General features: G+C 45.9%; 60 protein-coding genes (1 of these 60 only partly in view). 5 read left to right on the top strand and 55 right to left on the bottom strand.

The features are described 5' to 3' along the window. A protein-coding gene (ulaG, locus tag CXM95_RS00820; RefSeq protein ID WP_005232716.1) for an L-ascorbate 6-phosphate lactonase crosses the window boundary here: on the bottom strand, positions 1-130 show its 5' portion. Its footprint begins 935 nt before the window's first position; 130 of the gene's 1065 nt are visible here — the first part of the coding sequence; it begins with the start codon at positions 128-130; its stop codon lies off the left edge, out of view. Between the two features lie 332 nt (positions 131-462). Here ulaG and CXM95_RS00815 point away from each other — a divergent pair, with 332 nt between their 5' ends. Then, complete coding sequence (locus tag CXM95_RS00815) at positions 463-1230, top strand: DeoR/GlpR family DNA-binding transcription regulator (protein ID WP_005232717.1); 768 nt, start codon at positions 463-465, stop codon at positions 1228-1230. A gap of 165 nt (positions 1231-1395) precedes the next feature. Here CXM95_RS00815 and CXM95_RS00810 read toward each other — a convergent pair whose 3' ends face one another. Beyond that, on the bottom strand, positions 1396-2418 hold the full coding sequence (locus CXM95_RS00810) for a YeiH family protein (protein WP_016619553.1): 1023 nt from the start codon (positions 2416-2418) through the stop codon (positions 1396-1398). Between the two features lie 65 nt (positions 2419-2483). Here CXM95_RS00810 and CXM95_RS00805 point away from each other — a divergent pair, with 65 nt between their 5' ends. Together CXM95_RS00805 and uvrC are read left to right on the top strand one after the other, a co-directional pair. Continuing rightward, positions 2484-3335 carry a LysR family transcriptional regulator gene (locus CXM95_RS00805; protein ID WP_016619552.1) on the top strand — a complete coding sequence of 284 codons (852 nt, stop codon included), beginning with the start codon at positions 2484-2486 and terminating at the stop codon, positions 3333-3335. Between the two features lie 233 nt (positions 3336-3568). After that, a complete protein-coding gene (uvrC, locus tag CXM95_RS00800) occupies positions 3569-5359 on the top strand; it encodes an excinuclease ABC subunit UvrC (protein WP_005232721.1) in 1791 nt (596 codons plus the stop codon). Positions 5360-5433: 74 nt separating this feature from the next. Here the strand turns inward: uvrC and CXM95_RS00795 are convergent, their stop codons facing one another. The 3 genes from CXM95_RS00795 to CXM95_RS00780 form a co-directional block, all read right to left on the bottom strand. Beyond that, positions 5434-6174: a GntR family transcriptional regulator gene (locus tag CXM95_RS00795; RefSeq protein WP_005226685.1), complete on the bottom strand. Its 741-nt coding sequence runs from the start codon at positions 6172-6174 to the stop codon at positions 5434-5436. A gap of 186 nt (positions 6175-6360) precedes the next feature. Continuing rightward, entirely contained in the window at positions 6361-7641 is a 1281-nt protein-coding gene (locus CXM95_RS00790; RefSeq protein ID WP_005232725.1) for a PTS sugar transporter subunit IIC, read from the bottom strand. 246 nt (positions 7642-7887) lie between these two features. Then, positions 7888-9276 (bottom strand): glycoside hydrolase family 1 protein, encoded by a 1389-nt coding sequence (locus tag CXM95_RS00780; RefSeq protein ID WP_371875328.1) that lies wholly within the window; start codon positions 9274-9276, stop codon positions 7888-7890. A 159-nt stretch (positions 9277-9435) separates the two neighbouring features. Here CXM95_RS00780 and celB point away from each other — a divergent pair, with 159 nt between their 5' ends. After that, entirely contained in the window at positions 9436-10707 is a 1272-nt protein-coding gene (celB, locus tag CXM95_RS00775) for a PTS cellobiose transporter subunit IIC (RefSeq protein WP_005226670.1), read from the top strand. Positions 10708-10815: 108 nt separating this feature from the next. Next, entirely contained in the window at positions 10816-11532 is a 717-nt protein-coding gene (locus CXM95_RS00770) for a GntR family transcriptional regulator (RefSeq protein ID WP_005226669.1), read from the top strand. 73 nt (positions 11533-11605) lie between these two features. Here the strand turns inward: CXM95_RS00770 and CXM95_RS00765 are convergent, their stop codons facing one another. The 50 genes from CXM95_RS00765 to flgB form a co-directional block, all read right to left on the bottom strand. Further along, positions 11606-14068, bottom strand: a complete 2463-nt coding sequence (locus CXM95_RS00765; protein ID WP_101698748.1) for a heavy metal translocating P-type ATPase — start codon at positions 14066-14068, stop codon at positions 11606-11608. Positions 14069-14330: 262 nt separating this feature from the next. Continuing rightward, on the bottom strand, positions 14331-15767 hold the full coding sequence (locus tag CXM95_RS00760; RefSeq protein ID WP_101698747.1) for a glycoside hydrolase family 1 protein: 1437 nt from the start codon (positions 15765-15767) through the stop codon (positions 14331-14333). Positions 15768-15934: 167 nt separating this feature from the next. After that, positions 15935-17701: an ABC transporter ATP-binding protein gene (locus CXM95_RS00755; RefSeq protein ID WP_016611591.1), complete on the bottom strand. Its 1767-nt coding sequence runs from the start codon at positions 17699-17701 to the stop codon at positions 15935-15937. Beyond that, a complete protein-coding gene (locus CXM95_RS00750; RefSeq protein WP_101698746.1) occupies positions 17667-19409 on the bottom strand; it encodes an ABC transporter ATP-binding protein in 1743 nt (580 codons plus the stop codon). The genes CXM95_RS00755 and CXM95_RS00750 overlap by 35 nt, the downstream gene beginning before the upstream one ends. Next, on the bottom strand, positions 19406-19846 hold the full coding sequence (locus CXM95_RS00745) for a MarR family winged helix-turn-helix transcriptional regulator (protein ID WP_016611594.1): 441 nt from the start codon (positions 19844-19846) through the stop codon (positions 19406-19408). Before CXM95_RS00745 ends, CXM95_RS00750 begins: the two co-directional genes overlap by 4 nt. 166 nt (positions 19847-20012) lie before the next feature. Further along, positions 20013-21764: a hypothetical protein gene (locus CXM95_RS00740; protein WP_008376564.1), complete on the bottom strand. Its 1752-nt coding sequence runs from the start codon at positions 21762-21764 to the stop codon at positions 20013-20015. A gap of 165 nt (positions 21765-21929) precedes the next feature. Next, entirely contained in the window at positions 21930-22298 is a 369-nt protein-coding gene (fliS, locus tag CXM95_RS00735) for a flagellar export chaperone FliS (protein ID WP_008376567.1), read from the bottom strand. A 13-nt stretch (positions 22299-22311) separates the two neighbouring features. Then, entirely contained in the window at positions 22312-22641 is a 330-nt protein-coding gene (locus CXM95_RS00730) for a hypothetical protein (RefSeq protein WP_081117664.1), read from the bottom strand. Between the two features lie 74 nt (positions 22642-22715). Then, the gene (gene fliD, locus CXM95_RS00725; protein WP_061053564.1) at positions 22716-24137 is read right to left on the bottom strand and encodes a flagellar filament capping protein FliD; all 1422 of its coding nucleotides are present in this window, start codon (positions 24135-24137) and stop codon (positions 22716-22718) included. A 4-nt stretch (positions 24138-24141) separates the two neighbouring features. Then, entirely contained in the window at positions 24142-24555 is a 414-nt protein-coding gene (locus CXM95_RS00720) for a flagellar protein FlaG (protein WP_016611599.1), read from the bottom strand. Between the two features lie 102 nt (positions 24556-24657). Then, positions 24658-25740 carry a flagellin N-terminal helical domain-containing protein gene (locus CXM95_RS00715; RefSeq protein WP_008376575.1) on the bottom strand — a complete coding sequence of 361 codons (1083 nt, stop codon included), beginning with the start codon at positions 25738-25740 and terminating at the stop codon, positions 24658-24660. Between the two features lie 137 nt (positions 25741-25877). Further along, a complete protein-coding gene (gene flgL / locus CXM95_RS00710; RefSeq protein WP_008376577.1) occupies positions 25878-26798 on the bottom strand; it encodes a flagellar hook-associated protein FlgL in 921 nt (306 codons plus the stop codon). Between the two features lie 3 nt (positions 26799-26801). Next, positions 26802-28325: a flagellar hook-associated protein FlgK gene (gene flgK, locus CXM95_RS00705; RefSeq protein ID WP_016619540.1), complete on the bottom strand. Its 1524-nt coding sequence runs from the start codon at positions 28323-28325 to the stop codon at positions 26802-26804. Between the two features lie 11 nt (positions 28326-28336). Continuing rightward, on the bottom strand, positions 28337-28693 hold the full coding sequence (locus CXM95_RS00700) for a hypothetical protein (RefSeq protein ID WP_016609029.1): 357 nt from the start codon (positions 28691-28693) through the stop codon (positions 28337-28339). Then, the gene (gene flgM / locus CXM95_RS00695) at positions 28694-28969 is read right to left on the bottom strand and encodes a flagellar biosynthesis anti-sigma factor FlgM (RefSeq protein ID WP_101698745.1); all 276 of its coding nucleotides are present in this window, start codon (positions 28967-28969) and stop codon (positions 28694-28696) included. It lies immediately after the preceding gene. Between the two features lie 95 nt (positions 28970-29064). Beyond that, on the bottom strand, positions 29065-30123 hold the full coding sequence (fliY, locus tag CXM95_RS00690) for a flagellar motor switch phosphatase FliY (protein ID WP_016619538.1): 1059 nt from the start codon (positions 30121-30123) through the stop codon (positions 29065-29067). After that, positions 30120-31130 carry a flagellar motor switch protein FliM gene (gene fliM / locus CXM95_RS00685; protein WP_008376586.1) on the bottom strand — a complete coding sequence of 337 codons (1011 nt, stop codon included), beginning with the start codon at positions 31128-31130 and terminating at the stop codon, positions 30120-30122. Before fliM ends, fliY begins: the two co-directional genes overlap by 4 nt. A 17-nt stretch (positions 31131-31147) precedes the next feature. Then, the gene (locus CXM95_RS00680; protein ID WP_005226635.1) at positions 31148-31537 is read right to left on the bottom strand and encodes a chemotaxis protein CheW; all 390 of its coding nucleotides are present in this window, start codon (positions 31535-31537) and stop codon (positions 31148-31150) included. A 19-nt stretch (positions 31538-31556) separates the two neighbouring features. Further along, entirely contained in the window at positions 31557-31919 is a 363-nt protein-coding gene (locus CXM95_RS00675) for a response regulator (RefSeq protein ID WP_003129084.1), read from the bottom strand. A gap of 14 nt (positions 31920-31933) precedes the next feature. Continuing rightward, positions 31934-32521: a chemotaxis protein CheC gene (locus CXM95_RS00670; RefSeq protein ID WP_008376598.1), complete on the bottom strand. Its 588-nt coding sequence runs from the start codon at positions 32519-32521 to the stop codon at positions 31934-31936. Beyond that, complete coding sequence (locus tag CXM95_RS00665) at positions 32518-34569, bottom strand: chemotaxis protein CheA (RefSeq protein WP_101698744.1); 2052 nt, start codon at positions 34567-34569, stop codon at positions 32518-32520. Before CXM95_RS00665 ends, CXM95_RS00670 begins: the two co-directional genes overlap by 4 nt. Positions 34570-34590: 21 nt before the next feature. Further along, positions 34591-35364 (bottom strand): CheR family methyltransferase, encoded by a 774-nt coding sequence (locus CXM95_RS00660; RefSeq protein WP_034878173.1) that lies wholly within the window; start codon positions 35362-35364, stop codon positions 34591-34593. Between the two features lie 5 nt (positions 35365-35369). Beyond that, positions 35370-36380 (bottom strand): chemotaxis-specific protein-glutamate methyltransferase CheB, encoded by a 1011-nt coding sequence (gene cheB / locus CXM95_RS00655; RefSeq protein ID WP_101698743.1) that lies wholly within the window; start codon positions 36378-36380, stop codon positions 35370-35372. 15 nt (positions 36381-36395) lie between these two features. Then, positions 36396-36905, bottom strand: a complete 510-nt coding sequence (locus tag CXM95_RS00650) for a chemotaxis protein CheD (protein WP_005226629.1) — start codon at positions 36903-36905, stop codon at positions 36396-36398. Beyond that, the gene (locus CXM95_RS00645; protein ID WP_016619535.1) at positions 36877-37380 is read right to left on the bottom strand and encodes a chemotaxis protein CheW; all 504 of its coding nucleotides are present in this window, start codon (positions 37378-37380) and stop codon (positions 36877-36879) included. Before CXM95_RS00645 ends, CXM95_RS00650 begins: the two co-directional genes overlap by 29 nt. 18 nt (positions 37381-37398) lie before the next feature. Next, the gene (locus CXM95_RS00640) at positions 37399-38694 is read right to left on the bottom strand and encodes a methyl-accepting chemotaxis protein (protein ID WP_005226627.1); all 1296 of its coding nucleotides are present in this window, start codon (positions 38692-38694) and stop codon (positions 37399-37401) included. A gap of 154 nt (positions 38695-38848) precedes the next feature. Then, on the bottom strand, positions 38849-39559 hold the full coding sequence (locus CXM95_RS00635) for a cell division ATP-binding protein FtsE (protein WP_005232774.1): 711 nt from the start codon (positions 39557-39559) through the stop codon (positions 38849-38851). Positions 39560-39571: 12 nt separating this feature from the next. Then, the gene (locus CXM95_RS19095) at positions 39572-40354 is read right to left on the bottom strand and encodes a flagellar hook-basal body protein (RefSeq protein ID WP_101698742.1); all 783 of its coding nucleotides are present in this window, start codon (positions 40352-40354) and stop codon (positions 39572-39574) included. Positions 40355-40364: 10 nt separating this feature from the next. Then, a complete protein-coding gene (locus tag CXM95_RS00625) occupies positions 40365-41066 on the bottom strand; it encodes a flagellar hook-basal body protein (RefSeq protein ID WP_101698741.1) in 702 nt (233 codons plus the stop codon). Beyond that, a complete protein-coding gene (locus CXM95_RS00620; protein WP_005226623.1) occupies positions 41063-41770 on the bottom strand; it encodes a sigma-70 family RNA polymerase sigma factor in 708 nt (235 codons plus the stop codon). The genes CXM95_RS00625 and CXM95_RS00620 overlap by 4 nt, the downstream gene beginning before the upstream one ends. A 30-nt stretch (positions 41771-41800) precedes the next feature. Continuing rightward, complete coding sequence (gene flhA, locus CXM95_RS00615) at positions 41801-43876, bottom strand: flagellar biosynthesis protein FlhA (RefSeq protein ID WP_005226622.1); 2076 nt, start codon at positions 43874-43876, stop codon at positions 41801-41803. A gap of 19 nt (positions 43877-43895) precedes the next feature. Further along, positions 43896-44963 (bottom strand): EscU/YscU/HrcU family type III secretion system export apparatus switch protein, encoded by a 1068-nt coding sequence (locus CXM95_RS00610; protein WP_101698740.1) that lies wholly within the window; start codon positions 44961-44963, stop codon positions 43896-43898. A gap of 30 nt (positions 44964-44993) precedes the next feature. Then, the gene (fliR, locus tag CXM95_RS00605; RefSeq protein WP_005232781.1) at positions 44994-45743 is read right to left on the bottom strand and encodes a flagellar biosynthetic protein FliR; all 750 of its coding nucleotides are present in this window, start codon (positions 45741-45743) and stop codon (positions 44994-44996) included. A 12-nt stretch (positions 45744-45755) separates the two neighbouring features. Then, positions 45756-46019, bottom strand: a complete 264-nt coding sequence (gene fliQ / locus CXM95_RS00600; RefSeq protein WP_005226613.1) for a flagellar biosynthesis protein FliQ — start codon at positions 46017-46019, stop codon at positions 45756-45758. Positions 46020-46044: 25 nt separating this feature from the next. Further along, positions 46045-46809 (bottom strand): flagellar type III secretion system pore protein FliP, encoded by a 765-nt coding sequence (fliP, locus tag CXM95_RS00595; RefSeq protein ID WP_005232783.1) that lies wholly within the window; start codon positions 46807-46809, stop codon positions 46045-46047. Next, entirely contained in the window at positions 46806-47171 is a 366-nt protein-coding gene (locus tag CXM95_RS00590; RefSeq protein ID WP_008376622.1) for a flagellar biosynthetic protein FliO, read from the bottom strand. The genes fliP and CXM95_RS00590 overlap by 4 nt, the downstream gene beginning before the upstream one ends. A gap of 14 nt (positions 47172-47185) precedes the next feature. Continuing rightward, entirely contained in the window at positions 47186-47689 is a 504-nt protein-coding gene (locus tag CXM95_RS00585) for a flagellar basal body-associated FliL family protein (protein WP_008376623.1), read from the bottom strand. Positions 47690-47700: 11 nt separating this feature from the next. Continuing rightward, positions 47701-47898, bottom strand: coding sequence for a flagellar FlbD family protein (locus tag CXM95_RS00580; protein WP_005226609.1), 198 nt, complete (start codon positions 47896-47898; stop codon positions 47701-47703). 35 nt (positions 47899-47933) lie between these two features. Then, complete coding sequence (locus CXM95_RS00575) at positions 47934-48830, bottom strand: flagellar hook-basal body complex protein (RefSeq protein WP_005232786.1); 897 nt, start codon at positions 48828-48830, stop codon at positions 47934-47936. 78 nt (positions 48831-48908) lie between these two features. Further along, positions 48909-49271, bottom strand: a complete 363-nt coding sequence (locus tag CXM95_RS00570; RefSeq protein WP_005232787.1) for a hypothetical protein — start codon at positions 49269-49271, stop codon at positions 48909-48911. Further along, positions 49268-49699 (bottom strand): flagellar hook capping FlgD N-terminal domain-containing protein, encoded by a 432-nt coding sequence (locus CXM95_RS00565; protein WP_003129052.1) that lies wholly within the window; start codon positions 49697-49699, stop codon positions 49268-49270. Before CXM95_RS00565 ends, CXM95_RS00570 begins: the two co-directional genes overlap by 4 nt. Positions 49700-49711: 12 nt before the next feature. After that, positions 49712-51049, bottom strand: a complete 1338-nt coding sequence (locus CXM95_RS00560; RefSeq protein ID WP_101698739.1) for a flagellar hook-length control protein FliK — start codon at positions 51047-51049, stop codon at positions 49712-49714. 64 nt (positions 51050-51113) lie between these two features. Further along, the gene (gene fliJ, locus CXM95_RS00555) at positions 51114-51533 is read right to left on the bottom strand and encodes a flagellar export protein FliJ (RefSeq protein ID WP_005232789.1); all 420 of its coding nucleotides are present in this window, start codon (positions 51531-51533) and stop codon (positions 51114-51116) included. Positions 51534-51555: 22 nt separating this feature from the next. Further along, entirely contained in the window at positions 51556-52908 is a 1353-nt protein-coding gene (fliI, locus tag CXM95_RS00550) for a flagellar protein export ATPase FliI (protein WP_008376625.1), read from the bottom strand. Then, a complete protein-coding gene (locus CXM95_RS00545) occupies positions 52905-53663 on the bottom strand; it encodes a FliH/SctL family protein (RefSeq protein WP_005232791.1) in 759 nt (252 codons plus the stop codon). Before CXM95_RS00545 ends, fliI begins: the two co-directional genes overlap by 4 nt. Beyond that, a complete protein-coding gene (fliG, locus tag CXM95_RS00540; protein ID WP_005226586.1) occupies positions 53647-54651 on the bottom strand; it encodes a flagellar motor switch protein FliG in 1005 nt (334 codons plus the stop codon). Before fliG ends, CXM95_RS00545 begins: the two co-directional genes overlap by 17 nt. A gap of 10 nt (positions 54652-54661) precedes the next feature. Further along, positions 54662-56284 carry a flagellar basal-body MS-ring/collar protein FliF gene (gene fliF, locus CXM95_RS00535; RefSeq protein ID WP_050790974.1) on the bottom strand — a complete coding sequence of 541 codons (1623 nt, stop codon included), beginning with the start codon at positions 56282-56284 and terminating at the stop codon, positions 54662-54664. A gap of 27 nt (positions 56285-56311) precedes the next feature. Further along, positions 56312-56635, bottom strand: coding sequence for a flagellar hook-basal body complex protein FliE (fliE, locus tag CXM95_RS00530; protein WP_005232801.1), 324 nt, complete (start codon positions 56633-56635; stop codon positions 56312-56314). A 7-nt stretch (positions 56636-56642) separates the two neighbouring features. Next, positions 56643-57059 (bottom strand): flagellar basal body rod protein FlgC, encoded by a 417-nt coding sequence (flgC, locus tag CXM95_RS00525; protein WP_005232807.1) that lies wholly within the window; start codon positions 57057-57059, stop codon positions 56643-56645. A gap of 21 nt (positions 57060-57080) precedes the next feature. After that, entirely contained in the window at positions 57081-57440 is a 360-nt protein-coding gene (gene flgB, locus CXM95_RS00520; RefSeq protein WP_034872092.1) for a flagellar basal body rod protein FlgB, read from the bottom strand. Positions 57441-57671 lie beyond the last annotated feature (231 nt).

Here is a 57671-nt window from a genome sequence, read left to right as displayed (position 1 = left end):
CTAGCCACCACATGGAAACTGTGCCTTCTTTCACAAGCTCATTTTCAATCTCTTCGTTCAAATAGGTCCCCCATTCTGGAAACGTATTTAAAAGCCAACTCTCTTTCGAAACATCATTTACATGTGCCATTCTTATTCCTCCCTTGCTTATTTACACTTTGATTCTAACATATAGAAAAACGCTTTCAATCTAATTTTATGTTAATTTAGCTTATTATATGTTAATTAACCCATAAATAAATGTGATTATTTAATATATATGGTAATGTATAGGGGATATGTTAAAATGAGTTCGAAAGAAGAAACAACAAACACATCGTTGCTTCTCAACAAGTGGTGTGGGATCATCACTTGAACTTGCGAGAAGGAGGCGAGAAGGTTTTTGCTATGCAAAGGCAATCGCAATCTGGATAAACGATGAAAGACAAGAATAGAATAAAGCGCATGTAAGGAGGAAGTATCGTGAAACGTTCCAATGAAGAAGTGAGGCAAAGGAGAAAACAATTGATCGATCTGATAAAAACATCTGGTTTTTCTGATGTGAAGACCCTCAGTCATCAGTTGGGAGTATCAGAGATGACGATCCGCAGAGACTGTACCGTACTGAGTGAGATGGGTCAGATCAAACAAACCCACGGAAAAATCGAATACTGTGAAGCTTATGAAGATGAAGCGCATCCCACCGACTCGATCGAGTACATCAAAGATCGACTGGCCAAAGAAGCGGCTCGCCAAGTAAAAGATGGCGATACCCTTTTCGTCAATACGAGTACTAGCGCCGCTCAAACGTTGCGCCATCTCACAGACAAACGAATCAGTTTGTTGACGAACAATACAAGTGTGATCCAAATGGAACACCATCCAAAATCAACGATCGTTTTAAGTGGCGGCGAAATACGCTATCCTAAAGCGGCCTTGTCAGGGGATATCGCCGTGGAGTCGTTTTCTCATGTTCGTTCTGATGTTACGATCATTGGTTGTAGTGGGTTAGATTTACAGACCGGCATTTCCACTTCAGTGATCCACGAAGCCAAAGTCAATGCGAAAATCATCGAAAATTCTGGCAAGTTGATCGTTATCGCGGATTATCGCAAAATCGGTAAGCAATCCAATTTTACGATTGGCGCAATTGCGGCTATCGATCTGCTGATTACCGACCATTATTCTGATCCCAAAGTCATCGACTTGATTGAGCAACAAGGTGTTCAAGTCATCCAAGTCCCCGTCTAACCATCTTTGTCGCTAAAAAAAGCCCGACAGTTGATCTGAAAAGCCACGCCTTGCTGCCTCTTCCAACAGAAACAGCAAAGCGTGCCCTTCGATCAACCGTCGTGGCTTTTTTCGTTAAACAATCGTACGCTTCAAACGTGCTTTATGGGATGTGCCTCGTGTGAATCAGAGCCGCAGCAACCAAATCAACGCAACAGCACCCACGGTTTGGACGGCTCCAACGGAAAGACCATAGAATAAAAAGCGCGGTCCTTCTTTTAAAAACTTGCGGAAATCCAGGCGCAAACCGATGGCTGCCAACGCCGTTGTTTCAAACCACGTACTGATAAAATGAGCCCCCTCATTCAACCAGCTAGGCAGCGGCAAGAAGCTGTTCAAGATACAGATGGTCAAGAAGCCCAACACATACCAAGGGATTGGCAGCCGTAGCTTACCTTTGCCTTTGGTTTTGGTGGGGGTCTTTGTCGTCATTCGTTCAAAAACAATGACGACGACTGCCAACATGATGATGCGCGCGATTTTAAAGAGCATCGCGTATTTGACGGTGTCGGCATCAATCAAACTAGCCCCCGCCACGACTTGCCCGACGGATTGCAGTGTGCCGCCAAGTAAGGCACTTTTTTGCAATAGATCATCGCCGTATAAGGCCAAGCCTAAAAACGGCAGCGTCAGCATCATCACCGTTCCTAAAAGATTGACCAAGGTGATGATCTGCCCTTTTTCTTCATCATCGGCATCAATGGCTGGTGCGATCGCCGCAATCGCAGAGGACCCACAGACAGCATTGCCGCCTGCCATCATCAGGCTCATCTTTTGATTAAAGCCCATTTTTTTCCCTATCAAATAAGCAGCGGTAATGACCAAGCTCATCATCAGCAAAATAAAGAGAAAGCCCCGAAGACCCATTTCACTGATAGTCTGGAAAGTGACGGTAAAGCCCAGCAAAACTACCGAATATTCTAGGAGACGACTTTCCGCAACCTTCGTCCCGACTTGATAGCGTTCTTGCTTGAACAGTGTATTTCCTAAAATGATTCCTAATAAAATAGCAAGGGTTGCTCCCCCTAATTTTGGCACAGCCAAAGCCATGATTCGGGCGATGACGGCTACCGAAAAGGACAGGAACAAACCGGGAAGTATCAAAGCTGTTTGTCGTTGCTTCATTGCTTTCATCCTTTCATATAACATCCATTATACACAGATTGACCGATCAGTAGGATTTATTGGTATAATAGTTATGATTGAATTTTCTAATGGAAGGGATTGCAATGTTAAAATTATTGGAGACTTTTAAGATGGTCTATGAAACGAAAAATTTTTCGAAAGCTGCCGAATTGCTATTTATTTCGCAGCCCACGGTTTCTGCTCAAATCAAGCAGTTGGAACAAGACCTGGATACACCGCTCTTTTTACGCAATGGTCGCAAAAACGTGATCGCCACACCCCAAGCAGAGTACCTTTACGAAAAGGCACTGAATTTATTGGATGAGTGGTCGACGATCACCAGCGAGATCCATACCAACACGCAGCACCAAAGCCACTGTGCCCTAGGAATCTCTCATACCTATGCGATGGCCTTGATGCCTAACTTGATGATTGCTTTATACAACGCCTTTCCCACGGTGCGTTTTCGGGTATCGATGATGAACTCCGCTGAAGTCTTAACAGCGCTTGAACAACATCAACTGGATTTAGGGATCATTGAAAAACCCTTATCCGCACCGAGTATTTTGCGTTTTCCGATTTTGAAAGATCAGCTCGTCTTAGCTGGCGATCCCCAAACCGGTCCTTGGCTCGTCCGAGAAGCGAGTTCTGGTGTCTACTATTACACTAAGCGCTATCTGGAGGAACAGAACATTCAAGGACCGATCATCGAGATCGCCAGCAATGAATTGATTGTCGCTTTGCTGAAACAAGGCTTCGGCTGTTCGATCCTTTCCAAGCGAGCCGCCCACGGCATTGGCTATCAACTGCTGGATAAAAACTTTGAGCGCCAATTTTACTTAATCCAGCGCAAAGTAGTCACAGAACCAGCCATCGAGGGATTGCGGACCTTCATTCAGGAGTGGTCGCAAAACGATCCCTCACAGGTGGCAAGCGTATAATAACAAACTGATTTTTTTGGGGGAACCACCGCCTCGTGGGATTTCTTAACCTTTTCTTACGATTACGCTTCCTCACTGCCGATCTGGTCCGATTGATTGTTTCTTAAGAAATTTGTGCTAAAATGAGGAGTACTGGCTATGGGCTCTAACGTTCCCCTTTTTGAGGGAAACTTAGACCGCCCTTTGACTACTTATGCAGTTCGTGAAGCAAACCAGTAAGAAAGGATCTTGAAATGAACGAACAAATCAAGAACAAATTAGCGCTGCTTCCTGATCAACCTGGTTGTTATTTAATGAAAGATAAAAATAACAAAATCATCTATGTTGGGAAAGCCAAAATTTTAAAAAATCGTGTCCGTTCGTATTTTACCGGCAGCCACGATACGAAAACCGAACGGCTCGTTCAAGAAATCAATGATTTTGAGTACGTCGTTACCGAATCAAATACGGAAGCTTTATTGCTGGAAATCAATTTGATTCAAAAAAACAAACCAAAATACAATATCATGTTAAAGGACGACAAGTCGTATCCTTTTATTAAAGTGACCAAAGAGCGCTATCCGCGTTTGATCATCACTCGTAAAGTTTTAAAAGACGGGGCTTTATATTTTGGCCCTTATCCTGATGCACGAGCAGCCAATGAAACCAAACGGGTGCTAGATCGCCTCTTTCCTTTACGAAAATGCGGTCCTTCTCAAAAGCGGCCTTGTCTTTATTATCATTTGGGTCAATGCGTCTGTCCTTATGTCAATAATGTAGACCCCAAGGATTATCAAAAGATCGTGGATCAAGTCAAACACTTTTTCCACGGCGGTCACGTCGATATTTTGAAAGATCTGAAAGAGAAGATGGGCGAAGCCATTGAAACATTAGAGTTTGAGCGAGCGGCTGAGCTGCGGGATCAGATCCAAGCGATCGATACCGTCATGACGCGACAAAAAATGACCCTGACCGACCTGATGGACCGTGATGTCTTTGGCTACAGTGTCGACAAAGGCTGGATGTGTGTCCAAGTATTCTTTATCCGTCAAGGAAAGCTGATCGAACGAGAAGTCTCTTTGTTTCCTTTCTACAATGAAGCGGATGAAGATTTCTTGACCTTCGTCGGCCAGTTTTACCAAAAGAATGAACACTTCATTCCCAAAGAAGTCTTTGTTCCGCAAAATGTCGATGCTGCCCCATTAGAAGCGCTGTTGGAAACCAAAGTCCTGCAGCCCCAACGAGGCGACAAAAAGAAATTGGTCGATTTGGCCAATAAAAATGCCCGCATTGCCTTGGCCCAAAAATTTGCGTTGATCGAGCGTACTGAAGAACGGACGATCGGTGCTGTGGATCGTCTAGGCGATGCCATGGGGATCCCGACACCTTATCGGATTGAAGCCTTCGATAACTCCCACATCATGGGAACCGATCCGGTTTCTGCAATGGTGGTTTTTGTCGACGGGAAGCCGTTTAAAGATGATTATCGGAAATATAAGATTCGTACCGCACAAGGCGGCGATGATTATGGCTCTATGCAAGAAGTCATCTACCGCCGATACTCTCGTGTCCTAAAAGAAAACCTGCCTTTTCCTGATCTGATCATCATCGATGGCGGGAAAGCCCAAGTCGGTGCTGCCCAAGAAGTGCTGCATAACCAGCTAGGTTTAGATATTCCGGTTGCAGGTTTAGTGAAGAACAACAAACACAAAACCAGCGAGTTGATTTTCGGGGAATTTTTAGATCCGATCCAACTGGAACGCAATTCTGTGGAATTCTTTTTGCTGCAACGAATCCAAGATGAGGTCCATCGTTTTGCGATCACCTTCCATCGCCAACTGCGCAGTAAAAACAGCTTTTCTTCCAAGCTGGATGAAATTCCTGGCTTAGGACCAAAACGCAAGCAACAGCTGATGAAAACCTTCAAGTCGTTAAAGAACATTCAAGCAGCTTCGGTGGAAGAGATCCAGCAAGCTGGTATTCCCAAAGCCGTTGCGGAAACTATCTTAGCCAAACTAGGCGATCAAAATCAACCCACTTCTTAAATCAAAACAAAAACGCTTCATAGCCAACAGTAGCTATGAAGCGTTTTTTCATTGAAGAAGCATTTTGTAAGCCGTTACTTTTTGCGGTGCTGTAACAGATCAGGCTTCATGTCTAACATGGAATAGCCACGAACATCATACCGATTGCGGCTGCAGGAATAGTCCACTGGACGTCCCGATTCTAAATAGATGATCTGTTCTAATTCCAATACCGGATCATCTACTTGGCACGCTAAATAGGTTTGATCGTATTCATCACTTTTGGCAGCCTGAAAAGTCCGATAAGCACCAGCAAATTTGTAGCCTAAATCTTGCAACAGATAGTCATAGACGGATTCTTCCAAGATCTCTTTCGTCAAACCGCTGACCAGATCCAACGGCATATAGGAATGCTCGAGTATGTATGGATTGCCTTCTAAGATCCGCAAACGGATCACATGGTAGATTGGTTGTTCGGCAGTGATCTGAAGCATCTCTTGAATTCTTGTTGTAGGAAAACAGACTTCAAAGGTGATGACTTGGCTAGTCAACGTCCGTTTTTCTTGTTTCATCTGATAGCTCAGGCCTTTGTATTCTGTCACCGATGAGGTATCTTTGCCCCAAAAGGAATGATTCAAAACTTTGGTCCCTAAGCCGCGCTTTGTCAGCAGCAAGCCTTCCATAATCAGGATATTCACCGCATTTTTAATCGTCATTCGGCTGACGCCAAACTCTTCCACTAACTCTGTTTGATAAGGTAAAAGACTGTCTTTCGGATAAGTTCCGTCCTTGATTCTTTTACGCAGAACATCTGCGATCTCCATATATTTGGGCATTTTGCCACCTCCAAAACGTGTGTTGTATTGATTGAAAAACGAGAAAAGAACCGGCCAAACGAAAAGAGTGTCATCACACCACTGCACCTTCCAATGAAGCAGTGTGATAAGGGGTATTGCACTCTGATCGCGGCCGGATAAGGTCTATTACGTTTGGCGCTTGTTTCTAATCAACTCGATCAGACATTACGCATTTTTTAAACGGCGTGTTTCTTGAATTTGCGCCATTTTCACGAACGGCAAGTAGATAACGATCGACAAGATCAAGTTAACAGCTGCCAAGATTCCGCCAGCAATACTTTGTGTCGACAAAATACCGCCGATGATTGGTGGCGTCGTCCATGGTGCGATGACGGTACTTGCAGGAACTAAGCCAGTTGCAGTTGCAAAATAAGCAGTCGTGACTAAAACAAGTGGTGTCAACACATATGGGATGAACAAGATTGGGTTCAAGACAACGGGTAACCCAAACATCACTGGTTCATTGATCATGAACACACCTGGTGCAACGGATAGTTTTGCGACAGTCATATACGCTTTATGATGACGAGCAACTAAAAAGATCGCAATCAGAAGACCTAGTGTCGCGCCTGTTCCGCCAATGTTCACGAAAGAATCAAAGAATGGTTTGTTGACGATATAAGGCAAATCTGTTCCTGCTTCTAATGCTCGTGCGTTTGCTTCGATCGCTGGCACATTGATCGTTTGCATGAACGGGTCGATGATGTTGGCACCATGCAAACCAAAGAACCATAAGAATGCAGAGATAAAACCTAATAGCAAAGCAGCTGGGTAAGAGTTTGCCAAGCCCATGAATGGTTGTTGCACCAATTCATAGAAGGACAATACGATACTTGTCACACCAAATGCTTGGAAAATTGCTGTAAACAAAGCAAAGATCGATACGGTGATCATTGCTGGGAATAACGCAGCAAATGAACGTGATACTGCTGGTGGTACTCCATCAGGCATGTTGATGACTAAGCGTGGGTTGCCAGCTAGACGACGGAAGATCTCAGTAGAAATGATCGATACGATTAATGCTAAAAATAATCCTTGAGAACCAAGTCCGGCAGCTGTTAACAAACCATCTGGGCCTGTCGCCATTGCACCTAATGCGAAGAAACTTGCAACTGAGATCGCCCCAGCACCTAATGCGTCTTGATTGTAGCTTTTAGCTAAATTATACGCTACTGTGAAAGCGATTAACAGACCAAGTATTGAAAAAGTACCTGCTGACAAGTTGTTCCCAAAGGCTTGCCATGTCCCTTCACCAAAAATGCCATTCATAAAATCAATATAGGCAGGAATTGGTAAGTTGTTGATCAATACCCCAAAAGAGCCTAAGATCATCAACGGCATCGTTACGATAAATCCGTCACGAATGGCCACTAGATGTCTTTGAGAGCCTATTTTAGAAGCGATCGGAATAAAGTGCTTCTCCATAAATCCAATAAATTTATCCATTGTTTTTTCTCCTTTCAAACCCTAAACAAAATAATGAAACCGATTTCTACTAAAGAATACCACGAGAACGTTTCCATGTCTAGTCTTTTCTTTATCAAAACTGTGCTTTTGTTTAACCCAGCTTATCATTTGCAAAAACAGGTGGTTTTTTAATAGAGAATTCCCTTCGGAACAAGACAGAAAAATCCGCGATTTTACACAAAAAAAGCAATGCTGATCCCTACAGCATTGCTTTTTTCATTGTTATTAAAAGCCGTTATTATCTGAAACTTCTTTAAACCAACGACCTGATTTTTTCACTGTTCGTTTAGCATCATTTGCTAAGTCAACGGAGATAAATCCGTAGCGGTTCTTGTAAGCATTGGTCCAGGACCAGTTGTCCATGCAGGTCCACATATGGTAGCCAACACAATTGGTTCCTTCTTGGATCGCTTGGTGGACATACTTTAAGTGGTCAGAGACAAACTCGATGCGGTAATCATCTTCGATCACGCCATCAGCATTGACGAAACGTTCTTCTCCTTCGACACCCATGCCATTTTCAGAAATGTAGCACTTGATATTGCCATAGTTTTCTCGCGTGTTTGTCAAAATATCATAGATCCCTTTTTCATAGATTTCCCATCCACGATACGGGTTCATTTTCTTGTTCGGCATATCATAGTTATCAAAGTAATCATCTGGCATTGGACTTTTCGCTTGATCGATCGGTGATTCTTTCTTCATGATACGACGAGGTTGGTAATAATTGATCCCCAACAAGTCGATCGTATTTTCGCGAATTGTTTGTAAATCATCAGCTTCCATCGCTGGTACCATATCTAATTCCTTGACGATGGTCACTAATTCTTCTGGGAACGTGCCTTTGACCGCAGGGTCTAAGAAAGAGCGATTAAAGAAGGCATCTGCGATTTGCGCTGCTTTGACATCCTCTGGATCGTTCTCATCTCTTGGATAGCTTGGCGTCAAATTCAAAATAATGCCGATCTCCCCACCAAGGTTCATCTCATGGTAGACTTTGATGGCTTTAGCACTCGCCAACGTTTCGTGGAACCCAACTTGGACTGCATGTTTCATGTTGATCTCATTCGGATAATGGAATTGGTAAAGATAGCCGCCTTCAACAGGGACGATCGGTTCATTATGAGTGAACCATTTCTTGACACGATCACCAAATAACGTAAAGCAGGTTTGCGCAAACGCGACATAGGCATCCACGGTCTCTCGGTTCAACCAGCCGCCTTTTTCTTGCAGCGCCATTGGCATATCGAAGTGGTATAAATTCATGAAAGGTTCGATCCCGTTGGCGATCAACTCATCAATGTAGGCATTGTAAAAATCAACGGCTTTTTGATTGACTTCTCCTTTGCCTTGCGGGAAGAGACGACTCCATTGGATCGACGTCCGAAACGTCGTATGGCCGGTTTCTTTCATGAGTTGAATATCTTCTTGATAGCGTGTGTAGACTTGCGAGGTTTTTTCAGGACCTACCCCATTGAAAAATTTCTCTGGTTCTTGCTGATACCAGTAATCCCAGATGCTTGCCCCTTTGCCATCGCCTTCAAATACACCTTCTGTTTGTGGGCCACTAGCGGCTGACCCCCACCAAAAGCCTGCTGGAAATTGATAATCCATCTTCATTCACTCCTCATTTTTTCTTTGCTGCCCTAATCATAAAGGAAGCAGTTACGAAAATCAATCTTTTTTAAAATAAATGTATAGACATTTAAAATAAAACATGATACATTATCAATGTAATCGATTGCAAAAAGAAATTTAAGGAGTGAACTAATAATGAATGGTTTTATGGACAAGTTATCTGAAAAGATTTTGCCCTTGGCGAATGCCTTAGGACAAAATCGCTATCTGACCGTCTTGCGGGACGCATTTATGCTTTCGTTCCCAATCACTATGTTTGGATCGATCGTGGTCGTTTTAAACAACCTGCCCTTCTTCAGTGATGCCACTAAAGGAACATTAGGAACGCTGTTTGGCAATGGGCAAAATGCAACAATGAGTATCATGACTGTTTTCGTTACTTTCGGTATCGGCTATTATTTATCAAAATCATATGATGTGGAAGGGATTTTTGGCGGCGCCGTTTCTTTTGCCAGCTTTTTGATCTTAACTCCTTTCTTTATGACTACTGAATCTGGCGAAACGATCTCCGGCGTGCTGTCTCTTGATCGTCTTGGCGCAAAAGGGATGTTTATCGGGATGATCGCAGCATTTTTAGCAGCTGAAATCTATTGCCGCATCACAAAACGCGGCTGGCAGATCAAAATGCCTGATGGGGTGCCACCAGCAGTTTCTAAATCTTTTGCCGCTTTGATTCCAGCAATTATCACCTTAACGGTATTTTTAGTGATCAATGCCATCATGACGGGTGTCTTCAATGCCAACTTGCATGACTTGGTTTATGAATTGATCCAAAAACCATTGACTGGACTAGGCAGCAGCTTGCCAGCAACTCTATTGGCTTTGTTCTTTGTCCAATTCCTTTGGTTCTTCGGTCTACATGGTCAAATCATCGTCAACTCTGTGATGGACCCGATTTGGAATACATTAATGTTAGACAACTTAGAAGCGTATCAAAATGGGGATGCACTGCCGCATATCGTCACAAAACCATTTATGGAAACCTTCACCGTTGGATTAGGCGGTTCTGGTATGACGTTAGCCGTTGTTATCTTGATGGCTTTTGTATTGAAGAAAAAACAATACCGCGATGTTGGTCGTTTGGCTTTAGCACCAGGGATCTTTAACGTCAACGAACCAGCAATCTTCGGTATGCCGATCGTCTTGAATGCGACGATCCTGATTCCTTGGGTCGTGGCACCTCTTGTGGTAACGACCTTCAACTACTTAGTGATGGCGGCTGGACTTGTTCCTGCACCAACTGGTGTTTCTGTTCCTTGGACCGTTCCAGTGGTATTCAGTGGTGTCTTAGCAACCAACTCTTGGTTAGGTGGTTTGCTGCAAGTCATTGACGTGGTGATCGTCGGCTTAATCTGGTATCCATTCTTACGTGTTTTAGATCGTCAAGCAGAACCATCGATCGATTAAGCGCAACGGCTGGCTGAATTTTTTCAGTCAGCCGTTCTTTTTATAAAAAAACCAAGGTTTGATTGTCGAAACCGCTTTTTTCAGCTATACTTCTTGCGAGGTGATCAGATGCCAAAATACCAAGAAATTGCCAATATTTTACGCACACGTATCAAAAACAAAACGTATCCGCCTGACAGCTTACTGCCGAATCAAACTGATTTAGTCGAAGAATTCGGAGTCAGCCGGATGACCGTCAAAAAAGCCATCGGTATTTTAGCCATGGAAGGACTGGTTTATTCTCAGCGGGGCGCTGGAACAAAAATATTGAACCACCCATTCTTAAAAAAAGACACCACTGCTTTAACGGTCTATGAAGGCTTGTCAACAGAAATGGGCAAAGCTGGCCGCAAGCTAGTCAGTCAGGTCATCGATTTTCAAGTCGAATTTCCTGACCAAACGATCCAAGAAAAGTTGATGTTGACGGAAGAACAGCCGATCTATAGTATTGTCCGCTTGCGGATTCTTGAAGACCAGCCGTTTATTTTAGAATATACCTATATGCCGGTCCATTTGGTGCCCAATTTAACTCGTGGCCATTTAGAAAGTTCTATCTATCGTTATGTCAAAGAGGAACTAGGGGTCCAGTTTGCTGGGGCCTACCGCACCATCGCCGCTGATAAAAGTACCGCGTACGATCAACAGTATTTGGACTGTAAAGCCGATGATCCGGTCTTAGAGATTGAACAGATCGTCTATCAGAAAAATGGCTCACCCATCGAATTTTCCCGTAGTCGCAACCGGTATGACGTGCGGGCCTACTCTTATTTAGATGTCCAGCACTAAAAAGACCTATCCACGGTTTTCTTCCATCAGAAACCGTGGGCAGGTCTTTTTGTTGTTGCATTCGTTGCTTCGTTTATTTTTTTGCTGAGGGTTGGAATCGTTTCAGCCGCAAGGCATTTAATAAAACGGATACCGAGCTGAAGCTCATGGCCGCCCCGGCGATCATTGGATTGAGCAAGGGGCCGCCGAAAAGATGCAACACACCCATTGCGACAGGAATGCCTAAGACGTTATAAGCAAAAGCCCAGAAAAGATTTTCTTTGATGTTTTTGATGGTTGCCCGACTTAACTCGATCGCTGATGGGACGTCCATCAGATCGCTGCGCATCAGTACGATGTCTGCCGATTCGATGGCGACATCGGTACCAGAGCCGATCGCGATCCCTACATCAGCTTGGGCTAACGCCGGCGCATCATTGATCCCGTCACCTACCATCGCAACCTTTTGGCCTTTGGCTTGCAGGCCGGCTACTTTGGCGGCTTTATCTTCTGGCAAGACGTCACTGATTACTTCATCGATACCGACTTGTTTGGCGATGGCTTGGGCTGTCCGAGCATTGTCGCCAGTGATCATTGCTACGTACAAGCCCATTTGATGCAACCGTTCAATAGCTTTTCGACTGCTTTCTTTGATAGTATCTGCCACAGCGATGATCCCGATCGCTTCGCCGTCTTTGGCAACATACATCGGTGTTTTCCCTTCGTGAGCCAATTGTTGGGCTTGCTCGATCAGGCCATCGATGGCAACGTTTTGTTTTTCCAGCCATTTCTGGTTGCCTAATAGGACTGGACTGCCAGCAATCGTGCCTTGAATCCCATGCCCCGGAATCGCTTCAAACCCGTCAACTTCTTGCAGGGCGAGGGCTTGCGTGCGGGCTTCGATCACAATGGCTTCGCCTAATGGATGTTCTGAGCCTTTTTCAACAGAAGCCGCCAGCTGCAGCAATTCCGTCGGCGTGTGGTTGCCGGCAGGCAGGAGATCGGTTACGACTGGTTTGCCTTCTGTGATCGTGCCGGTTTTATCAAAGACGATCGTCGTCACGTTTCTAGCTGTTTCTAACGCATCGCCGCTTTTGATCAAGACGCCATTTTCTGCCCCTTTGCCCGCACCCACCATGATGGCGGTCGGTGTCGCTAATCCTAAGGCACACGGACAAGCAATCACTAATACAGAGATCGTAATGGTCAATGAGAAGATCCAGGTTTCTTGTCCTAAGAAAAACCAGGCAAGTCCTGCAAAAACCGCCAAGACCATGACAATCGGGACAAACACACCCGAAACTTTATCTGCCATGCGGGCAATTGGCGCTTTGGAGCCTTGGGCATTTTCTACTAACTGAATGATTTGCGCTAACGTTGAATCTTCTCCCACATTGGTGGCTTCGTATTGAAACGAGCCATTTTTGTTGATACTAGCGCCGATCACCCGATCACCGACTTGTTTTTCGATAGGTAAGCTTTCTCCGGTGATCATTGATTCATCGATGGCAGAGCGTCCTTGGGTAACGATCCCATCCACAGGAATCTTTTCACCAGGTCGTACGACTAAGATATCGCCGGCTGCGACTTCTTCAATACCCACTTCGACTTCTTCGGCTTGATGCCCGCTGCCGCGAAGCACGCGGGCTTTTTTCGGTGCGAGATCCAACAACTTCTTGATGGCTTCGGAGGTTTTGCCCTTTGAGACCGACTCAAGGTATTTTCCTAAGGTCACTAATGCCAAAATAACGGCGGCCGTTTCATAGTACAAGTGCATCGCATAGTGGGTCGTGCCCAGGTAGACCATCACGGTCCCATAAATACTATAAAAGAAGGCAGCACTGGTTCCCAATGCGACGAGGGAATCCATGTTAGGATGGCCTTTCCAAAGCGCTTTGAAACCAGCAATGTAAAAGGCGCGACCGAGGACCATCACCGGTAAGACTAAAATCAATTGAGTGGTAACGAAATTGACTGGATAGGCCATTGGATCTAAAAAGCCAGGGATCGGCAAACCGATCATTTCCCCCATCGTCAAATAGAACAAGGGGATCGTAAAGAGCGCCGAAAGCCAAAACCGTTGCCATAAAGCACGAACCTCTGCCTGTTTTGAATCCGCCTTGTCGGCAGAAGCGGTCGGCAGCTGTGCGTCATAGCCCGCCTCTTTCACGGCAGCTGCGATCTTCGCGGCGGACACTTGGTCTTGTTGATAGCTGACCGTCAGTTTTTCTGTCGCCAGATTGACGGAGGCTTGCTCCACACCCGCTAATTTTTGGACAGCTTTTTCTACTGTTTGGGCACAAGACGCACAGGTCATGCCCGAGATGGCAAAGGTCTCTTGTCTTTGAGAGCCGATCAGTTGATAGCCCGCTGCTTTGATGGCCTCAGCGAGTGTTTCTTCGGTGAGCTGCTGCTCATCATAACGAATATGTAATTTTTCAGTAGCCAAATTGACAGCTGCTTGGTCGACCCCCGCCAGCTTGCTGACTGTTTTTTCGACTGTCTGGGAACAAGACGCACAGGTCATCCCTTTTACCCCATAATTCTTTTCGATCATTGTTTCCTTCCTCCTTGCTTGCTATGCAAACCCATTCACCTTTTATGTTTACAGTTGTAATCTCCTTCTACTTTACAATTGTCGTTTACACTTGTCAACGATAACACTCAAAAAAAGGACGTTCTCCTTTGAAGCGGCCCAAAAAGCGAGACTTTTGGTCTACCTTTGGGCGGTCGCTACAGGTGGAACGTACTTTTTTCTAAGAAACGATCACTGCCGTTGCAGGGGTCGTTTCGCTTATTCAGGTATTGGCTTTAGGAGGCTAGCACTCTTGCCCGTTGGTTTTGATCAGCTCTTGATACCAGTAGAAGCTGTCTTTCTTGTAGCGTGCCAGTGACCCTTCTTGGGTTTCATCTTGGTCGACGTAGACAAAGCCATAGCGTTTTTGGTAGCCGTTCAACCAGCTTAGCAAATCAGTGAAGGACCAGGTGCAATAGCCAAGAACTTCCGCGCCGTCGCTGATCGCTTCTTTGATGGCATGGACATGCCCTGCTAAATAATCGATGCGGTATTGGTCATGGATTTGGTGATCGTCTGTTAGTTTATCGTATTCACCAAGTCCGTTTTCCGTAATGATCACAGGCACCCGATAACGGCTAGTGATTCGGCGTAAAGCGATCCGCAGCCCTTGAGGATCGATCTCCCAATCCCAATTCGTCCGTTCCACAAATGGATTTTCAGCTTTTTTGAACATTCCTGGTGTCCCGGTTTCTTCGGAGCTACCTTTTTTTCCAGTGGTGTTCATTTTACCGGCACCGACACCATCTAATGGATTGTAGGCATTCGTTGCTGTTTGGTAATAGTTGATCCCTAAGAAATCTGGTTTTGCTGAACGCAGCAAGTCCATGTCTCCTGGTTCGATCGTAGGCGCGATCCCTTGCTCGTTCAAGTAATTCATTGCGGCAATCGGGTATTCGCCCCAAAGATAGACATCTAACCAATAGTGCGCCATCAAGTCTTCGGCATTTTCAGCTGCCAAAATATTTTTCGGGTCGCTGTTGATTGGGTAGTTTGGTGAATAGGCGAAACTTGGTCCGATTTTCCCTGGGATTTTCATCTCATGGAACTTGTTGATCACCGACGCATTTGCCAAATTAGCGATATGATTGACTTCATACATCCGTTTAGGATCGGTCACTCCTGGTGGATGGGCAGCTAAAAGATAGCCTAAAGAAGTAAAGATATTTTGTTCATTCAAGCTGACCCAATAGTGAACTTTGCCGCGAAAGGCTTCAAATAATACGGCCGCATAGTTGGTGAAATCTTCAATGATATTGCGAGATTCCCAGCCGCCATATTCTTCTTGCAACGTACGTGGCAGATCCCAATGGTACAAGGTCACCATTGGTTCGATCCCTGCTTTAATCAGCTCATCGATCAATGCTAAATAAAAGTCTAACCCTGCTTGATTGACTTCTCCTCGTCCTTCTGGAAAAATCCGTGTCCATGCAATGGAAAAACGATAGGTTTTCAATCCTTGTTCTTTCATCAAGGCAACATCTTCTTTGAAGCGGTGGTAATGGTCGACCGCGACATCTCCGTTCGTTGCTTTAAAGGTTTTGCCTGGAATGCGGACAAAATCGTCCCAAACTGAAGCGCCTTTGCCGTCTTCTTGCCATGCGCCCTCTACTTGATAGGCTGCTGATGCTGAACCCCATAAGAAATCGTTGGGGAATTCTTTTAGTTGTTTATGATCCAATTGTTTCCCTTCTTTCTGTTTGATGATACCCCTTTCTTAAGTATACCGATAATTGCCTGATTTGTCATAAGAAGATTTTTTACCTGTGCCAAGAAAGCCGATGGCACGCAAAAAACATCCGTGCAAGCAGTGGGTTACTCCTTGTACGGATGCGGACTAGCTATGGATCATGCGTCAAATTGTGCCTGATAGAGTGAGGCATAACGCCCCTCTTTGGCTACTAACTCTTCGTGGGTCCCTTGCTCTACGATATTGCCCTGTTCCACCACGAGGATCGTGTCGGCATGTCGAATCGTGGACAAGCGATGGGCGATCACAAAGGAGGTTTTGCCTTTCATCAATTTGGTCATCGCTGCTTGGATCAGCAGCTCCGTTTGCGTGTCGACATTTGATGTGGCTTCATCAAGAATCAGCAGATCGGCATCTAACAGCATTGCTCGCGCAATCGTCAATAGTTGTTTTTGCCCTTGTGAAATACCGGTCCCGTCTTCAGAAATCAAAGTATCATAGCCTTTTGGCAGGCTCATAATAAAGTCATGGATATGGGCGGCTTGTGCAGCAGCTTGGACTTCTGCCATCGTCGCATTCGCCTTGCCGTAGGCCAAATTTTCAAAAATCGTTCCCGTGAACAGCCACGTGTCTTGCAGCACCATCGCATAGCTTTGCCGTAAGCTGCGGCGTGTCGCTTGGCGGATATTTTTGCCGTCTAACCGAATCGCTCCTTGGTCAGGGTCATAAAACCGCATCAAGAGGTTCACGATGGTGGTTTTCCCGGCTCCGGTTGGTCCGACGATCGCGACCAAGCTGCCAGCTGGTACTTGCAGCGAAAGGTCTTTGATGATGGGCTGCTGTGCTTGATAGCCGAAGGTCACATGGTCAAAGGCGACCTCACCAGACACCTCGTGGTATTCGTAGGCTCCAGGAACATCAGAAACTTCCGGTTCTTCATCCAGCAAACGGAAGATCCGTTCTGCCGCCGCCAATGCCGATTGCAAATCGCTGAAGATGTTGGCTAACTCATTGATTGGTCCTGAGAATTTTCTGGAGTAAAGAACAAAGGAAGAAACATTCCCTAATGTCAGATGACCGAACAAAAACAGCAAGGCGCCAAACATACTGATCAAGGACAATGACAGATTGTTGATAAAGTTGATGGAAGGACCAGTCATACTGCCGTAGTACTCGGCATTGTAATAGGCATCCACCGCTTCTTGGTTTTTTTCGTCAAAACGGCTGATGATCGCTTCTTCTTGGTTATACAGCTTGATCGTTTGCTGACCAGAAATAATCTCTTCCACAAAGCCGTTCAGTTCGCCTAATTTGCGAGAACGACGGCGAAACAATGGTTGAAATTTGCTCATCAAAAAGCGGGTCAAAAAGATCGAAGCGGGAACCGTTACGACAAAAATCAGCACCAGCAGCGGCGAAATCAAAACCATCATCACAAACGAACCAATGATCGTCACAAGACTGCTGAGGACTTGAATGGCATCGCTGGCCAATGACGTATTGATGGTATCGACGTCATAACTGATGCGGCTGATGATATCCCCAGTGGCGACCCGGTCAAAATACCCCACCGGCAGTTCGGTGATTTTATCAAAAATCGCCTTACGCATCGCTGCCACCACCCGCTGACTCAAGCGGATCATCATGAGCGAAATCAGATAACTAAGAAGGGAAGACGCAAGATAAAACAGGAGCATCAGCCCACAATAAAAGAAGACTCGTTCAAAAATGACCTTGCCGGGACCCGGTTGAATAGCATCAATGGCGTACCCGGAAAGCAACGGGCCCACCAAGGCGAAGATGTTGCTGACCATCATTAAAATAGCGGCTGCCAACAGGAGTCCTTTGTACTCGTAGAGATAGCCCCACAAACGCCGGAGTGTTTTCTTGCTATCCTTGGGTTTTTCCGTTTTTTTCTTCGGCATCGTCGGCACCTCCTGTCTGACCTTGATAAATGGCTTGGTAGATCGCATTTTCTGCTAGTAATTCTTGGTGACTGCCAAAACCGTTCATTTGACCATTTTCCAGTACCAAAATTTTGTCGGCATGCTGGATCGAGCTGATCCGCTGCGCGATCAAGACCGTCGTCGTCTGTTGAAACTGCTGTTTCAGGACCTTGCGCAACTGAGCGTCGGTTCGATAATCCAGCGCACTGGCAGAATCATCCAAAATCAAAATCTCTGGACCCCCCGCCAATGCCCGCGATAACAAGACCCGCTGCTTTTGACCGCCGCTTAAATTGCTGCCTTTGGCATGCAGTGGATGAGCTAAGCGCTTGGGCAGTTGATTGATAAACTCCTTGGCTTGGGCGCGAGCCGCCGCTTCTTCGATCTGCTCTTTGGAAAACCGCCGGCCAAAGGCGATATTTTCTTCAATCGTTTCCGCAAAAAGCACGTCTTTTTGTAAGACGACACCGAATAACTGATGCAACTCCGTCGGATCAATGGAGCGAATGTCGCGACCAGCGATGCGGATCATACCCTTCGTTGGGTCATAGAGCCGCAGCAGTAATTTGACGATCGTTGATTTTCCGCTACCAGTCGCACCGATGATCCCTAAGGTTTCTCCCGGCTGCAAGGAGAAATCGATGTCTTTCAGCACCCGGGTACCGTTAGGATAAGTGAAGGAAACTTTTTCAAAAACGATATGCGCCGACTCTTCTTTGACAGGTGCCTCAATGACTTGCATATTTTGCGGGAGGCGCAAGACGGATTGGATCCGATCGGCAGAAGCCAGCCCCTTCGACACGATTACAAAGATGCGAGTGATACTGAGCATGGCATTCAAAATGATCGTAAAATAGGTCAAAAAGGCAATGATGACCCCTGGTTGGGTCAACCCTTGATTGACGCGAAAGGCACTGACGACGATCACCAATGTCAACCCGATATTCAAAAAGAGGTCCATCAGAGGTGGTGTCGCAGCCATGGTTCGATTAGCAGTGGTTTCCGCAGCTACTACGTCTTGATTGACGTGGTCAAAGCGCTTTTTCTCGTAATCTGCTTTAGACAAGGCCTTGATCACCCGAGCCCCAGTTACATTTTCTCGGACAGTCCGCACCAACACATCCACTTGCTTTTGCAATGAGGCAAACAAGGGGATCCCCCGTTTTGAGATCGTGACTGCCGCCACTAAAGTGAAGGGCAAGACGCCTACTAAAACCAGTGTCAAAACGGGATCTAATGTAGCAGTGATCATGATTCCCCCTAATAACAGAATCGGGGCACGAATCCCCATCCGCTGGATCATCCCTACCGTTTGATGGATGTTGTAAGTGTCTGTCGTCAAGCGAGACACCAAGGAAGGAATCCCGACTTCTTCGACTTGCGGAATCGACAGATAGGAAACTTTTTCAAATAAATCATGGCGAATACTACCGGTGGTATCGCGAGCAACACTAGAGGCCATCCGATTGGCGATGATATTGGTGACAACTGCGATGATGGAGCAGACCACCATCGCCCCGCCCCAAGCAAAAATCGCTGATACTTGCTTCGTGGGAATCACAGAATCAATGATATACGCCAAAATCCAAGGCAATAGCAAGTCCATCAATGACCCGAAGAATTTGATGCTGACGCCAAGGGAAATGCGGCCGATATAGGGTTTTAAATATTGAGTCAAAAGATTCATTCCATCGCCTCAACTTTCGCTAAAAGCCGTTGGGAATTTTCTTTGACGATTTCCAGATCAGCGATCAACTGCTGCTGTTGGGCAGCAGAAAAACCTGCTACGACTTGTTCATTCCAGCTTTGAAGCAGCTGTTGGATCTTTGGTTGGACAACAAGTGCTTTTTCGGTTGGATAAACCAGTAATTGTCGTTTGTCGGTGGGACTGCTGGTTCTAGTGACAAATCCTCGTTCTTCTAAGATCGCTAGTTGACGGGCAACATTGCTTTTATTAACAAAAATCTTCTTGGCTAAGGCTTCTTGACTGATCCCCGGTTGACGGCAAATGTTTAAGATATAGGTATGATGCATCCCACCTAAACCAAATTTTTTCAGTTCTTTTTCCCGATAAAGGGTGGCGAGACGGGCAATATGATTGATTGAGCGGATAATGGCTTCCATGAGCACTCCTGCCTTTCTTAGTTCTTCAAAGTGTCTTATCTATTATAAGGAATAATCGTTGCGCACGCAACGATTATTGTTTCTCTCGGAAAAAAATAGGTACACTGTTGCTGATCAACAAAAAAAGAACTTCAGCCCTCTCGCTGAAGTTCTTTTCTGATTCATTTTATTCAGATTCTTTCAATAAAGCTTGTACGACCTTACGACGACGATACAGCTGTCTTGTTTTCCAGCTGATAAAGCCGATGAGTAAAGCGATCCAAGAAATGATCGTCAGCCATAAAGCTCCGTCGAAAAACCAAGGTGCGTCATAGTCAACGACTAAGACATTCTCCCCTGCTTGCTGTTGGACAGAAACGGCACCAATGGCACTCAAAGAGACATCTTTCTCAGTTAGTGGCTGCTGATTGAGGGTCAATTCAGTATAGCGGTAATTGATGATCGGTAACGCCTTCCACGCCTCTTGATCACCTTGCCAACGTAAAGTAAGTTTCCCGTTTTCTACGGTTTTTGCCACGGTATCATTTTTTTCAATGATTTCTTCCCCGTACAAATTGTACTTGTTCTTCTTGGTCTCTTGATAGAGGGGCAGATAATCTGGGGTAGAACGTTGATACAGCGCTAATGCTAAGGACTTGTCTTTACTAAAATAGGCTTCCTTCAATTGCGCTTCAGATTCCGCCGAGAGATAGGTGTGGTTTCGCAGTGAAACTGCCGCTTCATCGGAGTGCCAGTCCTGCATTTTGACCGTGTTTTGGATCAGGATTTGACCAACACTCAAAACTAAAACGAGGACGAACCAACGCGGATTTGCCAATGGCTTGCCCCGATAATAAGGAACCAGCAGGCACAAACCGACTAAGATCAAAATCGTGGCAGGAACAAAGAACCGAAAAGGGAATTGTAGTAAATTGATCACACCATTGTCCAGACTGCCTAGCCATTGCCAAGGAATAGCGTTCGATGATAAAACGAAAAAGACCGCTGCAGCTGCTGTCATTAATTTGAAGCCGCCGGATAGACGAGGCCATACACGAATCGCACCGCAAAAGAACAAGGCACATAAGATTGGCAGCAGGTACGGAGTCGTCCACCAATAGCTGCTGGTTCCAGTAATGGTATTGTTCTGCATGTTGCGATTCACAAAAGGCGCGATCAACGTGTTACTCGTATAGAGATCCAACATCCCTAACCAAATATTGGCGGTCAGCAGCAAGAAAATCCCGATCGCTCCTGCTAAGCGCAGCACCAATTGTCGTTTTTCTTCGCCGGAAGTTCCAACAAAAAAGGCGCGTAAGAAAAAGGGCACATATAAGAGCACTAACAAGATGCTTGAAAACACATGGATTTGAAATAAGACCGCCACGGAAACCCCTACCGCAAAAGGCCGCAACCGTTTATGTTCCCCTAGTGCGATCAGTGGAATCAGACACAGCGGTAACACGGCTGCTCCCCAAGCAGAAAAGCCCTGCCGCTCAATCCAATACTGGACAGAATAGGTCGCCATAAACAGGATGCTCATCCCCACTGACAGCCAGCCATTGACTCGTAGTTTCTTTAATAAGCCAAACATCGAAAACCCTGCTAGCAGATAGAGCAGCCCATTGGCGAGCAGTTGGTAGGAAAACCACGAAGGACTCAGCAAGACCAGCAGACCTTGGAAATAGGCAAAAAAGGGACCGTATAATGCATTGACGATACGAGCAGATTGCTGAAACCCGTAGATAGAAAGAAAATATTGAAAATTGCCCTCTTTGATCTGCTGGCTGGTCTCATAAAAACGATTGAAGTGAAAGACCACATCAGAGCCCAAAATCATGCCTTGGCCTAAGATCTGCGGTAATAAAAAAACACCACTCATTGCAATCAGAATCACCACTTGCCAGAAAAGCGGCTTTTGTACTATTTTTTGTTTCAAAAAAAAACCTCCTTGCACCTTTTCGGTACGCTCATAAAAAGAGTACCAGATAGGGACGAGGAGGGGAAAAAGAAAGCTTAGTGAAAAGGGATACATGGTAAAAATTTAACCAATTACTAAACTTTTCTAGGTTTTAGGTGGTCGTTTCTTTACTTTTTCTCAAATTTATTGGGTGATCGTTTGCCAGCTTTCCAGTAGTTCGCTTAAAAGCGGGACGACCGTTTCTGCAGGGGCTGCCTCTTTTTGGACATTGGCACTGACTAGCTGATCGTACATATAGCCATACAGCTGATCGAGATCTTCAGCAATAGCGCCGCCTTGCTCACGGTCTAAAGAGACCCGTAATTCCAATAAAATATTCTGCGCCTTGACAAATTGCTGATGGGCTTGGCTCAACTCTTCTTTTTCCAATGCGATCACTGCTAATTTGATGTTTTTGATGGCTGCTTGCAACAGCATTTCAATCAGTTTGTTGGGGGAGGCACTCATTACTTGGTTCTGCAGATAGTTGTTTTGCATTTTTTGATAATTCATCTTTTTTTCCTCACTATAAATCAAATTCGACGAAGGCGGCACTGTCTTCTTGCTGCAAATACGTTTTGACAAGATTGTTTTTGCGGTTCAAACGCCCCAATTCTTGTTTGATCTCTTGCTGCTGGGCTTTGACCTGGTCTAGGAACGCTTGATACGCTTGGATCACTTGTTGCGCCAATGCACTGGTTTGTGGACTATGGCTCTGTTCTTCTGCTTGCATGGCTGCTATGACCGCTGCATTGGCTGCCATCAAACGACTGGCTTCTTCGCTGTCGCCGCGCCATTGGGCAAAACCAGTTAAAATCTGATTCAAACGTTCATCTAATGATACGTGTGGCTCCATAGGTTGTTTCCTTTCTTGTTGACGAGGGTTTCTTATGCGAATGAAAAAGTGACTGCTTTAATCGGCTATCCTGCCTAGTTTGACGTATTGGCAAACTGATTGCTTAGGTAACTCAGCTGATTTTCAGCCTCCATCATCACGGAGTCTAATTTGGTAAACATTGTGATGTAACGCTCTTTTTTCATTGCTAAAATAGCATCAAACCGTGTAATCTGTTTGTTCAAATCCTTGATGGTACTGTCATAGGTCGCAGATTTGGTGGCAATGATCCCTTTATTGGCTGAAGTATTGACGACATAGCTGTTGGCTAATTCTTTTAGCGCTAATGTATAGCCGGTCTCTTTCGTACTCGCAGTGCCATCGGCTTCTTTGGTTTTCGTACTTGCATAAAAGAAGGACTTCACAGCAGCGGGATCTTCCGCTAGGGCTTCTTTTAACTTGGTCGTATCCAGTCCCAATGTACCATCATTATCGACGGTGGAGATGCCTAGCTTATTAGCAGTCAGCTTTGATCCGCTGACGGCTGGAATGGTGATCAAATTTCGCAATTGAGTCTGTAGACGGGTCAACGCACTGTCTCCCACCAAGGTCCCCGTCTTGTTGTTTTCACTACTAGGATCTCCCACGGTCAAATTATCGCCGATAAAACTCATCAAGCTATTGTATTGATCCACTAATCCTTGTACTGCATCAACGACTTTCGAAGTATCATTGGCTAAAGAAAGCGTCACATGCTCCTCGCTTTTTTTCGCTAACGTCAGAGTGACACCATCGATAACATCCGTCACACTATTGCTGTCGCGGGTGATCTCCATGCCGTCTAGTTCAAAAATAGCCGGTTGGCCTTGCGTCGTAGCCGCAGTTGAACCGATCCCTAATCCTTCGGCGGCATTGCCGTCGATCAAGAAGTTTTTGTCGCCCATTTTCGTATTCGTTAAAATCAAACGGTTATCCACGATGCTCGCTGCAACGAAGGTCGTCTTGCTTTGGCCATTGATCTTAGCTGCCACATCTTTTAAGCTGTCTTCGGCAGTGATCTCGATCGAAGCGGTGATCGGTTTGCCATCTTCATCGACTTCCGAACTGGTCAATGACAGCTGACCACTGACATTTAGGGCCGTTTTGCTACTTTGAGCTACTTGACTCCCCGTCACCTTCGTGGCTGTTGCTAGTTGGTTGACTTTTAGATCATAGGTGCCTTCTGGGGCTTCCGTTGTTCCTGCAATTGAAGCGATACTACTATTGGTGGTCGTCGCTTTTTTTGTTTGATAAGCATCATCTTTTTGTAACGCATCGACTTTTGACAAAAAGTTAGTCAAGCGAGTGCTGATATCACTCCATGCCGTTTTTTGTGCTTTAAGCGACGTGATTTTATTCTCAGCACGGGTCTTATTGATCGCATCTGCCGCCAATAATTTTTCAATATCTTCTGAAGTCACGCCAGAATAACTCCCTAGCGTTGTACTGATTCCTGAACTGCTGGTTACACTTGCCATAGTTTCATCCCTTTCGATCGACCGCAATGCCCATGTCATCCCATATTTTTCCAATCACATCTAGCATGTTGGCTGGTGGGATCTCTTTGATCACTTCGTTGGTCTGCATATCCACTAAACGCACCATCGTACGCCCTGTGCGCTCATGTACTTCATAAGCCAATTTCATATCTTTGCCAAGTAGTCGCTGATTCACTTCCTCCACGGAGGCTGCGATCTTGTGCTGATCGGCTACTGAAAAATAGTGGATCGGCGGTTCAGTGACCACTGTCCGTTCCTTTTTCTCCGCCATTTTCCCCTCTTGGTGTTGCGGCTGAAGGTTGGCGGTCTCTGGATCTAGGGATTCGATCGGACGTGCTTTAGCGACCGACGCAACGGCTTCGATCGGGTGTATTCCTGACATTGGCTGAATATCCATCAGAGCTTCCTCATTTCTAAGCGTTTTTGTGCTGCTATGTAAAACACAAGAACTGCGCTTCCCCTAGGCAGTCCTTGTGTCAGTGGTTCACTTGATCAAAAATTATCCTTGTAACAAGCTCAATACGCTGTTAGGCATTGAGTTTGCTTGTGCCAACATTGAAGTTGCTGCTTGAGAAAGGATGTTGCTCTTCGTAAAGCTCATCATTTCTTGGGCCATATCAACGTCACGGATACGTGAGTTTGCTTCAGATAGGTTTTCTTGTGTTGTACCTAAGTTGTTGATTGTGTGTTCTAGACGGTTTTGCGCCGCACCAAGATCCGCACGTTGTGCAGAAACTGCTTTGATCGCTTCATCGATTTTCGTGATTGGGTTGTTTTCAACGCTGACAGTTGCCGCTGCTGCTTTGCCTTCATCAGAAGCGGTAAATGTTGCTAAAGCATCATCGTATGTTTTTTGAGCTGTTGCTTTTGCTGTATCATCCGCAGCTGTATCGATGGCTGTTTGTAATTCAGCAACTGTTTTACCAGCTGCCGCATCAACTGTGCCGTCCGCTGCATATTTTGTTGTAGCATCTGCTTTGAAGGCAGTCGCTACTGCTTTATCTTTTGCTGCAGCAACAGCTTTGGCATCGCTTGTGTCAATGGCTTGTGTTAAATCTAAGCCTTTTACTTTCAATGCAGATGAGCTCATGTTGTTGATTGAAACGCCCATTGTTTGGTTTGCGTTGGCACCGATTTGGAAAGTGAATGATTTCGCATCATCGCCTTCACCAGTTAACAAGCTTTTTGTATTGAATTCAGTGGTATTGCTGATACGATCGATTTCATCAGACAATGCGGTGTATTCTTTGTTGATCGCACTGCGGTCGTCATCACTTAACGTACCGTTTGAACTTTGAACCGCAAGGTCACGCATACGGCCTAAGATGCTGTGGGTTTCATTTAATGCACCTTCTGCTGTTTGGATCAATGAGATACCATCTTGTGCATTGCTTTTTGCTTGTGACAAACCGCCGATTTGGCCTTTCATTTTTTCAGAAATTGCTAAGCCAGCTGCGTCGTCCCCAGCTTTGTTGATGCGTAAGCCTGAAGATAATTTAGACAAAGAATTGCTTTTAGAAGCATTTGCTGCCGTTAGGCGTGAGTAAGTATTCAATGCTGAAACGTTTGTATTGATTCTCATGTGTAGTTCCTCCTAATTTTTATTCGCTAAGGTTTCCCTCTGCTACTATTTATCGGAAGAAACCGTTCAGGGTTAAGCCTTTTTTCTAAAAAAAATAAAAAACTTTTGCTCCCGTCAAAGAACAAAAGTTTTTTGGGTTAATTTAAATAATCTAGAATGGACATCTGCATGATCTTTGTTCCCATTGCTAATGTTGAGCGGTAGGCAGTCATTTGATTTTGATATTCCATATACTTTTCCGCAATATCGACGTCTTGTTTGTTGGACAGTGTTTCGGTCAAGTTCAGCTTTTCCGTCTCATTTCGATCAGCTGCCGCCTCCAAGCGATTGTAGAGGGTGCCGATCTGCGCCCGTACATTCACTACATTGGTGGCATGCTGGTCATGAGCAGTTAAAAGCTCGCCCCCTAAGGCATCTTTATCATCACTGCGCAACGCAGACAATAAATCATTGAAGTAGGTGCTTAAATTTTGGGGATCCGTAGCGGTGCCCGTCTCGTTCATCAGTCGATCACCGCTGGCTAACAGATCCACCGAGACCCCGTTTGCGATTTCTCGGGGCAAGTCTTCACTGGTGCCATTGTATTTGATACCGACGATGGCGTCATTTTCTTTGACGATCTCAAAAGGCGCCGTCGTCGTATTCGTTCCGCTAAATAAATAGCGGCCATCAAAGTTGGTATTTAATGATTCAACGATACCTGCGATCTCTTGCTCGATCTCTGAACGATTTGCGCCTAATTCCTCACTGCCGGCTGTCGCATTGGCAGAAGATTGAACCAATGAGCGAATCCGCAGCATCGAGGTACTGACGCTTTCTAAAGCAGAATCTTGGGCTTTTGTCCAAGAAATACTGTCTTTGATCGTATTATTGTAGGTTTTGTTTTGATTTAACGACACATTGAGATCCATGATTTTTGAAACCAGCAGTGGATTATCCGAGGACTTGCTGACTTCTTTCAAGCTCGATAGCTGATTCAACGTGGATTGGACTTTGGAGGCGTTGGTTCCTAGATTTCGTAAAAAATCATTGTAGGTGATTGAATTGGAAATACGCATGTTCTACACTCCTGTTCGATTGATCAATGTGTCTAACATTTCAGAAACGACCGATAATATGCGGGCATTGGCCTGAAATCCTTGTTGGAAACGAATCACATCTGACATTTCTTCATTTAATGAAACACCGGACACCGATTGATTTTTGTATTCTAGTTGATTCAGCAGCGACAATTGGGCACTGACCGTATTGTCGGCTTGCTGTTTTGAGATCCCGTTTTTGGTGACGATGCTGTTAAAATAACTGCTGACACTCATGCCGGATGCTGCATTAGCAAACGTCAATGTCTCAGAATCAAAAGAAGCGATCGTCTTTTCTGACAACGGGAAATCCAATTTGGCACTGCTGAGTTTGGCCATTGCAGCAGCTCTTGAACCATCTCCTGCTGCATTGCTCGTTCCGCCGGTCACCAGACTTGGGTTATCTAACAGTGCTTGGCTGACCCGAATCGTCGTCGCTGTGCCGGTATCATCTTGGCCGATCTCAAATAGTCCGCTTGTACGAGAAGCGCCGCCGGTAAAGACCATGTTCATGGCTTGCGCGATCGTCGTCGTAAAGTTGTTCAATTCCGTCAAGCGACTGCCGATTTCACTAGATGATGCTTGCAGGCCACCGATCGCCCCTTCTTTGATCGGCAATTCTGTATAGGCGGTGTCGCCATTGTCGGTGGTTTTCGTCAACAAGACGGTTCCAGCTGGATAAGACCCCGTGATGGTTTCGGCAGGATTCAAGGCGTTGCCGTCTTTGGAAACTAAGGCGCCTGTGTCGCTTTGTCCCACCACCACACTAAGGGTATTGCGTTCCTCCGCACTTAAAATCGTCTGTCCGCTCATAGATACAAACCCACGGCCATATTGATCGGTCTTGGTTTCGATCCCTGCTAGACCCGAGAGATCTTTCAACAGACTGTCTCGACGATCTAAGAGATCATTGGGTGTTTCACCACTTGTCGTCAACCCATAGATTTGTTCATTCAAGGATTGCAGCTGCTTGACCTTCTCATTGAAGTCCAGCGCGGATTTTTCGATGGTATCCAGCGTGTCGCTTTGCAGCTGCGTCATTTGTTTGCCCATTTGGTTGATGGTATCGGCAAACGTACTGCTGTTTTCCAGCACAAGGGTCTTAGACGTATCCAGTTCAGGATTGTTGGCTAATGCGGTCCAAGAATCAAACATCGTTGCCAGCTGTTTGGACAGTCCGTTGTCGGAAGGCTCATTCATTAAACTTTCCAGCTGTCCTAATATGTCTGCTTTTTGTTCATAATATGTATAGGTAGAATTGGCATTGCGTACTTGTCCAATGACAAAATCATCGACGATCCGTTCGACACTGCCGACTTTCACACCCATACCGATGCTGCCGACACCCGCTAGATGGTAAGACGCTTCGGCTTGCAAGTTGACTCGTTGTCTTGAGTAGCCGTCTGTATTGGTATTTGCAATGTTGTGGCTGCTGGTTTGCAACGCTGCTTGATTGGCGGTCATGCCCCGGGTTGCGGTGCCTAATGAACCGAATAGTCCTGTCATAGTAGTACTCCTTACATTTTTTGATCGATGATCGCTGTTGAGACTGCTTGTTTTTCTTGGTATTTCGAATACGTATTTGCCGGTGTCTTGATATTTTCTTTGACTGCATCCATCAAAACGGTTTGGAAACTAATGGCTTGTTCCGTCAGCAGGAGATTCTCGGCTTGCTGCACTTGGATCTGGCGGATGAGTTCTTTGATCGCCACTGAAAGAGTTCCTTCATACGTGGAAAAAACGGGTACGAAGGCGGTTTTTTTCTCGACGAGTTCTGGTAATTTTTCTGCTTGATTTTTGATCAAGCAGGTCTTTTCTTTTTGCAGCAACCGCAAGAACTGCTGTAGCTGACGCTCAAATTCCCGTTCTGTCATCTAGTCGACCTGCTTTTCATCTTGCTGCAGCATTTTATCGGCGATTGTTTCGGCAGATATTTGGTAGGTGCCTTCTTTGATTGCTCGTTTCAATTCTGCCACTCGTTCACTGCGACTGGCTGTTTGATTGGCACTCTTTTGAATGGCTTGAGCTGTTTCGGACAATTGAACATCGACGGTTTTTTCTGTCTGAGCAGCAGTTGGCTTTTCTTGTTTGACCGCTTCACATTTGATAGCCTTGTCGCTGTATTCTGCGTAACCTCTTTCGATTTTCATAGGTTCTCCTCCGTTCTCATTCTTCTACCCTCTACTATCGGTCAAATCACAAAAAAGTTAAACCCATATGTTTAACTTTTTGCGATTTCTTCAAATTAATGCAAATTGTGGATGCGTTGTTTTTGCGAAAGAATGTTGGTGATCCGTACGCCGAAGTTTTCATTGATGACCACGACTTCCCCAGTGGCGATCAGTTTGCCGTTCAACAAAATCTCTAGCGGTTCATCCGTCAGTTTTTCCAGTTCGATGACGGACCCTGTATTGAAAGATAAAATGTCCTTAATGGTTTTTTTGCTGCGGCCTAACACGACACTTAGATCCAGTGGCACATCAAGAATCAAGTCCAAATTATCCCCATCGCTCACCCCGCTAGAGGCCAATGTTTGAAACGCCGGTTTGCTGACTTCAACGGGTTTTGATGTAGCCGCCGGTTCAGGGGTAGGCGCAGCAACGGGTGCCGTTGGCTGCGGTGTTGGTGTTTCTCGAGTAACGACAGTCGCTTCATCGGACAGCATCGCACTGGCGATATCGTTAACCACCGGATCCGTAAAGATCTGCATGATTTTGCTTTCGATCAGACCTTCGACGCGCAAAGAAAATGAGATACAATAAATCTCTTCCTCTGCCTCGATCCCGCTATACTCAATGTTTTCTGGTGTCTCCCATAGTTTGACGATCGGCGGTAAGATATCCACTTTACGGCTGATCATCGTCGCCATCGAAGTCGAGGCAGTCCCAATCATTTGGTTCATGGCTTCTGCCACAGCACTTAGCTCTAATTCCGTGAATTGGGTGTTGCTGGTTTCACCGGTTCCCCCCATCATCAAATCAGCGATCACGATGGCATCTTTGACTTCTAACAGCATCAAATTACTGCCTAAAAGGCCTTCTTTAAATTCAACTGTCGTTGCTACTTTTGGTGCAACGAGGTCGTTTAAGATCTCACCAAATTTGATTTTAGACACCCGGGGAGTCGTGATGCTGACCCGACGATCAAGAATGGACGACAACGTCGTCGCCGCTTGCGACATGGAGATATTGCCAACTTCGCCGATAATGTCGACTTTGACTTGCTCTTCTAATCCTTGCGGCTGGGCTGGGGCACTTTGATTCAACAATGCATCGATTTCTGCTTGGGATAAACGTTCACTCATAGTTCTTGCTCCTCTTCTAACTTGTCTAATAATTCAATGGCTAAATGGTCCTCTTGCTTCCCAGGTTTTGCTCGGAAGTAAGGTTTTCCATCGATGAAGGTCTCTAATGGTTCAGTAATTTTTTTGTCTAGTTTGATGACATCGCCTTCTTCTAAGTGGAGAAACTCAGAAAGACTCATTTGAGCATGGCCCAGCAGAACTTCTAGATTCAATCCGACCCCATTCAAACTTTTTTGCAACTCGCGGCTATCGTCTTGGTTGACTGGCTGATTGCTATCAAACCAATTGCGGAAACTTAATTTATCAATGATCCCTTCAAAGAAGACATAGGGGATACATAGATTGATAAAATGTTTCACTTCAAAAATTTTGATAGTAAAGGTCACTAACACGACGGGTTCGTTGGGCGACATGTTTTGCATCAATTGCGGATTCGTATCGATTCCATCCAAAACCGAATCCAAGGCAACGATGTCCTTCCAAACATTTTGGTAGACCCGTACAAATTGTGCTACTACTTCTTCCAAGATCGCTGTTTCAATATCAGTAAAACTTTTTTTCTCGCTAAAATCCATTTCGATCGGCTTGTTTTGATAAACATCCAATCCGCCGCACAACAACTCCACCAACATCATACACAGTTGTGGGTTCATCTCGATCATTTGGATCCCGCTCAAAGGCTGCGAATGAAAGAGCCCCAACAAAGTAAATTTTGGTATCGAATGGATAAATTCGTCATAACTGACTTGTTCGATAGCTGCCAACTGCAAAGAAACATTGGTCCGCAGTTGGGTAGAAAGCATGCTGCTGCTCATCTTCGAGAAATCCTCGAAGATCATGTGCAGGGTATTGACGTATTCTTTCGACAGCTTTGTTGGTCGGCGAAAATCGTAGGCTTTCACTTTGGCTTGTTTGTCTTCTATCTCAATAATTTCTTGATCGATCTCTCCGCTGCTCATCGCATTCAACAATAAATCAATCTCTTGCTGCGTCAATACCTGATCCACACTAATCCCCCATTTTTTTAAAAAATCATGTGATCGATTTGAATCACACTGGCTACTTTTTCACCGATCGTCACGACCCCAACGGCATGTTCTGTCTCTTGATTGCTTAGTTGGATATCGTCTTCGGTGATATCAAGAACTTCAATTACTTCTTCTACGAGGACCCCTTTGGTCTCCTCTTGCTTCTTCATGATCAATATGTTTTTTTCGTAGGCTGGTTCCATGATGGGAATCAATTTTGCCAAACGAATCACCGTTACGACAGACCCCCGCAGATTGATCAACCCTTCCACCCACTCTGGTGCTAAGGGCACCTTCGTAAAAGAAGGGGCATCAATGACCTCGTCCACCGAGTCCGCCGAGATCAAATAGTACTGCTGAGCCATTTTGAAAAGAATCATCTGCATGTCGCTATCCTCCTAGGCATTAGGCAAAGGCTTTGTCGATGGCAGTGATTACGCGGTCCGTGTCAAAGGGCTTCACGATAAAGTCCACCGCACCGGCGCGAATCGCATCCATCACCATTCCTTGTTGTCCCATGGCACTGCACATTACGACTTTGGCCTGCGCATCAAACGTGCGGATCATTTTTAATGCCTCTAAGCCATCCACTTCTGGCATCGTGATATCCATAGTCACTAAGTCTGGTGTCGTTGCTTGGTATTTTTCAAAAGCCTCTTGGCCATTTTGGGCTTCCCCCACGACTTCATAGCCGTTTTTTTCTAAAATATCCTTTAATTTCATGCGCATAAATACCGCATCATCCACGATCAATACTTTTTTTGACATTGTATTTGCCCCTTTCAAATTCCTAATGAATCAAATATGTTTTCTAGTACACCGATTTCTGGAATCAAAAATAACGATGCCTCTAATGTTTCTTTGGCGTAGACGAACTCATTACGAATCACCATCACCTGCTCATCATACTGGGCCATCGCCAGATAGATGGAGCTGATCGCTGCGCCAAAGAAATCATAGCTGGCGCTTGGTAAAGACGCACTCAGCTGAGTTTCCAATAGTTGGCCGATCGCGATCAAAAAAGAATTGGTAAGAATGTTAGTCAACTCGTTGATGACCGATTGCTTCAATTCTTCAGACGGATCGATTTCTTGGATCATCAACTGACGCAATTTTGCGGCGGATTCATCCGTTAAGACAAACAAGAAGATCCCTCGAAACGCCCCTTCGATCTGGCTCATCACCACATGAACTTCTTTGTCTTCCGCCATGATCTGCTGATACAGGTCCTCATACGCTAGAATCTCGACTTCCGGTACCCGCATATCGATCGGTTGTTGGACGAGCTTTGATAAACTAGTCGCAGCGTGACCACCGCCGATATTGATCAGTTCTTTTAGGCCATCGATTTGCAGCGCTGTATAACTCATAGGCGGTCATCCTTTTTTTCCTGACAGATGGCATGAATGTCTAGGATCAATGCGATCGAGCCGTTGCCCATAATCGTTGCCCCTTGATAGCGATTCAGCTTTTGCAGCAATGGATCGATTTTCTTGATGACGATTTCTTGCTGGCCGATCAGCTCATCTGCCAAAATGCCGTGAAATTGCTGGTCATTGTTGACGATGATGGCGAATTTTTTCTCAGATGGATCGCCTTCGATCGCTAAGAGTTGATCGGTCCGAACCAAGGGAATCAACTCCTCTTGAAAACGATAGACCTCATCCGAGACCGTCTGGATGATCTCTTCTTCTTTGACCATCACCACGCGTTCGACGAGATTTAGTGGAATCGCAAAGGTTTCTGCTCCGACGCGAACCATCAACGCTTGAATGATCGACAGAGTCAATGGCAATTTGATCACAAACTGCGTGCCTTTATTTGGCTGGCTCTTCATTTCGATCGTGCCCCCTAGTTGGGTGATCTTCGATTGCACGGCATCCATCCCGACACCGCGCCCAGAAATGTTAGTCACTTCTTGCGCCGTTGAAAAACCAGGATGGAAAATCAGCTGCTGCAACGCTTCATCGGAAAGACCTTCCGTTGCTAAGCCTTTCTTTTCAGCACTTGCTTTGATTACTTGCGGATCAAGGCCTTTGCCATCATCCTCTAAAGTAATGATCACGCGATTGCCTTCTTGGTAGGCCGCCAAGCGAATCGTGCCCTTGCGCGGTTTGCCCAGTTTTTCCCGAACATCGGGTGCTTCGATGCCGTGATCGACAGAATTACGCAATAGATGGACCAGAGGTTCACTCAACTCAGAAACCACTGTTTTATCCAATTCCGTTTCTTCCCCAAAAATGACAAGTTCCATTTCCTTTTGCAGTTCATTGGATAAGTCCCGAACCATTCGCGGAAAGCGACTAAAGACGACATTGACTTGCTGCATGCGGATCCGTAAGACCAAATCTTGCAGCTCAGAGGTCAATCGTGAAACTTGCTCTAAGGGGTCTTTGACTGCTTCGATGTTTTCCCGCTCACTGACATCTTCTAATTGATTGCGATAGACCACCAATTCGGACACGAGATCCAAGAATGAATCTAAGCGATTCAAGTCGACTCGGATCGATTGATTTTGGGCGGACGCATGATGCGCGGGCGCCGGCGATTTTTCTTTCGTTTCTGTTGTCGCTTGCTGAAGAGCAGAAGTCTCTGACTCTGGGGTCGGCACTGGTTGAAGCAGCTCTTCTGTCTCCTCCAACACAGCAGCTGAAGGATCAAACGGTGCCACCACGAAGGCTTCGATCTCACTATTGCTGGCGATGTTTTGCTCGACATCAGCCAGTGTTTGCTGCGTCAAATACAGCAGTGAAAAATCTGATTCAAAGGTGCCTTCTTCGAGTGTTTGGGCATCTGGTTCTGTATAGAGAACATCCCCTGCTTGGCCCAGCTTTTCCATGATCAAGAAGGCACGAGCGCCTTTTAACATGGATTGGGCATCTAAGCGAACAGCAATTTGGACCGCTTGATAGCCATCTCCAGCCGCTTGCTCGATCACATACAGATCAGAAGGATCGATCTGTTGAAGCTGTGGGGTTAATGCGCCCACTGCGGTGGGTTTTTGACTTGCTTCTGTCTCGGTTGGTAGGCCGCCAGAATGTTCTGTTTGGTCAAGTTCGGCCAATAAATCGGCAATTTGAGCTGGCTGCAGGTCACGTTCTTCCCGCAGATCCTCCACAAGTTCTGACAGACGATCTAGACATTTGAAAATCAATGAGATCGATTGCTGGGTCACTTGCAAGGTCCCTGTTTTAAATAACTCAAAAATATTTTCCATTTTATGGGTCAGCTGCGTCATGACGTCATAGCCCATCGTTGCCGCCATCCCTTTAAGGGTATGGGCAGAACGGAAAATATCATTCAGCAAGGCGCTATCTTTTGGATCGTTTTCCAATTGCAAGACATGATCATTCAACTGCGCTAAATGATCGTCTGTTTCTTCAAAGAAAAGGGTACGATAGACACTATTGTCATCCAAATGGGTCCCTCCTTTACAAAATTATACTTTTTGATAGATAAACGAATCGATTTTCTTGAGACCGAATTGTTCCGCAAAATTGATCGTTTCTGTCGCTCCCGTAAACAAAATGCCCCCTGGCACCAATGCATCGCTGAATTTTTGATAGACGGCATCCCGAGCATCACTTTTGAAATAAATCGTCACATTACGGCAAACGATCACATCAAAAGGCCCATTGTACGGGTCTTTCAAAAGATCGTGTTGCTTAAAATGAACCCGCCGTTTGATTTCTGGTTTGATCTGAAACTGGTTCTTTTCTTTTGCATCAAAAAAACGGGTACGTTCTGCCGCTGAGACATTCCGCAATTCGTGGTCTCGATAGAGTCCTTGCTTGGCTTTTGCCAAAATTTGCGTATCGATATCGGTAGCCAAGACATTGGCTGCGGCAATTTGGTTTTTTTCTAGCAGCATCGCGATCGTATAGGGCTCTGCCCCAATCGAACATGCGGCACTCCAAATTTTGGGCAGAGTGGTTTTCGGGAGAACAATGGTTTTCAAGACGCGTTCAAAGGCGTCAAACAGTTCTTTGTTGCGATAAAATTCCGTTACGTTAATGGTGATATGGGCTAAAAAAGCCGCCCGCACCCCTTCATCGCCTTCGATCAATTGCTGGTATTCCCTCAACGTCTTTGCCCCGCTGTTTTCCATGATCGTAAGAATGCGGCGCTGCATTTGATTTTCTTTGTATGCGGCTAAGGGAATCCCTAATCGGCGATCCACCCACGCATTAAATAAGGCAAATTCTTCTTCCATCTTCTTCACCTAACCATCTGTGCAATTTTTGCTTCAATGCCCTGCAACGGCAGGACTTCATCCACGACTCCTTGTTCAATGGCATACCGCGGCATCCCAAAGACTGTACACGTTTCTTTGTCTTGAACGATCGTATAGCCCCCAGCCGCTTGAATCTGTCGTAAGCCAGCGGTGCCGTCTTTTCCCATCCCCGTCAAAACCACCGCCGCTAGTTGCGGGCCATAGTAGTCAGCTGCTGAGGAAAAAAGATAATCGACGGTTGGCCGCGTCCCATGTCGTTTTTCTCGCTGGTCCAGTTGCAAGTGCCCTTGTTTGACCGTCATGTGGTAATCCCCTGGACAAAGATACACTTGATTTTCGATCCGCATGCCATCGACTGCTTCTTGTACTCGGACGGTTGTCTCTGTGTCTAAGCGCTTTGCAAAGGAAGCCGTAAATCCCGCAGGCATATGCTGAACAATCAAAATGGGACAACGCAAACGCGCAGGCACACGGCGGATTATCCCCAGCAAGGCACGCGGTCCGCCTGTTGAAGCACCAATGACTAGCGCATCAAGTGATACCGGCAAGCTGTTTTGCGTCAGCTTAGTGGGTTGGGCAATCGTTGGCATCAGGGTTTGAACCGTGCCGGTTTCATGATCCATCGCCAAAATTTTTTGATGAAATTCAGCGATCCATTCTTTTTCGATCATCGATAGACTGACCGGTTTTTCGACAAAATCTCGGGCGCCTAGCGCCAATGCCTCAATCGTGGTTTCTTGATTGGTTAATGAACTAAGCATGATGACGGGAATGGCTGATTGCTGTTTCATCCTCCGCAAGGTCTCTAATCCGTTCATCACAGGCATCTCCACATCCATTACTACCAAATCGATCGCTTCTTTGGTCAGATAGTCCAATGCTTGTTTGCCATTGCGGGCAGCGACGGTCACCTCGATATCAGGCAGCTGATTCAATAAATCTGTCACTACTTTCCGCATGAATGCCGAATCATCGACGATCATTACTTTTTTCATATTCCTGTACTCCTTTTACAAATAAACGATTTCTTGTTTGACTTGCCGAACCATGGTCTTGAAATCCTGAAGATCCACGATCATCGTTCGACCAGCACTGCCGCCAACATGTTTAGCCACGATCGGAATGTTTAGCCGAGCCAAGACTTCCTCGACGGCTTCAATATTGCGCTGACCAATATTGCTGGCAGCGTTAAGCGTCTGGAACTGAAACATATTGGCGCCGCCAACGATTTTCGCTTGAAAGCGAGGCCGACGGATCTTTTGTTCCAGCTCAGCCACCATCGCCGGCAATGCCAAATCCGCAAACTTCTCGGGCTTGATTTCCCGCTTGTGCAAAAAAGGCTGACTATCTGGCAGCATAATATGACTCAAGCCCCCGATATGACTGGCTTCATCGTAAATGATCGTGCCGATGCAAGAACCTAAACCCACCGTGATCAAACGCGTCGGCGCTTGGGCGATCTTATACTCCGAGATCCCCACATGCAGTTCCTCATTCACGGTCATCATTGTCATCGTCATTGGCGGCTGCCAATTCCTCTGTCTGATAGGCGTCTAACTCAGCCGTCATCTCAGCGGCTTGTTCATAGCTGAAGAGAAATGGCAGTTCCAATGCCAGCACAAGTTCATCGTCTTTTTCCAAAAAGGCTTCGATATAGTTTTGCTTGAGTCCTGACGTATTTAATTCCGCATTGCTGGGACTTTCAACTAGCGGTAAAATGCCTACGATCTCTTCCACGTAAAGGCCGATCGCTTGCTCTTGCCAGTGACACAACAAGACCACATTTTGCCCAGTTTCCGGCGTAAATTCATCAAACAGCTTTTTGCGGATGTCAATGATCGGAACCATTGCCTCTTCAAAAGGCTGGATCCCCAACACGAAATCCGCCACTTCCGGCAGCTGTGTAAAAGAATCAGCCTCAATGACCCGTACCACATAGTCGATACGCAAGGCAAAGAGTTGTTGATGACTTTTAAATACAACGTATTGTTCCATTGGCGTCACTGCTCCTTTTTAGAATTTGAAACTATCCACTTGGAATTTAAGGATAGTGGCGATCGTTTCGATCTCTTGCACATTCCGTTCAAAGTCTTCGATGACTAAGTAGAAGTCTTCTAAGTTTGCCGTTACTTCTTGGGTGCCGGCAGAGGTTTCCGAAACAGCAGCCGAAATGTTGCTGACGGAAACTTGAACCATGTCTTTTTTCTCAACGATCCCGGTAATATGGGCTTCCACGGCTTGAATACTTGAAACCAATTTTTCGACAATATCAGAGATCTCATTGGCTGACTCGATCGCTTTGTTGATATTGTTGGTTTGTTTTTCGCCGCTTTCAAAGGAATCCGTCACTGCAGAGACCACTTTTTCCGATTTTTTGCGGATCGTTTCAATGATCGAACGAATGCTTTTCGTTGATTGACTGCTTTGTTCCGCCAAGCTGCGGACTTCTTCCGCAACGATGGCAAACCCTCGGCCCGCTTCTCCAGCTCGAGCTGCTTCAATGGATGCATTCAATGCCAGTAAGTTGGTCTGATCAGAAATGTCATTGATCAGCTGAACGATCTTACCGATGCTTTGGACATCTTCGTTCATGTCGTTCATGCTTTCTACTAATTCTGCTTGGTTTTGCCGTTCGATCTCCCAGCTTTCAAACACATGAAACATCATTTCTGAATTGTGGACATTGCTGCTTTGGGATTGACCGACATAGCCGTTCATCAATTCGATCTCTTTGTGGATCTCTTCGATACTTAAGGCTAGCTCGTCCATATCAAAGGAGGTTTGTTCCGCTTCGGAGGCTTGTGAACTAGTGGCATCTGCGATGGCATTCATCGTCTGACGCACATTTTCAATTGAATTTTTGGCATTTTTTGAGGTTGTCGTTAGGCCGCCTACCATTTTTTCCATTCGGCTGCTTTCTTCGTGCATGCCAACGATCACCGCTTTGAAGGTGTTTAAAACCCCTTGAAATCGATTTTGAACTTGCCCAAAAAGAGAGGTCTGGTCGCTGCTGCCGATCTCATCGATATGCGACAGATCGCCAGAACCGACTGCTTCTAGTTCTGTCAATAACGTATCCATGCCCGAGTGGGTCTCTTTTTTTACCAAATAGGTCATTCCTACTAACACTGCGATTTCTAGCAGCAGTACGATTACTGAAAAAATAAAGAAACTTTTTGCTGCTTGTCCGTCTCCGTGGGTGCGGATCACGAAGAAATAGCATCCTAATAATACGATCAGGGTAAACCCTAGCGGAATCAACGCCGCCAAGCGGATTTTTTTGATGATAGCTTGTACCTTCTTCTTCATAACAGTATCCTTTCCTATGCAAAATGATCAGTCGTGCTGTTTATCAAGATTCGCTCTTCACTTGATAATCGTTGGATCACTCCTTCTTTATCCGATTATGAAAACAATCTTCTAGTTCTTTAATCGGATCTTTTGCTAGAAAAGTTAAGCATCTTCACCAGACATATGTATCTTTTGGATCAGCAAAGCGCGTATAGCCGCCTTGGTATTCATCACGAACCAAGCGACCGTTTTGCAGCTCGACCACCCGATTACGGACCGTATTGACCATCGTACTGTCGTGGGTCGCCAAGAGGATCGTGGCACCGACTTGATTGATCCGCAAGAGTAGTTTCATGACTTCAACGGCTGATTTCGCATCCAGATTGGCGGTGGGCTCATCGGCGATCAAGACTGCTGGCTCTGTGACGATCGCCCGCGCGATCGCTACTTTTTTGCGCTGTCCCACGGAAAGCTCTTCAGGATAGTGATCCTTTTGAGGAAACATACCCACCAGTTGCAGTGCTTTGGCGGTTTTTTCCTGACGCAGCTTACGGGGAGTGCCTAGTACTTGCAGCGCATAGTCAACGTTTTTGGCAACCGTCAGATAAGGAAGCAAAAGGTCTTCTTGTCCGACGATACCGACTTGTCGTCGAATCATATAGAGATGACGGTCTTTGAGTTGTTCCAACAAGACATTGCCGACTTGGATAGAACCAGCCGAAAGCTCTTCTTCTTTCAAGAGCAATTTGAATAATGTCGATTTGCCGGCACCACTGGGACCCACCACATAGATAAATTCTCCTTGAGGGATCGCAACAGAAATATCGGCCAATGCCAACGTACCATTGCTGAATTTTTTACTGACCTTGGTTAAGCGAATCATGTTCTTTCTCCTCTAATCTGTAAAACGATTGATCACGGACCACATCTCATCAGCTGTCTGCATGGCTTTCGTATTCAATCCATACGCACGCTGGGTCGTTAACAAGTCTGTCATGGAAGTCGCTAGATCCACCGTCGACTGTTCTAACTGTCCTTGCAACACGCTGCCAAAGGCTGCCGGATTGGTTTGCGAAGTAAGCAACGCTTGATCACCGGCACGGTACAGTTGGTTGCCCACTGACGTGATGTTTTCTGTATTCGTCGGCTGATAAAGGGTCAGCTGTCCCAACACGCGAGTCTGACCATTTTCTTCCGTCGTCAACTGACCGCTGGCATCTATTGCGATTTGCTGCGCATCTGGCCACTGCGCGGTCGGTACGTTTGTGGTCATTGCCACAGGGTACCCTTCACTATTGACTAATTGCTTGTTCTCACTTAAATGAAAATTGCCTGCTCGACTTAGCAGCAATTGACCGGTTTGGTCCCGAACCCCGAAAAAGCCATTGCCTTGGATCGCGAGATCTAATGGCTGAGCAGTGCCCGCCAGATTGCCTTGGGCAAAACTGGTGGTCGTGGTTGCCTTCGCCCCCATTGACGCACCATATTGGGCGGCGTTGCCATTAAACAGCGTTTCTTCTGCACCGATGGCATTTTCCATCAATGCTTGAAAATGGGTCGTTTGTGCTTGGTAGCCATTGGTATTGACGTTGGCGATGTTGTTGGCTGTCGTGTCTAAGTTTGTCTGCAAATGATTCAACCCAGAACGGCTGATTCCTAATAATCCACTGATATTCATTGACTCATCCTCAAATCTTTCCTAATTCGTTGACCGCTTTTTGCAATGTCTGATTCGTTGAACTCAAGGCTTTCTGATTGGCTTCAAATTCGCGAGAAGTCTGGATCATCGCCACCATTTCATCGGCAACCGCTACATTGGCTTGTTCTAAGGCACCTTGCTGGATCACGGGTGCATTCACCGTGGTTCCTGCTGCGTTGCTAGTCACATAGTTTTGACCAGCTGTAGTCAATGCTTCTGGGGGAAATGTTTGGATCTGAAAGTTCGCTGGTCCCAAGGCGCTGACTGCTTGTCCATTGGCACCTAAGACAAGATAGCCTTCTTGTGTTACGTATTGATTCTGCTGATTGACGGTAAAGTCGCCATTTCTCGTATACAACCGCTGCCCCGCATTGTTTTGAACGACAAAGTAGCCTTCGGAAAGCAGTGCAAAATCACTGGCTTGTCCCGTCTGTTTGACAGCGCCTTGGTCTTGACTGATCGTACTGCCTGCCAATTGGGTCCCTAAAGGCAACCCACCGATATCGCGACGAGTATCCGCATTGGGCCCGCTTTGGTAATTATGCAGCGCCACTTCATCTAGCGCCGACTGGAACAAGGTTTTTGCTTGATACCCTGTTGTATTGACATTGGCAATATTGCCGCTCGTCGTCTCTTGTCGCTTTTGTAATAATGAAATGTTCCGTGATAAGACATCCAATCCTCGAATCATGCCAGTTCCTCCTCAATCAATGTGCGCAATTTGGCAATCGTTTTGCCGTGAATTTGTGAAACTCGTGGAATCGAGACTTCTAAGATTTCAGCGATTTCTTTTAACGTCAGTTCCTCGGTATAGTACAAACTTAAAATCAATTGTTCCCGTTCCCCTAATTTTTTGATGCACGCCACCAAAGCGGTGCGTTTTTCTTCGGCGACCAAGGTCTCTTCGACATTTTCGGCAGGATCTCGAACCATATCTTTTAAGGTCATGCCTTCTTCTTGGTAAGCAAACAAGGTATCTTCCAAAGAGACGCTGGCTAAGTAGTGCAGACTCTCATAAATATCCGCTAATTGACTTTGGTTGATTCCCAGCTGTTTGCAGATCTCGGTGTCGGTCGCTTCTCTTTTGAGGCTTTGCTCCAACTCTTGCCGTGCTTGATAAAACTGATTGACTGCCGCCATTTTGTATCGGGAGATTTTGGCGTGCTTGCGTACTTCATCAATAATTGCCCCTTTGATACGAATCGCTGCATAGCTTTCAAAAGGAACTTTTTTTGAGGGATCGAATTTCCGCAAGGCATCCATCAGCCCAATCACCCCAATATTGTAGAGATCGCCTGATTCATAATCGGCGGTTTTGATAGACAGGCGCTGAACCACCCGTTCCACTAGCGGCAGATACTTGATGATCTCCGCTTCTCGATCGACTTCATACATCGGCGATGCCCCTTCCTAAGAAAATTCTGCTTAAATGTCAATACTGCCCACCGTTTCGATCGCAATTTCATTGGGAATCTCATTCAGAGAAAGAACGGCGATATCTGGAAAATTAAAAACGATCATTTTTTTGAATGCTAACCGGATCTTAGGCGATGCCAGAATCACGAAATTGATATTTTGAGCGATCGCCGCATGTTGGATCCCACTGATGGAATCCAACAGCTTGGTCACGGTATCTGGTTTTAAGACCGGGTACGAGCCAGTTGCGGTTTTTTGGATACTTTGAGCGATGATTTCTTCTAGTTTCGGCTGGATCACCGCCACTTGCAGCTCGTGGTTCTCATTGGCATACTTGGCAGCGATCGTCCGTTTCAGTGCTTGGCGAACATATTCTGTCAAAACTTCTACGTCTTTCGTGACAACGCCGTAATCGGCTAAGGTTTCTAAGATCGTTGCTAAGTCATTGATGGGAATTTGTTCATCCAATAAATTTTGTAAAACTTTTTGGACCTCGCCGAGCCGCAAAATATCGGGGATCAATTCATCGATCACGACATTGTACTGCTCTTTGATGCCCTCCAATAATTTCTTGACTTCTTGGCGACCTAACAGCTCTGGTGCATGGGCATAGATGATTTCTTTTAAGTGTGTTGCGATCACGGTCAACGGCTCGATAATCGTAAACCCTTGCAGATCCGCCATCTCCTTATCGGATTCATCGATCCACATAGCATCCAGATGAAAGGCTGGTTCTTTTGTTGTGATTCCTTGAAAAGGAAATGGCTCTTCATTCGGGCTGATCACCATGACTTTGTTCGGGTAAATATCGCCGCGGCCGACTTCGTTGCCGCGGATCTTGATCACGTAATCATTGGCATCCAAATAGAGATTGTCGCGAATACGAACGGGACTGACTAAGATCCCTAATTCTCTGGCACTCTGTTTACGGATCGCCACGATGCGGTTCATCAAGCTGTTGTCGATCGAACTATCCACGATAGGGATCAAACCATAACCGATTTCCACTGAGATTGGTTCCACTTGGAAGGAAGCCACGGAATCGTCTTCTTCCTGTGCTTCTTTTTTGCGTTCCAGTGCCAGTTTTTGTTCCCATTGTTTTTGTTCCACTCGCTGCTTTTCTTCTTTTTGCGTCACCAGAAAGCTGGCTGCGAAAAGGCCTAAGCCAATCAACACAAAAGGCACAAAAGGAAACCCGGGAACTAAGGCTAAAACGAAGAGAATCGCCCCCACGATCCGAAACAGTTGGGGATTACGCATCACATCTGCCGCAATATCCAAACCAAAGGAACTATCGTTATCGGAACGAGTCACGATCACCCCAGAAGCAATCGAAATCAGTAAAGAGGGAATCGAGCTGACCAAGCCATCCCCGATCGCCAGTTTCCCGAATTGGGCGAAGGCTTCCATGACGGTCATTTGTCCGCCCATGGAGAAAATGATCGCCCCACCAACTAAATTGATGACAGTGATCAAGATCCCTGCGATCGCATCTCCTTTGACAAACTTGCTGGCACCATCCATCGAACCAAAGAAATCAGCTTCTCGCTGCAGATCTTTTCGTCGTTTGCGGGCATCCGCTTCTGTGATCAAACCGGCATTTAGGTCGGAATCGATCGCCATTTGCTTGCCGGGCATCGCATCCAATGTGAATCGAGCAGTCACCTCTGAGACACGCCCTGCACCATTGGTCACGACGACTAGCTGAACGACCATGATGATCACGAACAAAATGATCCCCACGATATAATTGCTGCCGGCAACGACATTGGCAAAGGCATCGATCACGTGTCCGCCATTTCCTTGGGTCAAGATCAAACGAGTGGAAGATAGGTTCAAACCTAAACGAAACATCGTTGTGATCAGCAGCAAGGTTGGAAACGTAGTGAATTCCAACACTGATTTGGTAAACAGGGTGATCAGTAAAATGTTGATCGCAATCGTCAAATTGATAATGATCAAAATATCTAATAATGCACTCGGTAATGGAATAATAATCAAACCAATAATAGCTAGGACGATCACCGAGATTAAGATATCCGCCAGACCAATGCCTTTTTTCGGTTTTGAGGCAGCCTCATTCATTTTTGTTCCTCCTGTTTCCTTAAATCTTGCCGCGTTGGCTTTCTTCTAACTGATAGACCAAAGCGATGATTTCGGCAATGGCTTCATACATTTCAACAGGGATCAGATCCCCGGGTTCTACTTGACGATAAAGGGCCCGTGCCACTTCACGGTTTTCGATCTGTGGGATATTTTCTTTCAGGGCTTCTGCTTTCATCCGCTGCGCCAGCTGATCTGCCCCTTTGGCCAAGACCCGAGGCACCCCTTCACTGCTGGCATCGTAACGAATCGCAATGGCGAAGTGGGTCGGATTGGTGATCAAAACCGTCGCTTCTTTGACGTTGGCGATGGCATTTTGGATCATCGCACGGTACTTCGCTTTGCGCTGTGCTTTGACTTGCGGATCACCTTCCATTTGCTTGAACTCTTCTTTGACTTCCTGCTTGCTCATCATCAAGTTCTTACGATGGCTATAGCGCTGGTAGCCGTAGTCGACTACGGCTAAAATGATCAAGAAAATCGAAATCTGTAAAAACAATTCTTTGGCCCGCAGCAGCATGAACAGGATCGTTTTTTCCAACCCCACTTCACTCAAACCCAGTAAAACAGGGACGGCGGCTAAAAATTGTTGATAGCACAAGTAGACGATCACGCCGAATTTCGCCAATGTTTTGCCTAAATTCATCAACGAGCGCAAACTGAATTGCTGCTTGATCCCGCTGATGGGGTTCAGCTTTTTAAAATCTGGTTTGATGGCCTTGCCGGAAAACAACAGACCGACTTGGGCATAATTCGTGATAAGCCCGACTCCGAGCGCAACCAGAAAGACGGGCGCACACAACAAAAGCAGCAGCAAGATACTCTGCACCCCCAGTTTTGGCAGATCCGCCAAACTGGTTTGATAATCAGCCAGCTGCGCCAAACTTTGGGAAAAATAAGGCAAAAAAGAAGCGGCGAAAAACTGCCATAAAGACAGGATCAAAAATGAGAAGACCAGCAGCGAAACAGCAGCTGCTAATTCCTGGGTCTTAGGTACCTCCCCGCGTTTGCGGGCATCCCGCAGCCGCTTGGCACTGGGTAGCTCGGTTTTGCCATCTTTTTCTGCCATCTTCTCACCTCCTGCTGGCTGCCTGTTACTTTATTGAAAGGACTCGATAAACTCCTGCAAGTAGCGGACCGTATCTGGCAAGTGTTTGCCTAAGTACGAAAGGACATTGGGTAATAGCAAGAGAAACACCACAAAACTGATGGCAGTTTTCATCGAGAGACTCATCATCAAAATATTGATCTGGGGGATCGAACGAGAGATCACACCTAGCACGAGGTCCACCAACAGCAGCGCAATGATCATTGGTGCCGCAAGATTGACTGCCATTACCATCATTTGGCTGAAAAGTTTGACGATGCCTTCAACCGTCGTGCCTTGGATCACCACAGAGCCTAAGGGCACGATCCGAAAAGACAACAGCAGTGCTGTGATCAGTCGATGATGCAGATCAAGACCAAAAAACACAGCGATCGTCAGCCAATAGTACGTTTTGCCATACTGGGAAGAGGCGATTTGCAACGTCGGATCATAGGCTTGCGCCATCGAAAAGCCTACTTGAAAGTCGATCAATTGGCCCGCAATTTCCACACCGGTAAAGACCAGCTGGCTCAAATAGCCCATCGCCATCCCAAACAGTACTTCTTTGATGACGAAAACCGTCAGCATAAAGAGGGAAAGCTCGGGAATTGCAGGTGCCGTCGGCAGACATAGGACCGTCAACGCCATGCCGATCACGATTTTTGCCAGTGACGGAAAATTTTGCTGTGAGAAGATCGGACAAAGGACAACAAACGCCAATATTCGACAAAAAATCAACACCGTCGCTTGAATCGGCGCCATCAGGTTTCCTCCTTACATTGCCGCAATCATCTTGAAAATCATTTTGGTAAAATTCAACAAGAGATTCAGCATAAAATTCCCTGCCAAGATCAAGGTCAAAAAAATCGCTAATAGTTTCGGCACAAAGCTCAACGTTTGTTCTTGGATTTGGGTAGTGGCTTGAAAAATACTGATCACCAATCCAACGAGCATGCCGACCAATAAGGCAGGGCCAGATATCGCTAAAATTCGAAGAAAGGCTTCCCTTAGCACATCAAGTACCATTTCTACTGTCATTTCCTCTTGGCTCCTTTCTTAGCGGCTATTGAAAGCTCTTGATCAGCGACTCCACGATCAGATACCAGCCATCCACTAAAACAAAAAGTAAGATCTTGAAGGGCAGTGAGATCATGATCGGCGACAGCATCATCATCCCCATCGACATCAAGATACTAGAGACGACCAGATCAATGATCAAAAAGGGGATAAAAATCAAAAAGCCGATACTGAAAGCCGTTCGTAACTCACTGATAATAAACGCCGGTACCATAACGGTCAGAGGAACATCGTCAGAAGAATGATACTTTTCGGTCTCCCCATCAGCTTCCGCAAACAAGGCAATGTCTTTTTCCCGTGTCTGTACCATCATAAAGGCCTTGATCCGTTTTTCTGAGCGGTCAAAGGCTTCGGCTTGGCTGATCTCTTGTCGATCAAACGGTTCAATCGCTTGCTGGTAGACGTCGGTATACACAGGTTTCATAATAAAAAATGTCAAGAATAAGGCCAACCCGATCAACACTTGATTGGGCGGGTTTTGCTGTGTACCTAACGAACTGCGCACAAAGGACAAAACCATGATGATACGAGTAAAAGAAGTCATCATGATCAGCAAGACTGGTAAAAGGGAAAGCAGCGTCAGCAACAAGAAAGTATTGATCGTATCACTTGAGCCATTCCCATTCGACAATAAATTGTTGATGGTGGAACTGACGTCTTCCGTGTCTAGCGCAAATGCCGTCTGCGGAAGCATCAGACTGCTGAAAAGGACCGCAGCCATGATCTTGATATCTCTGCCTTTGATCTTCATTTTTGCTTGCCTCGTTTTCCAGCAATTTCCGCCTTGGCTTTGTTTAGCCATTCAGAAAAATCTTTGCCAGCTTGCACTTGGGTGCTTTCTAGGCTTTGCTGTAAAAAAGCGGCCGTTTCTTCTTGCGTCAACTCTTTGATGATCTGATTTTGCTGTTCAGAAAAGCTCATGACGTAACATTTGTCCATGATTTGGACGATCCCGATCGAAGACGACTTGCTGACGGCGATTTTTTGCAAAATACGCAACTGATGATTGTGCTGGTTCGTGTAACGATTCAAATATTTCAAACTAATGTTGATCAAATAAAGAATAAGCAGCAAAAACCCAATCATTTTGACCAGCGATAAAAATGTTTCCATCAACATGCCTCTTTCTATTGGATCACTAAATCCGTCACATAAACATCCTTGGCGATTTCTGATCCGTATTCCTGATTAATTGTTTCTTTCAATGCTTTTTTTAAATTCGGTACACTTTCGGCGGAGCTCAAAATACCGCTGGCCTTTTGTTGGCGCAATAAGTTTACGACGCTGTCACGAATGACAGCCACATTTTTCGTGGCTTCCGCGCTTTTTTCCTCATCCGCCACTAAAATCGATAAATTGACCTTCATGTATTGCTGCTCTTGGTTGTCTTCTTTTGCCAGATTGACTAAAAATTCATCCAATGCCACGATCGCTTCGTCTGAGGAGATTTTGCTGCTGTCTTTTGCTGTTTCAGCAGCTGCTGTTTTTTCCCCCGTCAAAAAGTGATTCGTCACTAAGGTTCCGCCGATACTGCCGCCGACTACCACGATCAAGAGGATCGGCAGTAAAACAACCATGTTCAAGCCTTTTTTCTCTTTTTCTGCTTTTGGTACTTTTTCTTCTTTTGCCATCTTTCCCACCCTTACGTTTTCACTTGGTTCGAATGGATCACCGTATGATACTCGATCACCCGCTGCGCAACTTCTTGCGCAGCTTCCGTCACCACTAAGGTTTTGCCGTCTGTCAGTGTGATCAATGTATCCGGCATTTCTTCGATCCGATAAATCAATGTTGGATTTAAATAGAATGGCTTGCCATTCAATGCGGTCACTAGAATCATGGTCAAACTCCTCTCAACGATGAAGCGTCACGTTCTTAACGTTTTAGATTCAATAATTCTTGCAGCATTTCATCAGAAGTCGTAATACTTCTTGAATTTGCTTGATAGGCACGGCTCGCAATGATCATTTCGGTAAATTCTGTCGAAAGATCGACATTCGACATTTCCAAGGCACCTGCTTGCAGCGTTCCCGCTCCATTATTGCCGGGGCCTGCAACGATCGCATTTCCTGAGTTGCTGGTTTGGATATAGTTGTTGCCGCCGACTTTTTCTAAGCCTTCTGGGTTATTGAAGGTTGCGACACCGACTTTTCCCATCACAAAGGTTTGATTGCCGTATTTTGCCAACACTAAGCCATTGGCATCGATTGCCATGGAGTTATAGGTCAAGGTTTCCCCATTGACGGTCAGTGTGCTTGGGATCGACAAGGGAGATACCGCACCTTGTCCGCTCAATGCCGTGTTTTCATCAAAGTTGTCATCATAGACAACTGGTTGACCGCCATTGACTGAACGACCTAAGACTTGCATCCCATCACTATTGGTCAAGGTTCCGTTGCTGTCGCGAACAAATGCGCCATCTCGTGTGTAATAGGTTTCGCCATTTGCTCCTGGTCCTTGTACCATAAAGTAGCCTTGTCCGCTGATATAAAAATCCATGCTGCGACCAGTCGATTGCGGGGCACCGACTGTATTGATGGTATCGATGGAGCCCGTCTGAACCCCTAAACCGATCTGCGTTGCATTGATCCCGCCTAAGCCGTTGCCTGGTGCAGTTGCGTTAGACATCGTTTGGCTCATCATGTCTTGGAAAAGGACTCTACTTGATTTGAACCCGACCGTATTGACGTTGGCGATATTATTTGAAACCACGTCCATTTTCGTTTGAAGATTTTTCATTCCACTGACACCTGAATATAATGATCGTAACATGCTTATTTTCCTCCTTATGGTTGGCGTATTTTCCTCTGTCATTCAGAAAATACTTGCAGCCCCTTTTCAGTCCAGCTGCTATTTGATAAATGTGGCGCTGTCAATATTGGTGACGGTGTGAAGCTCATTCATCCCCATCGCCGTAATGATGGTTCGTGAATGGACATCGGCGATCAAGCCCATATCTTTGTAAACAAGCAGTGATTCTTTGCTGCCTTTTTCCGCTAGCTCGCTAAGCGCCGTTGAAAGGGATTGGTAATCATCGTCTTGTAAGGTCAATTCCCTTGCGGTCAAACGCTTTTGCGCATGGTGCGAGACTTTGATGTCGTTTTGTTTTTGTTCAAGCATTGAAGAGAAGGCTTGTTTGTCCACGGCTTTGCGGGGATTTTGATAAGGCTCCCCGGCAACTTTTTGCAGCCCCTGTTGAATCGTCAAACTCATTTTGCTTCGCCGCCAATCTCTTGGATCGCACTCATACTGTATTCTTTGCCATTTACGACGATCGTGGCGTAGCCATTGGCAAAGCGGACCTTTTCGATGGTTCCTGACAATGTTTCTGTGCCGTCCATCAGAGTGACTTGTTTATTGATCAAGCTAAAAGCTTGCTGCTGTTGCTGTAAAATCACCGAGGTCGTCAACGTTTCGCTCAATTCATTCAAGCTCTCTAAGGTCGTAAATTGAACCAGTTGCGAGATATAGTCGGTGCTACCACCACCAGAAGAATCGCTGCCTCCCATCGATGGGTTGCTCATAGATGCTGCTAAGATCTTCAAAAAATCATCCATGGAGATATCTGAAGATTTTTTTGTTTGCGTTAATGCCGATGTATTGGCAATACCGGCCGCAGCTGCTGTAATTTCATCTGCCATAGGTCTCCTCCTTTACACTAAAATACTGATCGCATGATCGATCGGTGCTAATTGCTGCTCTTCTTCAACCGTATTGCTTTGATGAAATGGCTTTTTGCTTTGTCCTTTTTGAGCCTGTAAAAAACGCTGTTGGTTTAACTGACTGTCACTTGCCATCATACTGCCGGCAAAGGATTGATTTGACAGCGGACCAGCCTGCTGGACAGAAGCTAACGTAGGTTCTTTGATTGCTAGGATCGGCTGCTCTTGCTTTTGCAAAACTTGCTCTAGCTCATGCTTGATGGACAGCAATAATTCTTTGGCTTGCGGCTGCTGAACGGTCAGTTCTAAGCGGCTGCCTTGGGCATTCGTTTCTAGAGAAAGCTGGATCGTGCCTAATTTCTCGGGAACGAATTGCAACGTGATTTTTTTCTCGCTTGACGTGCTGCTCGTTTGGACGAGTTGGGCAGTCGCTTTTGCTAAGGGCAGAGCCGCTTGCTCCATACTCGCTTTTGTTGGCGCTAGTCCTTGCTTGCTCAAAAGGGGAGAAACATCAAGCAGTTGCAGTGCTGGTGTCGCCATTTCATTGTCGGTTACTGCCGAAAAAGCAATGGCTTGTGCAGAAACAGCTTCCGTATTTTTGGCGACTGTTTCCTTCGTGCTTTGCAAGGTGCTAGTCGTATCCGTCGCTTGGTGGGTCACTGGCGACACTTGATCCAATGGTCCCGTTTGGCCCAATTGAGCGGTCCCTTCGGTGGACTGTTTCAGCTGTGCTTCTGTCGTCTGCGCAATCGCGGCTTTTGTTACTGAATCGATTTCCTTGAAAGTCGCGATCCCTTTTGCCGTGGACTGCTCTTCGCCTACTAAGTCTTCTGGCAAAGGCGTTTCAAGCGTTGGTGCTGCGGCTTCACTTCTATCATTTGTCATCAAATCCAGACCTTCAAGCGTAGACTCGGAGGGGTCGATGACTGTGGTGGCTACGTCTATTGGTGCTAAAGCTGCTGTGGCGCTTGTTTGGTTCTGCTCCGTCGTTACCATTGATGCCTGTGCCGCTTCCTGAACCAAGCCTGCAAAAGGTGTCTGGCTGATCTGGCTCATTTCTGGTGCTTGCGTCGTTGCAGATTGTTCAGCTGCTGAAGTGATTTCTGACTCCTGCGGCAGATGTTCCATACTGCTGGCCGTACCCATTTCTGGTGCGGCGGCGATTTGCTCCGTCATCCCTGATGTTTCGATAGGGGCTGGCAGGTTGCTGCCTGCTTGAACTGTCAGCTGTCGCATCATCAAACTGAAGACCTCTGGTGACGCCTCCATCTTTTTTGATTTGCTACCGACAGGTACAGCGGTTGCGGCACTTGTTGTGAGCTCTTTCATTGTTCACCTCCTCTCAGCTGATGCTTTAAAACCAAGGTCATCTCATCACTAAAACATTAGTTCTTTAAGAAAATAAGGCGCGATTGCCGAACTCATCCAATTGTTTTTGCTCTTCCAATTGCTGTTCATAGGTGTATTCAGCAAATTGTTTTTCTCGCAGTTTTTCCACGATCTTGCGTTCCTGCTGCGCTTCTACCACTACCGATAAAGACTCTGCCAATTCTTGCTTCACGTGAAACATTTTGTTCTGAACCTCATCGATGGTGGCATTCAACGCAAGCAAATAGCGTTGCTGCACTTGCATCCGCCCAATGGTCATTTCATTGACATCAAAAAGCTGGGCTTTTTCCTGTGCCAGCGTGTTCAGGTGCTGTTCTTGCTGAATCAACAATTGCTGTTTTTGGGCGTACGCTCGTTTGGCTTCTTGCTCAATGGTTTTTCGGTGATCCAATACTTTTTCTAAGGAAAAGTGAAATGCTTGCATGGTTGCTCCTTTATGATCTGTTTTACATGGTCGAACGCTGGCGCTCGATCAGCGCTTCTTCACTGAACAAATGCGCCAATTCAAAAATCGTTTGTTCAAATGGGATCCGCTCATCCACTTTTTGCTGTAAAAACCGTAGGATGGGGTGATGCAACGCGATCGCTTGGTCGGTCAACGCATTACTGCCGCTTTTGTAAGCACCGATATCGATCAAATCCTTGGCCTCTGCATAAACGGCCATGTTTTCTTTTAGTTCCCCCGCATGTTCATGCTGTTCCTCAGAAACGAGGGTCTTCATCAAACGGCTGAGGCTGTTTTGAATATCGATGGCAGGATAATGATTTTGAGCGGCGATTTTCCGTGACAACAGAATATGACCGTCAAGAATCCCCCGCACCGCATCAGCGATCGGTTCATTCATGTCATCCCCTTCTACCAAGACGGTATAAAAGGCAGTGATCGAGCCTTTGTCAGACATCCCACTGCGCTCTAACAACTTCGGTAAAGCTGTAAACACAGAAGGGGTATAGCCTTTGGTCGTCGGTGGTTCACCTGTTGATAAACCGATCTCCCGCTGCGCCATCGCAAAACGGGTCACCGAATCCATCATCAATACGACTTTCTTGCCTTGATCGCGGTAATACTCAGCGATCGCCGTTGCCACATGAGCCCCTTTTAGTCGTACAAGGGGTGGCATATCGGAGGTAGCACAGACAACGACCGACTTGCGGTAGCCTTCTGGGCCTAGATCATTTTCAATAAATTCTTTGACTTCTCGTCCTCGCTCGCCGATCAAGCCGATCACGATGACATCTGCTTCGCAATAACGAGCCAGCATCCCCAATAAGGTACTCTTACCGACCCCGCTGCCAGCAAAAATGCCGATCCGTTGGCCAAGGCCGACGGTCAAGAGACCATCGATCGCCCGGACACCTGTCGGCATGATCTCAGCGATTTTTTGACGACGAAAGGGGTCAGGAGAATCTTGACTAACTGGATATTCTGACGCAGTTTCCAGATCCAGCGCCATATCTAACGGTCGCCCTAGTCCATCTAAGGTGTGCCCTAGCAGCGTATCATCGATTTTTACCGTCAACGATTTGCCAGTTGGCCGCACTAAACAGCCCGGTCCGATGCCTTCTAGCTGATCAAGGGGCATCAGGAGCACGGTTTTTTTCACAAAGCCCACGACTTCGGCTAAAGCTGTATGTGTCTTGTTTTGCAGTGCGACTTCACAGATTTCTCCTATGAAAACCGACAACCCTTCGACTTTGATCAGCAGACCTACGACTTCGCTGACTTTGCCGTAAGTGGTAAAGAACGGCTGTGCTTGCGCTGTTTTGCGCAGCGCTGTGATCGGTAATTCAAACGTCATTCCTTCACACTGCTTTCTAAAAATTGGCTCAAAAAGCGAGCGATTTCTTCCCTCAGTTCAAAAACCACCAAGGCATTTTCAGATTCGATACAAAAATCGTGTTCCGCCAAGCCGTCATCTGCCATGAGTAAATAGCGAAACCCGCTGATCGTCTGTTTTTTGGTTTCCAACAATTCTCGCAACCCTGCAAGATGCTGCTCTTGGCTGCGAATAGTCACAAATTGATCGGGTTGTTCAAATTGCCATAGCACAGACTCCACAAAAGGCAGGAAGCCTGCTTGCTCGTCTGTAAAACGTTGATTGATCAAGGCTTCGGCGATTGCCGTGCCGTAAGCGATCATTTCTTGCTTTTTCTCTGAGCGAAAGGTGTTGATTTCAGAAACGGCTTCAGCGACATTGGCTTGGGCTTGTGTCATCAATGCTTGCGCGGCTTCTTTGCTGGCATTGAGTCCTTCTTGATAGCCTTGTTGAAAGCCGTCTGCTTGTCCTGCTTGAAAGCCTTCCGTTCTCGCTTCTGCTAGAATTTGCGCCGCTTGCGCTTGTGCATCGGTCAAGATTTGCTGTTTCAAGGCTTCCATTTGCTGCAGATGCCGTTCCTGCTCCAACTGGCGTGCACGTCTAGCCGCTTGCAGTTCTGGGTCTAAGCTCGGTTTCTCAATCGGCGCTTTGATGGTCGTATCCGTCAAAATACTGCGAGCAGCTTCAGTCGTTTTGACCGCCTGCTGCTTCAATAAACTGCTATTTGACCACTGCATCTTGGTCGCCCCTTCCGATGTAGATCTCACCGGTTTCATCTAGCCGTCGAATCACAGCCACCACACTTTGTTGGGCTTCTTCTACAGCAGACAAGCGGGTAGGACCCATAAATTGAATTTCTTCTTGCAGATTTTCCACCGCCCGTGATGAGAGGTTGGAGAAAATAAAGTTCTTGATGTCGTCGGTCGTGCCTTTAAGCGCTAAGACTAAGACATCGTTTTGAACATCTCGCAAGACTTTTTGAACATCCAAGCGATCGAGGGTCACGATATCCTCGAAAGTAAACAAGCTTGATTTCACTTCGTTGGATAGTTCCGGTTGCCGCTTTTCCAAGTCGTTCAAAATGTTCTTTTCAGTACTGCGGCTGACTGAGTTCAAGATTTCTACCAGTGTATGCACACCACCGACATTTTCCGTATCGTTCTCAATGTAATTCGAGAATTTGTTCTCGATCACTTTTTCAATCCGTTCGATCACCAAAGGCGACGTACTGGAGATCGTCCCGATCCGTTCAGCGATCTCCACTTGCAAATGATCGGGAAACTGTGACAAGACGCTGGCCGCTTTGTCCGGCTGCATGTAGCACAAAATCAACGCTACCGTTTGTGGATGTTCGCCGATCAACAGATTGGTCAACTGTTGAACATCGGCTTTGCGAGCGATATTAAAGGGCCGTTCCCGCAGCTGAATCTGAGTCAATACGTCAATGACTTCTTTGGCTTTTTGAGGGCCTAATGCTTGGTTCAGCAAATTTTTGGCATAATCGATCCCGCCGTCTAAGACATATTTGCGGGCCGTTGCGGTATGAGAAAATTCCTCCAACACTTGATCCCGCTCTTCGGGACTGACAAAGTCGATGTTGGCGATCTCATAGCTCACTTTTTGTATAAATGATTCTGGCAGCAGCTTCATGATCTTTGCAGAGGTATCTGATCCTAGAGAAATCAGAAGAATCGCTGCTTTTTTTACCCCGTCTATTGTATCCATGGCTGCCCCCTTATTTTTCTTTCATCCAAGCTTTGATCAATTCCGCCGCTACTTCAGGATTGCTTTCGGCATAATTTCTAGCCGTTTGATCCAATGTTGGTTCTCCTGTATGTTCTGCTGTGGCTTCTTGTGTGGATGCTTCTGGCACCGCTGGTTTCGTTTCAGCAGACCGGTTACCGACACCGCCAAAAACGACTTCTTGTGCAACCGGGTTACTCGCTCCGATGCTAGCAGCGGATGGTTGTGCAAAAGTGACCATTTCATCCGTCACATCCACTTCCAACTCGTCTTCTTTGCGTCGGCGTCGGATCACGCCAACGATCATTAAGATCACCAAGAACAAGGTCAACACGATACCGCCGATGATGGCATACTTGACATAACCTTTGGCAGCTGCAATCTGTTCATTCCCTTGAGGATCAGCGGCTGGATCAACCTCTGCTTGGGCAAAGTCAAACCCTTGGATCGCAATTTGATCGCCACGATCATTGTCATAGCCGACGGCGCTAGCAATCAACTGCTGCAATTCTGCTTGATCCGCTTGCGAAAGGTTCGCATTGATCACGATTGAGCTGGTCATTCGTTCGATCATGCCAGGAGCCGTAATGGTCGTAGTGGTCTCGGTATCCAATTCATTTTCAACGGAGCGACTGTAGGAATTGTTCCCCTCTCCGTCCGTGCCCGTCACATTGGAGACATTGTCATCCACAGTCCCTGTTTGGGCTTCTTGGACGGTCCCTTGCGAACCAGCAGCCTGCACTGTTTCACTCTTGATCTCTGGGTCATCATAAGTGACTTTCTTCCGCTCGATCGAATCAAAATTCAAGTCTAAATTGATCGACACTTGGAATTTGTCTGCACCATAGATCGGTGTCAGCAACTTCGCTACTTTTTCTTCTAGCGTTTTTTCATAGGAATCTTTGATGGCAATGTATTTATTGTTTAAGCCACTTAATTGACTGGCTTCATCTTCGGTTCTAGTCAACGTATTGCCCGCGCTATCAACGACTTTTACATTTTCAGGCTTCAGCTTTTCCACTGCGCCGGAAGTCAAGGTAACGATCCCTTGCACGGACTCGTCTGAGATTTGCTGATTTTTCAAGGACAACACGATAGAGGCCGTCGGCGCACTTTCCTCCGAAGAAAAGACACTTTCTTCTGGCATCACGAGTAAAACTTTGGCGGATTTGACCGCATCGATCGACTCGATTGCTCGCTGTAGTTCGCCCGTTACTGCCCGCTGATACATGATTTTGCGGTCTTCATCCGTTGTCATCATGTTGGCATCATCAAATAATTCAAAGCCTGTACTGGTATTTGGTAACTTATTGTCCACGGCAAGATTGATGCGGTATTCATCGACTTGGTCCTTATCGATCAAAATAGTCGTCCCATTGTCGGCTAATTTGTAGGCGATCTGCTGTTCATCCAAATCCTTGCTGATCGTTCCCGCATCGGCATCGCTTAGATCCGTAAACAAGATACCGTATTCAATTCGCGTATTTAAATAATAAACAGCTGCTGTGATTCCGAGAACGCTGATAACGGAAAGAACAACGATCATTTTCTTTAAAGAGCTTTGCATTTGCCAACGGTCTTTGAGTTGTTCTGTCCATTCTTTCACTTTATCCATCATTTATTCTTATTCCCTCACCCACTGCTAAAACTGCATATTTTTCACGTCATTGTAAGCTTCTAAACACTTGTTTCGTACTTGAACGGCTGTTTGTAGCGCCAATTGCGCCTCCGTCATGCGAATCATCACATTGCCTAGATCGCTTTCATCGCCGGTGATCAAATTGACAGTATCTTGATCCATGACCGCCGTTTTTTGATTCAACTGATCGACCGCATTGGTCAAGTAGGAAGAAAACTGGTTTTCCTTGGTGCCCACAACACTAGTCTCGTTTGAAGCAGCCCCCGTGCCTAGTGTCCGCAAAACGTTTTGGTAGTCTGTTAATCCTGTCGTTAAAAGTCCATCCATTTTCTCGTTACCCCTTTGATATTTCTAATGCTTTTTTCAAGATTGTTTTATTCATTTCTGAAGCAGAAACATTGGCTTCGTACGTTCGAACCGCTTGCAACATTGCCACCATTTCATCGGCAATATCCACATTTGATTGACCGACATATCCCTCAGCGTTGGCAGCGGGATTGGTAGGATCATAGGTCAGTTTTTCCGTCTCATCGGCAGCGATCCCCGTCACTTTGACACCGTATGTAGCCGGTGTTCCTTCACGACTATTTTTTAAATTTTCTGAAAAAAGAATACTCTTTTTTTGATAAGCCGCGGTTGTTTGTGTTTGATTTGTATTTACATTTGCGATATTGCTGGAGATCGTATCTAGTTTTAACCGTTCCAATGCTAGACCGCTCGCGTTGATCGTTAGTCCGTTAAATATACCCATTTGTTTTTCCTGCGCTTTCTATCAATTACTCAAGACAAGGTTCATCATTTGCAAGCGTCCGTTGACTTGTGCGGTCAATGCACTGTAATACAACCCATTGGCTGCTTGATCCAACATCTCTACCTCAAGATCCACGTTATTGCCGTTGTCTTTGATACTGGTAGTTGCATTTTCAGTGATTTTCGGTTTTACTTGAGAAACTGACGCTTCTGTTACAGCGTCGGTCCCTGACGAAGCGAGTGCCTGCTTTAATTCGCTTTCAAACACGATGCGTTTTGCTTTGTACCCATCCGTGTTGACATTAGCGATATTAGACGAAATCAATTCTGCGCGTTGTGCAGAAACGTTCATAGCTGTTTTTAATAAATCATAGGTATCCAACAATAATTGCTCCTTCCACCTTCTGTACCAAACGTTTTTTTCATCGATGGAACAGAAACAAATATATTTATTTATTTTTTTGTTATAGATTAAAAAAACAAGAAGACGTGATGTCATTATAGTAGAATTATTTTTATTTTACAATTTGATTTTTGCAACTTTACGGATATGACATTTAAGTTACAGACGTGTTATGTTATTTGTTAAACACTGTTTCATCGCAATTTCGTC

This window comes from Enterococcus sp. CR-Ec1, assembly GCF_002850555.1.
In the GTDB taxonomy this organism is placed as follows: domain Bacteria; phylum Bacillota; class Bacilli; order Lactobacillales; family Enterococcaceae; genus Enterococcus_D; species Enterococcus_D entomosocium.
The sequence above is the reverse complement of the archived record's forward strand: the minus strand, read 5'-3'. Positions and strand labels throughout refer to the sequence as shown.

Excerpts from the sequence above, each read along its gene's own strand:
- CXM95_RS00700 (WP_016609029.1), bottom strand. The coding sequence starts at position 28,693 with ATGACAGAACGGGAATTTGAGCGTCAGCTACAGCAGTTCTTGCGGTTG.
- CXM95_RS00635 (WP_005232774.1), bottom strand. The coding sequence starts at position 39,559 with ATGATTCGCTTAACCAAGGTCAGTAAAAAATTCAGCAATGGTACGTTG.
- fliG (WP_005226586.1), bottom strand. The coding sequence starts at position 54,651 with ATGGATACAATAGACGGGGTAAAAAAAGCAGCGATTCTTCTGATTTCT.
- CXM95_RS00575 (WP_005232786.1), bottom strand. The coding sequence starts at position 48,830 with ATGTTACGATCATTATATTCAGGTGTCAGTGGAATGAAAAATCTTCAA.
- fliR (WP_005232781.1), bottom strand. The coding sequence starts at position 45,743 with ATGGCGCCGATTCAAGCGACGGTGTTGATTTTTTGTCGAATATTGGCG.
- CXM95_RS00640 (WP_005226627.1), bottom strand. The coding sequence starts at position 38,694 with ATGAAGAAGAAGGTACAAGCTATCATCAAAAAAATCCGCTTGGCGGCG.
- CXM95_RS00560 (WP_101698739.1), bottom strand. The coding sequence starts at position 51,049 with ATGAAAGAGCTCACAACAAGTGCCGCAACCGCTGTACCTGTCGGTAGC.
- CXM95_RS00625 (WP_101698741.1), bottom strand. The coding sequence starts at position 41,066 with ATGATTCGAGGATTGGATGTCTTATCACGGAACATTTCATTATTACAA.
- CXM95_RS00650 (WP_005226629.1), bottom strand. The coding sequence starts at position 36,905 with ATGACGATGACAATGATGACCGTGAATGAGGAACTGCATGTGGGGATC.
- CXM95_RS00675 (WP_003129084.1), bottom strand. The coding sequence starts at position 31,919 with ATGTCAAAAAAAGTATTGATCGTGGATGATGCGGTATTTATGCGCATG.
- CXM95_RS00780 (WP_371875328.1), bottom strand. The coding sequence starts at position 9,276 with ATGGATTATCAATTTCCAGCAGGCTTTTGGTGGGGGTCAGCCGCTAGT.
- CXM95_RS00545 (WP_005232791.1), bottom strand. The coding sequence starts at position 53,663 with ATGCAGTGGTCAAATAGCAGTTTATTGAAGCAGCAGGCGGTCAAAACG.
- CXM95_RS00620 (WP_005226623.1), bottom strand. The coding sequence starts at position 41,770 with ATGTATGAAGTCGATCGAGAAGCGGAGATCATCAAGTATCTGCCGCTA.
- fliE (WP_005232801.1), bottom strand. The coding sequence starts at position 56,635 with ATGGATGGACTTTTAACGACAGGATTAACAGACTACCAAAACGTTTTG.
- CXM95_RS00590 (WP_008376622.1), bottom strand. The coding sequence starts at position 47,171 with ATGGAAACATTTTTATCGCTGGTCAAAATGATTGGGTTTTTGCTGCTT.
- CXM95_RS00765 (WP_101698748.1), bottom strand. The coding sequence starts at position 14,068 with ATGATCGAAAAGAATTATGGGGTAAAAGGGATGACCTGTGCGTCTTGT.
- fliI (WP_008376625.1), bottom strand. The coding sequence starts at position 52,908 with ATGACGTTTGAATTACCGATCACAGCGCTGCGCAAAACAGCGCAAGCA.
- CXM95_RS00645 (WP_016619535.1), bottom strand. The coding sequence starts at position 37,380 with ATGGAACAATACGTTGTATTTAAAAGTCATCAACAACTCTTTGCCTTG.
- flgC (WP_005232807.1), bottom strand. The coding sequence starts at position 57,059 with ATGGGTATATTTAACGGACTAACGATCAACGCGAGCGGTCTAGCATTG.
- CXM95_RS00660 (WP_034878173.1), bottom strand. The coding sequence starts at position 35,364 with ATGGAAGAAGAATTTGCCTTATTTAATGCGTGGGTGGATCGCCGATTA.
- cheB (WP_101698743.1), bottom strand. The coding sequence starts at position 36,380 with ATGAAAAAAGTAATGATCGTCGATGATTCGGCATTCATGCGGAAAGTA.
- fliS (WP_008376567.1), bottom strand. The coding sequence starts at position 22,298 with ATGAATTATCAAAAAATGCAAAACAACTATCTGCAGAACCAAGTAATG.
- fliJ (WP_005232789.1), bottom strand. The coding sequence starts at position 51,533 with ATGCAAGCATTTCACTTTTCCTTAGAAAAAGTATTGGATCACCGAAAA.
- CXM95_RS00730 (WP_081117664.1), bottom strand. The coding sequence starts at position 22,641 with ATGGAGCCACACGTATCATTAGATGAACGTTTGAATCAGATTTTAACT.
- fliY (WP_016619538.1), bottom strand. The coding sequence starts at position 30,123 with ATGAGTGAACGTTTATCCCAAGCAGAAATCGATGCATTGTTGAATCAA.
- fliP (WP_005232783.1), bottom strand. The coding sequence starts at position 46,809 with ATGAAGATCAAAGGCAGAGATATCAAGATCATGGCTGCGGTCCTTTTC.
- CXM95_RS00565 (WP_003129052.1), bottom strand. The coding sequence starts at position 49,699 with ATGGCAGATGAAATTACAGCAGCTGCGGCCGGTATTGCCAATACATCG.
- CXM95_RS00745 (WP_016611594.1), bottom strand. The coding sequence starts at position 19,846 with ATGGAAGCCATTATCCGCTCAATCAATCATATTGCCCGTCTCGCCACC.
- CXM95_RS00750 (WP_101698746.1), bottom strand. The coding sequence starts at position 19,409 with ATGAATCTTTTGACTCAATATTTAAAACCCTATATCGGCCGCATTTCC.
- CXM95_RS00670 (WP_008376598.1), bottom strand. The coding sequence starts at position 32,521 with ATGAGTTATACAGCGCTGCAAATCGATGGCCTAAAAGAACTGATCAAT.
- CXM95_RS00580 (WP_005226609.1), bottom strand. The coding sequence starts at position 47,898 with ATGATTCTAGTGACCGCATTGAATGGCAAGCCATTCTATTTAAATCCA.
- CXM95_RS00570 (WP_005232787.1), bottom strand. The coding sequence starts at position 49,271 with ATGAGTTTGACGATTCAACAGGGGCTGCAAAAAGTTGCCGGGGAGCCT.
- CXM95_RS00610 (WP_101698740.1), bottom strand. The coding sequence starts at position 44,963 with ATGGCAGAAAAAGATGGCAAAACCGAGCTACCCAGTGCCAAGCGGCTG.
- CXM95_RS19095 (WP_101698742.1), bottom strand. The coding sequence starts at position 40,354 with ATGAATATCAGTGGATTATTAGGAATCAGCCGTTCTGGGTTGAATCAT.
- flhA (WP_005226622.1), bottom strand. The coding sequence starts at position 43,876 with ATGAATGAGGCTGCCTCAAAACCGAAAAAAGGCATTGGTCTGGCGGAT.
- CXM95_RS00790 (WP_005232725.1), bottom strand. The coding sequence starts at position 7,641 with ATGGATAAATTTATTGGATTTATGGAGAAGCACTTTATTCCGATCGCT.
- celB (WP_005226670.1), top strand. The coding sequence starts at position 9,436 with ATGAATGGTTTTATGGACAAGTTATCTGAAAAGATTTTGCCCTTGGCG.
- CXM95_RS00680 (WP_005226635.1), bottom strand. The coding sequence starts at position 31,537 with ATGCAGATGATTCTTTTCAAAATGGCTCAGCAGTACTATTTGATCTCG.
- fliQ (WP_005226613.1), bottom strand. The coding sequence starts at position 46,019 with ATGACAGTAGAAATGGTACTTGATGTGCTAAGGGAAGCCTTTCTTCGA.
- uvrC (WP_005232721.1), top strand. The coding sequence starts at position 3,569 with ATGAACGAACAAATCAAGAACAAATTAGCGCTGCTTCCTGATCAACCT.
- flgL (WP_008376577.1), bottom strand. The coding sequence starts at position 26,798 with ATGCGTATTTCCAATTCAATCACCTACAATGATTTTTTACGAAATCTA.
- CXM95_RS00720 (WP_016611599.1), bottom strand. The coding sequence starts at position 24,555 with ATGGATATTCAGCCAATGTCAGGAATACACCCGATCGAAGCCGTTGCG.
- fliF (WP_050790974.1), bottom strand. The coding sequence starts at position 56,284 with ATGGATAAAGTGAAAGAATGGACAGAACAACTCAAAGACCGTTGGCAA.
- CXM95_RS00585 (WP_008376623.1), bottom strand. The coding sequence starts at position 47,689 with ATGGCAAAAGAAGAAAAAGTACCAAAAGCAGAAAAAGAGAAAAAAGGC.
- CXM95_RS00715 (WP_008376575.1), bottom strand. The coding sequence starts at position 25,740 with ATGAGAATCAATACAAACGTTTCAGCATTGAATACTTACTCACGCCTA.
- flgM (WP_101698745.1), bottom strand. The coding sequence starts at position 28,969 with ATGAAAATCGAAAGAGGTTACGCAGAATACAGCGACAAGGCTATCAAA.
- CXM95_RS00805 (WP_016619552.1), top strand. The coding sequence starts at position 2,484 with ATGGAAGGGATTGCAATGTTAAAATTATTGGAGACTTTTAAGATGGTC.
- CXM95_RS00795 (WP_005226685.1), bottom strand. The coding sequence starts at position 6,174 with ATGCCCAAATATATGGAGATCGCAGATGTTCTGCGTAAAAGAATCAAG.
- flgK (WP_016619540.1), bottom strand. The coding sequence starts at position 28,325 with ATGACAGGACTATTCGGTTCATTAGGCACCGCAACCCGGGGCATGACC.
- CXM95_RS00755 (WP_016611591.1), bottom strand. The coding sequence starts at position 17,701 with ATGCCGAAGAAAAAAACGGAAAAACCCAAGGATAGCAAGAAAACACTC.
- fliD (WP_061053564.1), bottom strand. The coding sequence starts at position 24,137 with ATGGCAAGTGTAACCAGCAGTTCAGGAATCAGTACAACGCTAGGGAGT.
- CXM95_RS00770 (WP_005226669.1), top strand. The coding sequence starts at position 10,816 with ATGCCAAAATACCAAGAAATTGCCAATATTTTACGCACACGTATCAAA.
- CXM95_RS00810 (WP_016619553.1), bottom strand. The coding sequence starts at position 2,418 with ATGTTATATGAAAGGATGAAAGCAATGAAGCAACGACAAACAGCTTTG.